The organism is Kosakonia sp., from assembly GCF_032104925.1.
In the GTDB taxonomy this organism is placed as follows: Bacteria; Pseudomonadota; Gammaproteobacteria; order Enterobacterales; family Enterobacteriaceae; genus Kosakonia.
Genome location: NZ_DAMCGF010000012.1, coordinates 44331 through 100815, shown reverse-complemented (window position 1 = coordinate 100815; position 56485 = coordinate 44331). Strand labels below are relative to the sequence as shown.

At 53.3% G+C, this 56485-nt stretch carries 58 protein-coding genes and 1 tRNA gene (1 of these 59 running past the window's edge); 35 read left to right on the top strand and 24 right to left on the bottom strand.

Features of this window, described 5'->3' with window-relative positions; translation table 11 throughout:
* Both yhdP and tldD read left to right on the top strand, forming a co-directional pair.
* Positions 1-1087, top strand: the end of a protein-coding gene (yhdP, locus tag RT644_RS19965) for an AsmA2 domain-containing protein YhdP (protein WP_313627800.1). Its footprint begins 2723 nt before the window's first position; 1087 of the gene's 3810 nt are visible here — the last part of the coding sequence; its start codon lies off the left edge, out of view; the stop codon is at positions 1085-1087.
* 83 nt (positions 1088-1170) lie between these two features.
* Entirely contained in the window at positions 1171-2616 is a 1446-nt protein-coding gene (gene tldD / locus RT644_RS19960) for a metalloprotease TldD (RefSeq protein WP_044489503.1), read from the top strand.
* A gap of 39 nt (positions 2617-2655) precedes the next feature.
* Here the strand turns inward: tldD and aaeR are convergent, their stop codons facing one another.
* Complete coding sequence (gene aaeR, locus RT644_RS19955; RefSeq protein ID WP_044489502.1) at positions 2656-3579, bottom strand: HTH-type transcriptional activator AaeR; 924 nt, start codon at positions 3577-3579, stop codon at positions 2656-2658.
* Between the two features lie 178 nt (positions 3580-3757).
* Here aaeR and aaeX point away from each other — a divergent pair, with 178 nt between their 5' ends.
* The 5 genes from aaeX (at position 3758) to RT644_RS19930 (ending at position 8725) form a co-directional block, all read left to right on the top strand.
* The gene (gene aaeX / locus RT644_RS19950) at positions 3758-3961 is read left to right on the top strand and encodes a p-hydroxybenzoic acid efflux pump operon protein AaeX (RefSeq protein WP_020455461.1); all 204 of its coding nucleotides are present in this window, start codon (positions 3758-3760) and stop codon (positions 3959-3961) included.
* 7 nt (positions 3962-3968) lie between these two features.
* Positions 3969-4901 (top strand): p-hydroxybenzoic acid efflux pump subunit AaeA, encoded by a 933-nt coding sequence (gene aaeA, locus RT644_RS19945; RefSeq protein WP_045512708.1) that lies wholly within the window; start codon positions 3969-3971, stop codon positions 4899-4901.
* Between the two features lie 5 nt (positions 4902-4906).
* On the top strand, positions 4907-6874 hold the full coding sequence (gene aaeB / locus RT644_RS19940; RefSeq protein ID WP_313627797.1) for a p-hydroxybenzoic acid efflux pump subunit AaeB: 1968 nt from the start codon (positions 4907-4909) through the stop codon (positions 6872-6874).
* A gap of 82 nt (positions 6875-6956) precedes the next feature.
* A complete protein-coding gene (locus tag RT644_RS19935) occupies positions 6957-8411 on the top strand; it encodes an NAD-dependent succinate-semialdehyde dehydrogenase (protein ID WP_020455458.1) in 1455 nt (484 codons plus the stop codon).
* A gap of 44 nt (positions 8412-8455) precedes the next feature.
* Positions 8456-8725, top strand: a complete 270-nt coding sequence (locus tag RT644_RS19930; protein ID WP_097405968.1) for a barstar family protein — start codon at positions 8456-8458, stop codon at positions 8723-8725.
* A 61-nt stretch (positions 8726-8786) separates the two neighbouring features.
* Here the strand turns inward: RT644_RS19930 and yhcN (RT644_RS19925) are convergent, their stop codons facing one another.
* The 3 genes from yhcN (RT644_RS19925) to argR form a co-directional block, all read right to left on the bottom strand.
* Positions 8787-9050, bottom strand: coding sequence for a peroxide/acid stress response protein YhcN (yhcN, locus tag RT644_RS19925; protein ID WP_017457301.1), 264 nt, complete (start codon positions 9048-9050; stop codon positions 8787-8789).
* Between the two features lie 101 nt (positions 9051-9151).
* Positions 9152-9415 carry a peroxide/acid stress response protein YhcN gene (gene yhcN, locus RT644_RS19920; RefSeq protein WP_017457302.1) on the bottom strand — a complete coding sequence of 88 codons (264 nt, stop codon included), beginning with the start codon at positions 9413-9415 and terminating at the stop codon, positions 9152-9154.
* A 381-nt stretch (positions 9416-9796) separates the two neighbouring features.
* Entirely contained in the window at positions 9797-10267 is a 471-nt protein-coding gene (argR, locus tag RT644_RS19915; protein WP_017457303.1) for a transcriptional regulator ArgR, read from the bottom strand.
* 409 nt (positions 10268-10676) lie between these two features.
* On the opposite strand from argR, the gene mdh reads away from it, so the two are divergent.
* Positions 10677-11615, top strand: coding sequence for a malate dehydrogenase (gene mdh / locus RT644_RS19910; RefSeq protein WP_020455457.1), 939 nt, complete (start codon positions 10677-10679; stop codon positions 11613-11615).
* Between the two features lie 66 nt (positions 11616-11681).
* Here mdh and degS read toward each other — a convergent pair whose 3' ends face one another.
* The 3 genes from degS to zapG form a co-directional block, all read right to left on the bottom strand.
* Positions 11682-12749: an outer membrane-stress sensor serine endopeptidase DegS gene (gene degS / locus RT644_RS19905; protein WP_020455456.1), complete on the bottom strand. Its 1068-nt coding sequence runs from the start codon at positions 12747-12749 to the stop codon at positions 11682-11684.
* Positions 12750-12841: 92 nt separating this feature from the next.
* Positions 12842-14218, bottom strand: a complete 1377-nt coding sequence (degQ, locus tag RT644_RS19900; RefSeq protein WP_097405969.1) for a serine endoprotease DegQ — start codon at positions 14216-14218, stop codon at positions 12842-12844.
* Between the two features lie 169 nt (positions 14219-14387).
* Complete coding sequence (gene zapG, locus RT644_RS19895; RefSeq protein ID WP_017457307.1) at positions 14388-14786, bottom strand: Z-ring associated protein ZapG; 399 nt, start codon at positions 14784-14786, stop codon at positions 14388-14390.
* Positions 14787-14975: 189 nt separating this feature from the next.
* On the opposite strand from zapG, the gene zapE reads away from it, so the two are divergent.
* The 5 genes from zapE (at position 14976) to sspB (ending at position 18655) form a co-directional block, all read left to right on the top strand.
* Positions 14976-16103: a cell division protein ZapE gene (gene zapE / locus RT644_RS19890; RefSeq protein WP_313627795.1), complete on the top strand. Its 1128-nt coding sequence runs from the start codon at positions 14976-14978 to the stop codon at positions 16101-16103.
* 255 nt (positions 16104-16358) lie between these two features.
* On the top strand, positions 16359-16787 hold the full coding sequence (gene rplM / locus RT644_RS19885) for a 50S ribosomal protein L13 (RefSeq protein ID WP_004868222.1): 429 nt from the start codon (positions 16359-16361) through the stop codon (positions 16785-16787).
* A 15-nt stretch (positions 16788-16802) separates the two neighbouring features.
* Positions 16803-17195, top strand: coding sequence for a 30S ribosomal protein S9 (rpsI, locus tag RT644_RS19880; RefSeq protein ID WP_000829818.1), 393 nt, complete (start codon positions 16803-16805; stop codon positions 17193-17195).
* 313 nt (positions 17196-17508) lie between these two features.
* Entirely contained in the window at positions 17509-18147 is a 639-nt protein-coding gene (gene sspA, locus RT644_RS19875) for a stringent starvation protein SspA (RefSeq protein WP_045512693.1), read from the top strand.
* Positions 18148-18151: 4 nt separating this feature from the next.
* Positions 18152-18655: a ClpXP protease specificity-enhancing factor gene (sspB, locus tag RT644_RS19870; protein WP_020455453.1), complete on the top strand. Its 504-nt coding sequence runs from the start codon at positions 18152-18154 to the stop codon at positions 18653-18655.
* A gap of 96 nt (positions 18656-18751) precedes the next feature.
* On the opposite strand, the gene RT644_RS19865 is transcribed toward sspB, so the two are convergent.
* A complete protein-coding gene (locus RT644_RS19865; RefSeq protein WP_020455452.1) occupies positions 18752-20170 on the bottom strand; it encodes a glutamate synthase small subunit in 1419 nt (472 codons plus the stop codon).
* Positions 20171-20179: 9 nt separating this feature from the next.
* Positions 20180-24640, bottom strand: coding sequence for a glutamate synthase large subunit (gene gltB / locus RT644_RS19860; RefSeq protein ID WP_072051656.1), 4461 nt, complete (start codon positions 24638-24640; stop codon positions 20180-20182).
* A 670-nt stretch (positions 24641-25310) separates the two neighbouring features.
* Between gltB and RT644_RS19855 the strand changes: the two genes are divergently transcribed.
* The 4 genes from RT644_RS19855 (at position 25311) to mtgA (ending at position 30287) form a co-directional block, all read left to right on the top strand.
* A complete protein-coding gene (locus tag RT644_RS19855) occupies positions 25311-26237 on the top strand; it encodes a TIGR01212 family radical SAM protein (RefSeq protein ID WP_160268525.1) in 927 nt (308 codons plus the stop codon).
* A 101-nt stretch (positions 26238-26338) separates the two neighbouring features.
* Positions 26339-28675, top strand: coding sequence for an aerobic respiration two-component sensor histidine kinase ArcB (gene arcB, locus RT644_RS19850; RefSeq protein ID WP_045512688.1), 2337 nt, complete (start codon positions 26339-26341; stop codon positions 28673-28675).
* Positions 28676-28905: 230 nt separating this feature from the next.
* A complete protein-coding gene (gene elbB / locus RT644_RS19845; RefSeq protein WP_313627782.1) occupies positions 28906-29559 on the top strand; it encodes an isoprenoid biosynthesis glyoxalase ElbB in 654 nt (217 codons plus the stop codon).
* Entirely contained in the window at positions 29556-30287 is a 732-nt protein-coding gene (mtgA, locus tag RT644_RS19840) for a monofunctional biosynthetic peptidoglycan transglycosylase (protein ID WP_269231705.1), read from the top strand. Before elbB ends, mtgA begins: the two co-directional genes overlap by 4 nt.
* A 1-nt stretch (position 30288) precedes the next feature.
* Here the strand turns inward: mtgA and npr are convergent, their stop codons facing one another.
* The 11 genes from npr to RT644_RS19785 all read right to left on the bottom strand — a co-directional run bounded on the left by npr (position 30289) and on the right by RT644_RS19785 (position 38211).
* The gene (gene npr / locus RT644_RS19835) at positions 30289-30561 is read right to left on the bottom strand and encodes a PTS phosphocarrier protein NPr (RefSeq protein ID WP_007369893.1); all 273 of its coding nucleotides are present in this window, start codon (positions 30559-30561) and stop codon (positions 30289-30291) included.
* Entirely contained in the window at positions 30558-31412 is an 855-nt protein-coding gene (rapZ, locus tag RT644_RS19830; protein ID WP_020455446.1) for an RNase adapter RapZ, read from the bottom strand. The genes npr and rapZ overlap by 4 nt, the downstream gene beginning before the upstream one ends.
* Positions 31413-31457: 45 nt before the next feature.
* Positions 31458-31949: a PTS IIA-like nitrogen regulatory protein PtsN gene (gene ptsN, locus RT644_RS19825; protein WP_017457319.1), complete on the bottom strand. Its 492-nt coding sequence runs from the start codon at positions 31947-31949 to the stop codon at positions 31458-31460.
* An 81-nt stretch (positions 31950-32030) separates the two neighbouring features.
* The gene (hpf, locus tag RT644_RS19820) at positions 32031-32318 is read right to left on the bottom strand and encodes a ribosome hibernation promoting factor (protein WP_020455445.1); all 288 of its coding nucleotides are present in this window, start codon (positions 32316-32318) and stop codon (positions 32031-32033) included.
* A 22-nt stretch (positions 32319-32340) separates the two neighbouring features.
* Positions 32341-33774, bottom strand: coding sequence for an RNA polymerase factor sigma-54 (rpoN, locus tag RT644_RS19815; protein ID WP_313627779.1), 1434 nt, complete (start codon positions 33772-33774; stop codon positions 32341-32343).
* 48 nt (positions 33775-33822) lie between these two features.
* Positions 33823-34548, bottom strand: a complete 726-nt coding sequence (gene lptB / locus RT644_RS19810) for an LPS export ABC transporter ATP-binding protein (RefSeq protein WP_017457322.1) — start codon at positions 34546-34548, stop codon at positions 33823-33825.
* Between the two features lie 6 nt (positions 34549-34554).
* On the bottom strand, positions 34555-35115 hold the full coding sequence (gene lptA, locus RT644_RS19805; RefSeq protein WP_017457323.1) for a lipopolysaccharide ABC transporter substrate-binding protein LptA: 561 nt from the start codon (positions 35113-35115) through the stop codon (positions 34555-34557).
* Complete coding sequence (gene lptC, locus RT644_RS19800) at positions 35084-35659, bottom strand: LPS export ABC transporter periplasmic protein LptC (RefSeq protein WP_020455443.1); 576 nt, start codon at positions 35657-35659, stop codon at positions 35084-35086. Before lptC ends, lptA begins: the two co-directional genes overlap by 32 nt.
* On the bottom strand, positions 35656-36222 hold the full coding sequence (gene kdsC / locus RT644_RS19795) for a 3-deoxy-manno-octulosonate-8-phosphatase KdsC (RefSeq protein WP_020455442.1): 567 nt from the start codon (positions 36220-36222) through the stop codon (positions 35656-35658). The genes lptC and kdsC overlap by 4 nt, the downstream gene beginning before the upstream one ends.
* A 14-nt stretch (positions 36223-36236) precedes the next feature.
* Positions 36237-37223: an arabinose-5-phosphate isomerase KdsD gene (kdsD, locus tag RT644_RS19790; RefSeq protein WP_045512674.1), complete on the bottom strand. Its 987-nt coding sequence runs from the start codon at positions 37221-37223 to the stop codon at positions 36237-36239.
* 13 nt (positions 37224-37236) lie between these two features.
* Positions 37237-38211: a calcium/sodium antiporter gene (locus tag RT644_RS19785; RefSeq protein WP_313627776.1), complete on the bottom strand. Its 975-nt coding sequence runs from the start codon at positions 38209-38211 to the stop codon at positions 37237-37239.
* Positions 38212-38440: 229 nt separating this feature from the next.
* Here RT644_RS19785 and mlaF point away from each other — a divergent pair, with 229 nt between their 5' ends.
* The 7 genes from mlaF to murA all read left to right on the top strand — a co-directional run bounded on the left by mlaF (position 38441) and on the right by murA (position 43237).
* Positions 38441-39253, top strand: a complete 813-nt coding sequence (gene mlaF, locus RT644_RS19780; protein WP_313627774.1) for a phospholipid ABC transporter ATP-binding protein MlaF — start codon at positions 38441-38443, stop codon at positions 39251-39253.
* Positions 39254-39260: 7 nt separating this feature from the next.
* A complete protein-coding gene (mlaE, locus tag RT644_RS19775; RefSeq protein WP_020455439.1) occupies positions 39261-40043 on the top strand; it encodes a lipid asymmetry maintenance ABC transporter permease subunit MlaE in 783 nt (260 codons plus the stop codon).
* Between the two features lie 4 nt (positions 40044-40047).
* On the top strand, positions 40048-40599 hold the full coding sequence (mlaD, locus tag RT644_RS19770; protein ID WP_020455438.1) for an outer membrane lipid asymmetry maintenance protein MlaD: 552 nt from the start codon (positions 40048-40050) through the stop codon (positions 40597-40599).
* A 16-nt stretch (positions 40600-40615) separates the two neighbouring features.
* Entirely contained in the window at positions 40616-41254 is a 639-nt protein-coding gene (mlaC, locus tag RT644_RS19765) for a phospholipid-binding protein MlaC (RefSeq protein WP_020455437.1), read from the top strand.
* A complete protein-coding gene (mlaB, locus tag RT644_RS19760; RefSeq protein ID WP_045512665.1) occupies positions 41251-41544 on the top strand; it encodes a lipid asymmetry maintenance protein MlaB in 294 nt (97 codons plus the stop codon). Before mlaC ends, mlaB begins: the two co-directional genes overlap by 4 nt.
* A gap of 126 nt (positions 41545-41670) precedes the next feature.
* Positions 41671-41925, top strand: a complete 255-nt coding sequence (ibaG, locus tag RT644_RS19755; protein WP_017457333.1) for a BolA family iron metabolism protein IbaG — start codon at positions 41671-41673, stop codon at positions 41923-41925.
* A 52-nt stretch (positions 41926-41977) separates the two neighbouring features.
* Positions 41978-43237: a UDP-N-acetylglucosamine 1-carboxyvinyltransferase gene (gene murA, locus RT644_RS19750; protein ID WP_020455435.1), complete on the top strand. Its 1260-nt coding sequence runs from the start codon at positions 41978-41980 to the stop codon at positions 43235-43237.
* A 94-nt stretch (positions 43238-43331) separates the two neighbouring features.
* Here the strand turns inward: murA and sfsB are convergent, their stop codons facing one another.
* Together sfsB and ispB are read right to left on the bottom strand one after the other, a co-directional pair.
* The gene (sfsB, locus tag RT644_RS19745; RefSeq protein ID WP_020455434.1) at positions 43332-43607 is read right to left on the bottom strand and encodes a DNA-binding transcriptional regulator SfsB; all 276 of its coding nucleotides are present in this window, start codon (positions 43605-43607) and stop codon (positions 43332-43334) included.
* Between the two features lie 214 nt (positions 43608-43821).
* A complete protein-coding gene (ispB, locus tag RT644_RS19740) occupies positions 43822-44793 on the bottom strand; it encodes an octaprenyl diphosphate synthase (RefSeq protein ID WP_020455433.1) in 972 nt (323 codons plus the stop codon).
* A 259-nt stretch (positions 44794-45052) separates the two neighbouring features.
* On the opposite strand from ispB, the gene rplU reads away from it, so the two are divergent.
* From rplU to cgtA, 4 genes are all read left to right on the top strand, one after another.
* Positions 45053-45364 carry a 50S ribosomal protein L21 gene (gene rplU / locus RT644_RS19735; protein ID WP_003025032.1) on the top strand — a complete coding sequence of 104 codons (312 nt, stop codon included), beginning with the start codon at positions 45053-45055 and terminating at the stop codon, positions 45362-45364.
* 20 nt (positions 45365-45384) lie between these two features.
* A complete protein-coding gene (rpmA, locus tag RT644_RS19730) occupies positions 45385-45642 on the top strand; it encodes a 50S ribosomal protein L27 (RefSeq protein ID WP_017457338.1) in 258 nt (85 codons plus the stop codon).
* 94 nt (positions 45643-45736) lie between these two features.
* Positions 45737-46702 (top strand): DMT family transporter, encoded by a 966-nt coding sequence (locus RT644_RS19725; protein ID WP_313627772.1) that lies wholly within the window; start codon positions 45737-45739, stop codon positions 46700-46702.
* A gap of 15 nt (positions 46703-46717) precedes the next feature.
* Positions 46718-47893 carry an Obg family GTPase CgtA gene (gene cgtA / locus RT644_RS19720; protein ID WP_017457340.1) on the top strand — a complete coding sequence of 392 codons (1176 nt, stop codon included), beginning with the start codon at positions 46718-46720 and terminating at the stop codon, positions 47891-47893.
* Positions 47894-47970: 77 nt separating this feature from the next.
* On the opposite strand, the gene dacB is transcribed toward cgtA, so the two are convergent.
* Complete coding sequence (gene dacB, locus RT644_RS19715) at positions 47971-49404, bottom strand: serine-type D-Ala-D-Ala carboxypeptidase (protein WP_097405976.1); 1434 nt, start codon at positions 49402-49404, stop codon at positions 47971-47973.
* Between the two features lie 247 nt (positions 49405-49651).
* Here dacB and greA point away from each other — a divergent pair, with 247 nt between their 5' ends.
* The gene (gene greA, locus RT644_RS19710; RefSeq protein ID WP_313627770.1) at positions 49652-50128 is read left to right on the top strand and encodes a transcription elongation factor GreA; all 477 of its coding nucleotides are present in this window, start codon (positions 49652-49654) and stop codon (positions 50126-50128) included.
* A gap of 152 nt (positions 50129-50280) precedes the next feature.
* Here greA and yhbY read toward each other — a convergent pair whose 3' ends face one another.
* Positions 50281-50574 (bottom strand): ribosome assembly RNA-binding protein YhbY, encoded by a 294-nt coding sequence (yhbY, locus tag RT644_RS19705; RefSeq protein WP_007369919.1) that lies wholly within the window; start codon positions 50572-50574, stop codon positions 50281-50283.
* 118 nt (positions 50575-50692) lie between these two features.
* Here yhbY and rlmE point away from each other — a divergent pair, with 118 nt between their 5' ends.
* The 6 genes from rlmE to RT644_RS19675 all read left to right on the top strand — a co-directional run bounded on the left by rlmE (position 50693) and on the right by RT644_RS19675 (position 56289).
* Positions 50693-51319: a 23S rRNA (uridine(2552)-2'-O)-methyltransferase RlmE gene (rlmE, locus tag RT644_RS19700; RefSeq protein ID WP_020455430.1), complete on the top strand. Its 627-nt coding sequence runs from the start codon at positions 50693-50695 to the stop codon at positions 51317-51319.
* A 102-nt stretch (positions 51320-51421) separates the two neighbouring features.
* Positions 51422-53353 (top strand): ATP-dependent zinc metalloprotease FtsH, encoded by a 1932-nt coding sequence (gene ftsH / locus RT644_RS19695; RefSeq protein ID WP_017457344.1) that lies wholly within the window; start codon positions 51422-51424, stop codon positions 53351-53353.
* 98 nt (positions 53354-53451) lie between these two features.
* The gene (gene folP / locus RT644_RS19690; protein WP_313627768.1) at positions 53452-54300 is read left to right on the top strand and encodes a dihydropteroate synthase; all 849 of its coding nucleotides are present in this window, start codon (positions 53452-53454) and stop codon (positions 54298-54300) included.
* Complete coding sequence (gene glmM / locus RT644_RS19685; RefSeq protein ID WP_017457346.1) at positions 54293-55633, top strand: phosphoglucosamine mutase; 1341 nt, start codon at positions 54293-54295, stop codon at positions 55631-55633. Before folP ends, glmM begins: the two co-directional genes overlap by 8 nt.
* Positions 55634-55857: 224 nt before the next feature.
* The gene (gene secG / locus RT644_RS19680; RefSeq protein WP_020455428.1) at positions 55858-56190 is read left to right on the top strand and encodes a preprotein translocase subunit SecG; all 333 of its coding nucleotides are present in this window, start codon (positions 55858-55860) and stop codon (positions 56188-56190) included.
* 12 nt (positions 56191-56202) lie between these two features.
* Positions 56203-56289, top strand: a tRNA-Leu gene (locus RT644_RS19675).
* The last annotated feature ends 196 nt before the right edge of the window (positions 56290-56485 follow it).

Here is a 56485-nt window from a genome sequence, read left to right as displayed (position 1 = left end):
GCGTACGCCAGCCCTGACGCTGGGAGGGCAGCAGTGGAATAACCTCAGCATTGTTTCGCAGCCGCAAGATTCGGGTTCGACCATTGAAGCGCAGGGGCGCGAAATCAGCGGTACATTGACGATCCATGATAATGCGCCGTGGCAGGCCGCGATCCGCTACCTCTACTACAACCCGTCGAACACGGCACCGAATGATGATGACATCTCTTCGCCTTCAACGCTGTTGCGCGGTCAGACACGGATCGATTTTACCGGCTGGCCGGATTTGCAACTGCGTTGCGCAGAGTGCTGGCTGTGGGGGCAAAAATATGGTCGCATCGATGGCGATTTCGCCATTCAGGGCGATACGCTGACGCTGGCGAACGGCCTGGTGGACAGCGGCACTGCGCGGCTCACCGCCGACGGTGAATGGGTCAACCGTGAAGGCGCGGAGCGTACTTCACTGAAAGGCGTGCTGCGCGGCGAGAAAATTGATTCTGCGATGGGCTTCTTTGGCATACCGACACCGGTGCGTGATTCGTCGTTTGATATTAATTATGACCTGCACTGGCGCAGCACTCCGTGGCAACCGCAGGAGGAGTCGCTCAATGGCATCCTGCGTACGCGTCTTGGCAAAGGCAAAATTACCGATATCAGCACCGGCCATGCCGGGCAGTTGCTGCGCCTGTTCAGCGTCGACTCGCTGTGGCGTAAATTGCGTTTTGATTTCAGCGATACCTTCAGCAGTGAGGGGTTCTGGTTTGATTCCATTCGCAGCACGGCGTGGATCAAAGACGGTGTGCTGCATACCGACGATACGCTGGTGGACGGTCTGGAAGCGGATATCGCCATGAAAGGCTCGGTGAATTTGGTGCGCCGCGAGCTGGATATGGAAGCGGTGGTTGCGCCAGAAATTTCCGCGACTGTCGGTGTGGCGGCGGCCTTTGCCGTTAACCCGATTGTCGGTGCGGCGGTGTTTGCCGCCAGCAAAGTGCTGGGGCCTCTGTGGAACAAAGTCTCGATTCTGCGCTACCGCATTACCGGCCCGGTCGATCAGCCGCAAATCAACGAAGTCCTGCGCCAGCCGCGTACGGACAAAAAGCAATGATTTGACGGCATCGGCGAATTGCCTCAAGCTCCTTATATCGCACTTTTTATTGCCCGCAGTGGCGGCAACGACGAGAAAAAATGATGAGTCTTAATCTGGTAAGTGAACAACTTCTGGCAGCGAACGGCCTGAGCCATCAGGATCTGTTTGCTATCCTCGGTCAACTGACCGCGCGTCGTCTTGATTACGGCGATCTCTATTTCCAGTCGAGCTATCACGAATCCTGGGTTTTAGAAGACAGCATCATTAAAGATGGTTCTTACAATATCGACCAGGGCGTGGGCGTGCGCGCCGTCAGCGGTGAGAAAACCGGTTTTGCTTATGCAGACCAAATCAGCCTGCTGGCGCTGGAACAGAGCGCGCAGGCTGCGCGTACCATCGTGCGGGAAGAGGGCGATGGCAAAGTGAAAACGCTGGGCGCGGTTGAGCATCAAAGCCTTTATACCAGCATCGATCCGCTGCAAAGCATGAGCCGGGAAGAGAAGCTCGATATTCTGCGTCGCGTGGATAAAACAGCGCGCGCGGCGGATAAACGCGTGCAGGAAGTGACCGCCAGCCTGACTGGCGTTTACGAACTCATTCTGGTGGCGGCGACCGATGGTACGCTGGCGGCGGACGTTCGCCCGCTGGTGCGGCTTTCTGTGAGCGTGCAGGTTGAAGACGACGGCAAACGCGAGCGCGGCTCCAGCGGCGGCGGCGGTCGTTTTGGTTATGACTGGTTCTTGCAGGATGTGGATGGCGACGTTCGTGCGGATGCGTGGGCGAAAGAAGCCGTGCGTATGGCGCTGGTAAATCTTTCTGCCGTTGCCGCGCCTGCGGGCACGCTGCCGGTGGTGCTTGGCGCGGGCTGGCCGGGCGTATTGCTGCACGAAGCGGTTGGACACGGGCTGGAAGGCGACTTCAACCGCCGTGGAACATCGGTATTTAGCGGCCAGATGGGGCAACTGGTGGCTTCAGAACTGTGTACCGTTGTGGACGACGGCACCATCGCCGATCGTCGCGGTTCTGTGGCGATTGATGATGAAGGAACGCCGGGCCAGTACAACGTGCTTATCGAAAACGGCGTGTTGAAAGGCTATATGCAGGACAAACTGAACGCGCGTCTGATGGGCGTCAAGCCGACCGGTAACGGGCGTCGTGAATCTTACGCGCATCTGCCGATGCCGCGTATGACCAACACCTATATGCTGGCGGGCAAATCAACGCCGCAGGAGATTATCGAATCTGTCGACTACGGTATCTACGCCCCGAATTTTGGCGGCGGCCAGGTCGATATCACTTCCGGTAAATTCGTCTTCTCCACTTCTGAGGCGTACCTGATTGAAAAAGGTAAGGTCACCAAAGCGGTGAAAGGCGCAACGCTGATTGGCTCCGGTATCGAAGCGATGCAGCAGATCTCCATGGTGGGTAACGATCTGAAGCTGGATAATGGCGTTGGCGTCTGCGGCAAAGAGGGGCAGAGCCTGCCAGTGGGGGTGGGCCAACCGACGCTGAAAGTCGATAACCTGACCGTCGGCGGTACGGCTTAACGCTCTTCTCACCCTCTTCGCACGAAGAGGGTGACTCTCTCACACGCTGCGTCCCTGCATTCCCTGATACACCTTCGCCACTTCAATAAAGTAATCCGTCAGATAGTTAATACACACCTGCACTTTTAGCGGCAGCTTATCTTTTTCGGTATAGAGCGCATAAACCGGGCGCGGATCCGACTGGTAGCGCGGCAGCAGGATCTCAAGTTGACCGCTGTTGATCTCGTCGATCACCCACATTAACGGCACGAATGCGATCCCGGCGCCTGCCGTCAGCCAGCGCGTGAGCGTCATCGGATCGTTAGTGACAAAACGCCCTTGTGGGATTAATCGCGTGGCGATCCCTTCTGGTGCCACCAGCTCAAATTCGTTATCCGGACGCACGCTGTATTCCAGCCATGAGTGGTTAACCATATCCGCTGGCTTTTCAGGAATGCCGTACTGGGCGAGGTAACTTTTTGCCGCGCAAACCACCATTGGCATCGCCCCAAGGCGGCGGGAGAAGAGGCTGGAATCCTGCAATGCGCCGACGCGGATCACCAGATCCAGACCGTCAGCGATAAGATCCGGCGCCGGGATACCCGTGACGAGATTTACCGACAAACCCGGATGCTCTTTGAGCATGTCGGCGGTCATTTTTGCCAGCACATTTTGCGCCATGGTTGAAGAACTGCCGATACGCAGCGTACCGATGGGTGTGTTGTTAAAGGCGTAAAGCTGCTCGTGAACATCCTGCACTTCATGCAGCATCCGGCGGCAACCCTGATAGTAAATCTTCCCCGCCTCGGTGAGGCCCAGACTGCGCGTGCTGCGGTTTAGCAGCTTTACCTGCAACTCATCTTCAAGTTTGGCGACGGTCTGGCTGATGGAGGAAACACTCATTTGTAGCTGTCGGGCAGCGGCGGTAAACGAACCTAATTCCACCACTTTGGCAAACACCGACATGCGTTTTAGTCGTTCCATTATTCACTCTGAGTTAAAAGTGATTTAGATCACATAATATAGATAACAGCATAACAGTTACGTTAATATACTATCTATTAAGAATATTCACGTCACTCTCGCCTGGCTCTCCTTGCCCTTACTCCTGCGGTGACGTTAGAACGAATTGTCACCTGCACGCTGTCTAATCAAGGTCAACATGAGTCTGTTTCCCGTCATCGTGGTGTTCGGTTTGTCGTTCCCACCGATTTTTGTCGAATTAATTTTATCACTGGCGATCTTCTGGCTGGTGCGCCGGATGCTGGTCCCCACCGGGATCTATGACTTTGTCTGGCACCCGGCGCTGTTTAACACTGCGCTGTATTGCTGCCTTTTTTACCTGCTGTCGCGCCTGTTTGTTTGAGGTAGAAGTGAAAACACTAACAAGAAATATCTCTCGCACCGCTATCACTATGGTGCTGGTGATCCTGGCGTTCATCGCGATTTTCCGCGCCTGGGTTTATTACACCGAATCGCCCTGGACACGCGACGCGCGATTTAGTGCCGACGTCGTCGCTATCGCGCCGGATGTCACTGGGCTTGTCACCGCCGTCAATGTGCATGACAACCAACTGGTGAAAGAGGGCCAGGTGTTGTTCACCATCGATCAACCGCGTTACCAAAAAGCGCTGGCGGAAGATGAAGCCGATGTCGCTTACTACGAAGCGCTGGTGGCGGAAAAACGCCGGGAAGCCGGGCGGCGTAATCAGTTAGGCGTACAGGCCATGTCGCGCGAAGAGATCGACCAGGCCAATAACACCCTGCAAACCGTGCTGCATCAGCTGGCCAAAGCCCAGGCGGCACGCGATCTGGCGAAGCTGGATCTGGAGCGTACGATCATTCGAGCACCGGCCGATGGTTGGGTCACGAACCTGAATGTGTATGCCGGTGAATTTATTACCCGGGGTTCCACCGCGGTGGCGCTGGTGAAACAACACACGTTCTACGTTCTGGCGTACATGGAAGAGACCAAGCTGGAAGGCGTGCGTCCGGGTTATCGCGCGGAGATCACCCCGCTTGGCAGCAACCTGGTATTGAAAGGGACGGTGGATAGCATCGCCGCAGGCGTCACGAACGCCAGCAGCAGCAATGACAGCAAAGGCATGGCGACCGTCGATTCCAACCTTGAATGGGTGCGGCTGGCGCAGCGTGTGCCGGTGCGCATTCGTCTCGACAAACAACAAGGCAACCTGTGGCCGGCGGGCACCACCGCGACGGTGGTAGTGACGGGTAAATCCGATCGTGATGAAAGCCAGGATTCGTTCTTTCGCAAAATGGCGCATCGCCTGCGTGAGCTGGGGTAATCGCTATGGGGCTGTTATCCATTGCCAGCCAGCATTTGCGTTTTGCTTTCAAGCTGGCCTTTGCCGTGGTGCTGGCACTGTTTGTTGGCTTTCACTTTCAGCTTGAAACCCCGCGCTGGGCGGTGTTAACCGCGGCGATTGTCGCGGCGGGACCCGCTTTTGCCGCCGGTGGCGAGCCCTATTCCGGGGCGATTCGCTACCGGGGGATGTTGCGTATTGTCGGCACCTTTATCGGCTGTATCGCCGGGCTGGCCATTATCATCATGCTGATCCGCACCCCACTTCTGATGTTAATGGTGTGCTGTGTCTGGGCCGGGTTTTGTACCTGGGTCTCGTCGCTGGTGCGCGTTGAAAACTCTTACGCCTGGGGGCTGGCGGGTTATACCGCGTTAATTATTGTCGTCACCATTCAGACGGAACCACTGCTGGCACCGCAATTTGCCGTTGAGCGGTGCAGTGAAATCGTGGTGGGCATTCTCTGCGCGATTGTTGCCGATCTGCTCTTTTCCCCGCGCTCCGTCAAACAGGAAATTGACCGCGAGCTGGATAGCCTCCTGCTGGCGCACTATCAACTGATGCAGTTGTGTATCAAACATGGTGACAGCGAAGAGGTGGACAAAGCCTGGGCTGCGCTGGTGCGCCGTACCACGGCACTTGAAGGGATGCGCAGCAATCTGAATATTGAGTCTTCCCGTTGGGGACGCGCTAACCGCCGCCTGAAAGTGATCAATACCCTGTCGCTGACGCTCATCACCCAGGCGTGTGAAACCTATCTGATTCAGAACACCCGTCCGGAGCTTATCACCGACACGTTTCGCGAGCTGTTTGCCGGGCCGGTCGATAACGTGCAGGAGATGCACAAGCAGTTAAAAAGAATGCGCCGGGTCATTGCCTGGACCGGTGAGCGGGAAACGCCAGTTACTATTTATAGCTGGGTTGGTGCAGCGACCCGCTATCTGCTGCTAAAACGCGGTGTGATTGGCAACGCGAAAATCAGCGCTGTTGAAGAAGAGGTTCTGCAGGGCGAAGTGGTGGTGAAAGCCGAATCAGCCGAACGCCACCATGCGATGGTTAACTTCTGGCGCACCACGCTTTCTTGCATGCTGGGCACCTTGTTCTGGCTGTGGACCGGCTGGACATCCGGCAGCGGTTCGATGGTGATGATCGCGGTGGTCACGTCGCTGGCGATGCGTCTGCCCAACCCAAAAATGGTGGCGAAAGACTTTATTTACGGCATGTTATGGGCGCTGCCGATTGGTTCGTTTTATTACCTGGTTATCCTGCCATCGACGCAACAAAGCATGCTGCTGCTGTGTATTAGCCTGGCGGTACTGGCATTCTTTATTGGTATTGAAGTGCAAAAAAGGCGGCTGGGTTCAATGGCGACGCTGGCGGGCACCATTAATATTCTGGTGCTCGATAATCCGATGACCTTTAAATTCAGTCAGTTTCTTGATAACGCGCTGGGTCAGCTGGTTGGCGTGGTTCTGGCGATGGTCGTGCTTTTGCTGGTGCGGGATAACTCCCAGGCGCGCACCGGGCGCATGCTGTTGAACCAGTTTGTTTCCGCTGCTGTCTCGGCAATGACCACCAATACAGCGCGGCGCAAAGAGAACCATCTGCCCGCGCTGTATCAACAGCTTTTCTTGCTGCTGAATAAATTTCCTGGTGATATCGCGAAGTTTCGCCTCGCGCTGACGTTGATTATTGCGCATCAGCGCCTGCGGGATGCGCCGGTGCCGATTAATGATGATCTTTCGGCTTTTCATCGCCAGTTACGGCGTACGGCGTCACAAGTGATATCCGCAGGTAACGACACGAAACGTCGCCGTTACTTCACCCAGTTGCTCGAAGAACTGGATATCTACCAGCACAAGCTACATCACTGGAACGCACCGCCGCAGGTTACCGAGCCGGTACACCGGCTAACAGGTATGTTGCACAAATATCAACATGCACTGACCAGCAGTTAATGCCAAACCGACGCCAAAAGCGTCGGTTTTTTTATAGCTATACTTTCCAGAAGTTTTTATAAACCGCAGATCGGGAGGACAAATGACAACGCAGTCACTGCAGGACAACGCGCTTTTTCAGACCGGCTATCTGGTTGATGGGGTCTGGAAAACGCTGGACACCACCTTTGACGTTCTGAATCCGGCTACGGGTGAAACTATCGCGAAAGTTGCCAAAGCAGGTAAGAAAGAGACAGAAGAAGCCATTGCCGCCGCAACGCGCGCTTTTCCCGCATGGCGGGCGAAAACCGCGAAAGAGCGTTCGACCATTTTGTACCGCTGGTATGAATTGATCATTGAAAACAAAAGCTGGCTGGGCAGATTGATGACCACTGAGCAGGGCAAACCATTGAAAGAAGCGGAAGGTGAAGTCGACTATGCCGCCAGCTTTATTCAGTGGTTTGCTGAGCAGGCGAAACGCGCAAACGGTGAAATTATCCCGCCCATTAAACCAGGCTCACGCATTCTGGCGACGCGAGAACCGATTGGCGTGGTGGCCGCGATTACACCGTGGAATTTCCCGATGGCGATGTTGACCCGCAAACTGGGGCCCGCGCTGGCGGCAGGCTGTACCGGCGTTATCAAACCGGCGAATAACACGCCGCTTAGCGCATTTGCATTGCTGGCGCTGGCGAAAAAAGCCGGTGTGCCGGATGGCGTGCTGAATGCCGTTGCCGGGAACACGTCTGAAATCAGCGATGCCATTATGGCCAGCCAAGACGTGCGCAAAATCTCGTTCACCGGCTCGACGGCGGTGGGGAAAACGCTGGTGCGCAACGCGGCTGAAACCATGAAAAAAGTGTCGATGGAGCTGGGAGGGAATGCGCCTTATATCGTGTTTGAGGATGCTGACATTGACGCTGCGGTGCAGGGTGCTATCGCCAATAAATTCCGTAATGCGGGGCAGGTGTGCGTCAGCGTTAACCGCTTCTATATCCATGAATCTGTTTACGACACCTTTACGCAAAAACTGACAGAGGCAGTTAATGCATTAAAAGTTGGGAATGGTCTGGATGAAGGGGTGGTTGTCGGACCGCTGATTGAACGCGCTGCGGTGGATAAAGTGCGCGAGCATGTCGACGATGCCGTCGCCAAAGGGGCGAAAGTATTGGCTGGCGGTAAACCGCACAGCCTTGGCGGAAACTTCTGGCAGCCAACGGTGTTGGGTGATTGCAGCGATGGCATGAAACTGGCGCAGGAAGAGACGTTTGGTCCGGTAGCTGCCTGTTTCCGTTTCACCAGCGAAGAGGAGGTGGTGCAGCGCGCCAACGCAACACCGTTTGGTCTGGCCGCCTATTTCTATACGCAGAACCTGCAGCGGGTATTCCGCGTTTCGCAGGCGATCGAAAGCGGCATGATCGGCATTAACGAGTGCGCGGTATCAACGGAGCTGGGGCCGTTTGGCGGGGTGAAAGAGTCCGGTCTTGGCCGGGAAGGTTCTGTGCTGGGGCTGGAAGAGTTTCTGGAAGTGAAAACTCTGCACCTTGGGGGATTGTAATCATGCGGGCGGCGTCTGCCGCCCTGTTGGGCTGATGGCGGAAAATGAATATCTACACTTTCGATTTTAAACATATTGACGATCAAAGTGCTTTCTACCGCGAGTTTAGCCGCCAGTTCGCTATTGAGCGCGAGAAAGTTCACGATCTGGATTCCCTGTGGGACACAATGATGGATGGCGCGCTGCCTTTGCCGCTGGAAATTGAATTTATTCATCTGCCGGAAAAACAGCGCCGCCGTTTTGGGGCATTGATCCTGCTATTTGATGAAGCGGAAGAGGAGCTGGAAGGCGAGCTGCGGTTTAATGTGCGTTGAGCGAAGGCAAAAAAAAGCCCCTGACAGGCAGGGGCAAGTCGTCGGACAAGACGACGAGGGTTTATTTATACAGTTCAGCCGTAACGTGGGTGCTATCCCCCGTACGTGCTTCAATAATACGGTAGCTGCTCGCGCCAGCCTGATCGGCTTTAGCAGAGAGCTCCTGGCGAATGTCCATCGGGACGCCCGCTCTTTGGGAAATAGAAACACTGCCGATAGATTGCAGGTTGCTGGCTTGATCGCTGTTAACAAGCGTTGCGGCGCTCGCGCCGAAAGAGATCAGGGATGCAAGGCCAAGGGATGCGATGATGAGATTACGTTTCATTGTCTGTCTCCTTTAGAGAGGCTCAACGGCGAGAAGGATTGAACTGCTATTTTTGTGCCTGGTGCCGTTGAGGGACGAATACATAGGGTTATCGGTAAAACTTATTTGTACAGCTCTGCGGTTGCGTGCCACTGGTCGCCGCTACGTGCTTCAATAATGCGGTAAGCTGACGCACCTTGTTCTTCCGCTTTTTTGCTCAGTTGCGCGTTCATGTCCATCGGTGATGCGGTAACAGAACCGATAGAAACAGTACCCAGCGACTGGCGAGATTGCGCCTGTTCCGCGTTGATGGAATCCGCCGCGAAAGCGCCAAATGACAGGGCTGAAAGGATACTCAGTGTTGCAACGGTTGATTTGATATTCATGTCTCTTACCTCGTCGTATTCTTTTCTTTAAATTTTTCGGAGGGCCTCGTTTCGTGACCCTCATCACAAAATCAAGTATACACTAGTCACGCGAATAATTAATACCAAGCTAATTATAACTATGATTAATGGGAATATGATTTGTGGTTTTATATTACTTAAAAGCATAAAAAACAGCATTCAGGTAAGCATTTAGTTAGCGATAGTTAAGAAAATCATATGGATAGATGAATTTGATTTTTTGTGCGGTGGTATACGCTGGGAAAGGGAAGTGAAACCATAAATCGCACTAACTGCTAAGTTAGCGGTAGGTGAAAAGTCGAATTGTGGAGCGAAAAGCCGAACATTCCCCCGCGAGCGAAGCCGGGGGAGAGATGTTAATTACAGTTCTTGTTCGAACAGTACCAGAATCGCTTCGTAGAGATCTTTCACCGTGAAGCCTTTGGCTGGTGTGGTGAAAATAGTGTCATCCCCGGCGATGGTACCAAGGATGCCTTCCGCTTTACCCAGAGAGTCCAGCAGACGCGCAATCAGCTGCGCAGCGCCAGGGCTGGTGTGGATCACCACGACGGCATCGTTGTAATCGATATCCAGCACCAGGTTTTTCAGCGGGCTGGAGGTCGTGGGAACACCCAGTTCGATTGGCAGGCAGTAGACCATTTCCATTTTCGCGTTGCGCGTGCGCACCGCGCCGAATTTGGTCAGCATGCGAGAGACTTTAGACTGATTGATATTGTCGAAGCCCTCTTCTTGCAGAGCCTGAACAATTTCTCCCTGAGAACTGAATTTCTCTTCTTTAAGAAGCGCCTTAAACGCTTTAACTAATTCTTCTTGTTTTGCCGAGCTTCGCATAAGTCACCCGTAATATGGCCGTGAAAACAACATTATTATGCATATTGATGAATTTTTATGCAAATATTCTCGCGAGGGAATTTCTGAAAACTGCTGAGAAGGCGCGAAGTTTATCAAATCCTGTGATGAAGCACAGCCACATGTGTCTTACGTCGCAAATAAGATTAAAAAGTAAATTAAATGTTATAAAGTTGATGTTATTTTGGTGAATATCGCAGCTATATTATAGACTCTGAGTGTTAGTTGCTTAGCTTGCCGATCTGACGGTCATATCCATCCTTATATAAGATCTTAACAGTGGGCTGTGCCGCACTATTTTGGCGCGTTTACTGTCATAATTACCAGGGTGGATTAAGGTCGCCGCAACGGAGTAACAAAATATTTAGCTAACCATAATAAGGAGTTTAGGATGAAAGTCGCAGTCCTCGGCGCGGCCGGCGGTATCGGTCAAGCGCTCGCCCTACTACTGAAAACACAACTGCCTTCAGGTTCAGAACTCTCCCTGTATGATATTGCACCTGTAACCCCTGGGGTTGCCGTTGACCTCAGCCATATTCCTACCGCTGTAACCATTAAAGGCTTCTCCGGCGATGATGCGACGCCTGCGCTGGAAGGCGCCGATGTGGTGCTGATTTCCGCGGGTGTGGCGCGTAAACCGGGTATGGATCGCTCCGACCTGTTTAACGTCAACGCCGGTATCGTGAAAAACCTGGTCGCTCAGGTGGCGAAAACCGCGCCGAAAGCCTGTATTGGCATCATCACTAACCCGGTAAACACGACAGTCGCGATTGCCGCTGAAGTGCTGAAAAAAGCCGGTGTTTACGATAAGAACAAGCTGTTTGGCGTTACCACGCTGGACATCATCCGTTCCAACACCTTCGTGGCAGAGTTGAAAGGCAAACAGCCAACAGATATCGAAGTCCCGGTTATCGGTGGTCACTCTGGTGTAACAATCCTTCCGCTGCTGTCGCAAATCCCGGGCGTAAGCTTTAGCGAACAGGAAGTGGCCGATCTGACAAAACGCATTCAGAACGCCGGTACCGAAGTGGTCGAGGCGAAAGCGGGTGGCGGTTCAGCAACGCTTTCCATGGGCCAGGCCGCCGCACGTTTTGGTTTGTCGCTGGTGCGCGCGCTGCAGGGTGAGCAAGGCGTTGTTGAGTGCGCTTATGTGGAAGGTGACGGCGAATACGCGCGTTTCTTCTCGCAGCCGCTGCTGCTGGGCAAAAACGGTATCGAGGAGCGTCACGCTATCGGTAAGCTCAGCGCGTTTGAACAGCAGTCGCTGGAAGGCATGCTGGATACGCTGAAAAAAGATATTCAGCTTGGTGTCGATTTCGTCAATCGTTAAGCCTTGTTGTCCTGCACGTGCAGGAAGAAAAAACCGGAGCCTGTTGCTCCGGTTTTTTTATGGCGCTCAGTTGGTCGCCGGGTATTCCTGAATCGTGACCTTGAAGGTGAGTTTCTTGTCGTCGCGCATGACCTCGACCGGAATTTCAGACCCTGGCCGGATTTCCGCCACTTGATCCATGGTTTCGAGGGCGGAAACAGCCGGTTTTCCGTTCACCGAGGTGATCACATCATTGACCTGAATCCCCGCGCGTGCCGCCGGGCCATCCGGCGAGACTTCGTTAACGACAATCCCCTGGATCGGATCGATACCGCCGCCCTGAGTATGCAACGGCGCGATCTCCCGGCCGCCAATGCCAATATAACCACGGATCACGCGGCCATCACGGATCAACTTATCCATGATTTTGGTCGCCAGCTGGAAGGGAATGGCGAATCCGATACCTTCCGGCGTTTCGCCGTCATTACTTTTATCAAACGACAGGGTGTTGATACCCATCAGTTCGCCCAGCGAATTCACCAGCGCGCCGCCGGAGTTACCGTGGTTAATGGAAGCATCGGTCTGCAAAAAGTTTTGCCGCCCGCTGGGATTCAAACCAATACGACCTGTGGCACTGATAATCCCCTGGGTCGTCGTTTGACCAAGGTTATACGGGTTGCCGATCGCCAGCACCACATCGCCGATATGCGGTGTGCGCTTTGTGTTGATGGGGATCACCGGCAAGCCGCCGTTCGCATTAATCTTCAATACTGCAAGATCAGTCAACGTATCCGAGCCCACCAGTAACGCCTCAAACACCCGACCATCCTGCAGCGCGACAATGATTTGGTCCGCATCGTTGATCACATGTTTGTTGGTGATGATATAGCCGCGTTGATCCATGATGACGCCGGAACCGAGCGTACGTATTTCGAGGCGATCATGGGTGGAGCTATTCAGGCTACGGTTATAGACGTTCACGACCGCAGGTGCTGCGCGACGAACTGCCGGGTTATAGCTGGCAGGCGTTTCATCGGCGCTGTCGATTTGCGGCGTCGCGAGCGGAATATTTTTACGCAGCGAAGGCATGGCGGCGATGATCAGACCACCGACGACCAAACCGATTGCCACGGAACGTAAAAGCTTCACATACATGATGGGATAGTCATTAAAAGGAGAACGGCAGCAGCATAACATGAGTTATCCGGACATCACACGCAGGCGGTGATGTCCGGCGGCAGAATTACTTAGCGCAGCAGCAGATAGATACTGTCGTTGCCCCGCACGATATGCAGTGCCATAACGGAAGGTTTCGCTTCCAGCACTTTGCGCATTTCAGCAATCGACTGAACACGATCGCGGTTAACGCCAATGATCACATCATCTTTATGCAGGCCAGCCTGCGCGGCGGCGCTGCCTTTTTCCACATTACCAACGGTGATGCCTTTGGTGCCATCTTTCAACTGGCCATCGCTCAGCTCCGCGCCTTGCAGTGATGGAGAGATCAGTTCGGCGCTGGCGGAAGATGAGGTGCTTTTATCAAGCGTCACTTCAACATCCATTGGTTTGCCATCGCGTAACAGGCCTAACTTCACTTTGGCACCTGGTTCGGTGGTCGCAATACGCGAACGCAGTTCAGCGAAGCTGCTCAGTGGCTTACCGTTCAGGCTAACAATCACATCACCCGATTTGATCCCTGCTTTCGCCGAACCCGAATTCGGCAGCACCTCACTGACAAATGCGCCGCGCTGCACGTTCAGGTTAAAGGCTTTGGCGATATCCGCGCTCATTTCGGTGCCTTTAATGCCCAGCAGACCGCGTTTGATTTCACCAAACTGAATCAACTGGCGAGAGAGGGTTTGCGCCATGTTACTTGGGATCGCGAAGCCGATGCCGACGCTACCGCCGCCCGGTGCGAGTATCGCCGTGTTAATGCCGATAAGTTCGCCGTTCAGGTTGAGCAGCGCGCCGCCGGAGTTGCCACGGTTAATGGAAGCATCGGTCTGGATAAAGTTTTCCAGCCCTTCAAGGTTCAGGCCGCTGCGACCGAGCGCAGAAACAATCCCGGACGTGGCGGTTTGCCCCAGGCCGAAGGGGTTGCCGACGGCAATAACGAAGTCGCCAACGCGCAGTTGATCGGAATCGGCGATGGCAATTTGCGTCAGATTGCTCGCATTTTGTAATTGCAGCAGCGCGATGTCGCTCTGGTCGTCCCCGCCAATCAATTTGGCTTCGAATTCGCGTCCGTCATTCAACTGCACATTGATTTTTTGTGCCTGGTTAATCACGTGGTTATTTGTCAGCACGTAACCTTTAGCGGCGTCGATAATCACCCCGGAGCCGAGACCTTCAAACGGCTGAGGCTGCTGCTGGGGTTGATCCGGCATCTCTTCGCCGAAATATTTTTTCAGCTCTTCAGGGACCTTCTGACCTTGTACCGCCGTGCCTTCTACCTGCACGCTAACAACCGCTGGCAGAACCTTTTCCAGCACCGGCGCGAGGCTGGGTAACGCTCCCTGACCAGGGACTTGTGACGGCATTGCCGCAAGAGTCTGAAAGGGTGCCGAGAGAGTTAACCCGACACTTAACGCAAATGCACTCAACAGCTGGGTTTGTTTCTTCATTGATGCTGGCTCTCGTAACCTGAAGTGGAAGGAATGACGCCCCAAAACAGTTTGATGTTATTGAAATTTCAACCGGGTAACAATGAGGTGAATGACTAAATAATAGCTGCGATGCGCAAGAAGGGACGGGCGCAAGGAGCGCGCCCGTAAATATTTATGATGTGTTCGATTACTTACGGCTGGCGCCGCCGCGCAGCAGGCCGGAAGCACCTTCAGAATAGTCACGCGGGATCTGCACCGGTGCCTGATCGTTGCTGGCTTCAGATTCAGCCAGACGGTTGCGGAACGGGTTCTCTTCCGCAGACATTTCCGGCAGCAGGCTGGACGAACTTTTCGCCATATGCTGATAAAGCTGGCGGTAGTCGTGCGCCATGTTATCCAGCAGTTCAGCGCTGCGGGCAAAATGGCTTACCAGCTCTTCGCGATACTCTTCGAGTTCCGCTTTGTTTTTTTCCAGCTCATACTGCAAGGCCTGCTGTTGGCGCAATTTGCGGTTTCCGAAACGCATACCCACGGCACCAATAATAATGCCGACAACCAACCCAATTAGCGCATATTCCCAGGTCATGAACTTCTCCCGTTGTTTTTTGATTCCGTAGGGTGTGGGCTGCAAGCTCCTGCCTGCGCCTGATTGTGCCACTATAACCGCTAATCGTGCAGAAGTGGAATCCTGACGCAGCATCGCGTAGTGTAGAACGGCCTTTTTTTCGTCAACCCTGTGGGGGCGGATCGATTTTCAAGGAATAACAACAACACCATGCAGAGCCTTTCCCCAACATCGCGATATTTAAATGCCCTGAACGAGGGTAGCCATCAACCGGATGATGTGCAAAAAGAAGCCGTCTCACGGCTGGATGTCATTTACCAGGCATTAATTAACCGCAGCGAACCCGCCGCGCCGCAACGTGGTGGCTTGATGGCGAAATTTAGCAAGCTGCTCGGCAAACGTGAGCCCAAAGAAGCCGCACCTGTACGTGGTCTCTATATGTGGGGCGGCGTCGGGCGGGGAAAAACCTGGCTGATGGACATGTTCTATCAAAGTCTGCCCGGCGAGCGTAAACAGCGTCTGCACTTTCACCGCTTTATGCTGCGCGTCCATGAAGAACTGACCTCGCTACAGGGGCAAAGCGATCCGCTGGAAATCGTGGCCGACCGCTTTAAAGCCGAAACCGATGTGCTGTGCTTTGACGAGTTTTTTGTCTCGGATATCACGGACGCCATGCTGCTTGGCGGGCTGATGAAAGCGCTGTTCGCACGTGGTATCACGCTGGTGGCGACATCGAACATTCCGCCGGATGAACTGTACCGTAACGGTTTGCAGCGGGCGCGGTTTTTACCTGCGATTGACGCTATTAAGCAGTTTTGCGACGTCATGAATGTCGACGCGGGTGTGGACTACCGGCTGCGTACACTAACGCAGGCGCACCTGTGGTTAACGCCGTTAGATGCCAGTACCGCTCAGCAGATGGACAAATTGTGGCTGGCGTTGGCGGGTGCGGCACGACAAAACGCGCCGGAACTGGAGATTAATCATCGGCCATTGCCCACGCTGGGTGTGGAAAACCAGACGCTGGCGGTGTCGTTTTCAACCCTCTGCGTGGATGCCCGCAGCCAGCATGACTACATTGCGCTTTCACGGCTCTTTCATACGGTGATGTTGTTTGATGTGCCGGTGATGACGCCGCTGATGGAGAGCGAAGCGCGGAGGTTTATCGCGCTGGTGGATGAGTTCTACGAGCGTCACGTGAAGCTGGTGGTTAGCGCCGCGGCAGCGTTGCATGACATCTATCAGGGTGAGCGGCTGAAGTTTGAGTTCCAGCGCTGTTTATCTCGCTTGCAAGAAATGCAGAGCGAAGAATATCTGAAACGCGCACATATGCCCTGATGCGGCCTTGCCTTCTTTTATTGCCAGAGGGCGACAAAACCTGCGTCAAATCACGAAAAGGGGTCGATCTTTGACCCCGACTTCTCTATAATCCTGCGACCCCACGTTACAAGAAGGTTTTTTTCCCGAAACTTTCTCTGCGCCGGCATAGGCTATTCGAAGGGGTAGGTTTGCTGGACAATGTCGTGTGAACCTCAACTGACTAAACGTTTGGGTGTTCACCAACGTGTAACTAATTATTTGGGTAAGCTTTTAATGAAAACTTTTACAGCTAAACCAGAAACCGTAAAACGCGACTGGTATGTTGTTGACGCGACCGGTAAAACTCTGGGCCGTCTGGCTTCCGAACTGGCTCGTCGCCTGCGCGGTAAGCATAAAGCGGAATACACTCCGCACGTTGATACGGGTGATTACATCATCGTTCTGAACGCAGAAAAAGTTGCTGTAACCGGCAACAAGCGTGAAGACAAAATGTATTACCACCACACCGGCCACATCGGTGGTATCAAAGAAGCGACCTTTGAAGAGATGATTGCTCGCCGTCCTGAGCGTGTGATTGAAATCGCGGTTAAAGGCATGCTGCCAAAAGGCCCGCTGGGTCGTGCTATGTACCGTAAACTGAAAGTTTACGCTGGCAACGAGCACAACCACGCGGCACAGCAACCGCAAGTTCTTGACATCTAATCGGGATTATAGGCAATGGCTGAAAATCAATACTACGGCACTGGTCGCCGCAAAAGCTCCGCCGCTCGCGTGTTTATTAAACCGGGCAACGGTAAAATCGTAATCAACCAGCGTTCGCTGGAACAGTACTTCGGTCGTGAAACTGCCCGCATGGTAGTTCGTCAGCCGCTGGAACTGGTCGACATGGTTGAAAAATTGGACCTGTACATCACCGTTAAAGGTGGTGGTATCTCCGGTCAGGCTGGTGCGATCCGTCACGGTATCACCCGCGCTCTGATGGAGTACGACGAGTCCCTGCGTTCCGAACTGCGTAAAGCTGGCTTCGTCACTCGTGACGCGCGTCAGGTTGAGCGTAAAAAAGTCGGTCTGCGCAAAGCACGTCGTCGTCCGCAGTTCTCCAAACGTTAATTGGTTTCTGCTTCGGCAGAACGATTGGCGAAAAAACCCGGTGCGAACCGGGTTTTTTTATGGATAAAGATCGTGTTATCCACAGCAATCCATTGATTATCTCTTCTTTTTCAGCATTTCCAGAATCCCCTCACCACAAAGCCCGCAAAATCTGGTAAACTATCATCCAATTTTCTGCCCAAATGGCTGGGATTGTTCATTTTTTGTTTGCCTTATAACGAGAGTGACAGTACGCGCGGGTAGTTAACTCAACATCTGACCGGTCGATTAAGTCCGGTAGCAGTAAATTCTGAATATATACCTGGAGGTTTTCATGGCTGTCGCTGCCAACAAACGTTCGGTAATGACGCTGTTTTCTGGTCCTGTGGACATCTATAGCCATCAGGTCCGTATCGTGCTGGCCGAAAAAGGTGTCAGCTTCGAAATTGAGCACGTGGAAAAGGATAATCCTCCTCAGGATCTGATTGACCTCAACCCGAATCAAAGCGTACCGACACTTGTAGATCGTGAACTCACCCTGTGGGAATCACGCATCATTATGGAATATCTGGACGAGCGTTTCCCGCACCCGCCGTTAATGCCGGTTTACCCGGTGGCGCGCGGCGAGAGCCGTCTGTACATGCACCGTATTGAGAAAGACTGGTATTCGCTGATGAATACCATCCAGAACAGCAGTGGCGCACAGGCGGACGCGGCGCGTAAACAGCTGCGTGAAGAGCTGCTGGCGATTGGCCCGCTGTTCACCCAGAAACCGTACTTCCTGAACGACGAGTTCAGCCTGGTTGACTGCTACCTCGCACCGCTGCTGTGGCGTCTGCCGGTACTGGGTATCGAACTGAGTGGTACCGGTGCGAAAGAGCTGAAAGGGTATATGACACGCGTTTTCGAGCGTGATTCCTTCCTTGCCTCTCTGACAGAAGCCGAGCGCGAAATGCGCCTGGGCCGGGGTTAATTGCATGGATTTGTCACAACTGTCTCCACGCCGTCCGTATTTACTGCGGGCCTTCTACGAATGGCTGCTGGATAACCAGCTTACGCCGCATCTGGTTGTTGATGTGACGTTGCCGGGCGTACGCGTGCCGATGGAGTATGCGCGTGACGGGCAGATCGTGTTGAACATTGCGCCGCGTGCGGTCGGCAACCTGGAACTGGCGAATGACGAAGTGCGTTTCAACGCGCGCTTCGGCGGCGTTCCGCGTCAGGTTGAAGTGCCAATGGCTGCCGTGCTGGCGGTTTATGCCCGTGAAAACGGCGCCGGTACGATGTTTGAACCGGAAGCCGCGTATGATGAAGAGGTCGTCAGCCTGAACGATGACGACCATACTTCAGCGCAGGAAAGCGAGACGGTGATGTCGGTTATCGACGGTGATAAACCCGATCACGAAGACGATCACGATAACAGCCCGGATGACGATCCGCCGCCGCGCGGTGGGCGTCCATCGCTGCGTGTGGTGAAGTAACCTGGAAAGCAGAACCTGATGGTTCTGCTTTTTTTTGTGTTTAACATGCGCATAAAAAAGGAGGCCGGAGCCTCCTTTTTGGTCGCTACATGGATATTACACTTCGAGGTAGTTCAGGATGCCGTCCGCCGCCTTACGGCCTTCGGCAATCGCCGTTACCACCAAATCGGAGCCACGCACGATGTCGCCGCCAGCAAAGATTTTTGGATTGCTGGTCTGGAACGCATTTTCGCTGCCCTCTGGCGCAATCACGCGGCCTTGTGAATCCAGCTCAACGCTGTGTTTCGCCAGCCACTCCATGCTGTGCGGGCGGAAACCAAACGCCATAACAACCGCGTCGGCCGGAACCACATGTTCAGAACCGGCAACAATTTCCGCACGACGACGGCCTTTCGCATCCGGCGCGCCCATTTCCGTGCGTGCCATCTTCACGCCGCACACTTTGCCGTTGGCATTGATTTCAATGCCCAGCGGCTGCACGTTGAACTGGAACTCCACGCCCTCTTCGCGCGCGTTTTTCACTTCGCGTTTCGAACCTGGCATGTTCTCTTCGTCACGGCGATAGGCACAGATAACGTGCGTCGCGCCCTGGCGCACTGACGTACGCACACAGTCCATTGCGGTATCACCACCGCCAAGCACCACAACACGTTTGCCTTCCATGCTGACATACGGCTCTTCCGGCGTTTCACCGAAGCCCATAATCTGCTTGGTGTTAGCGATGAGGAACGGCAGCGCGTCAAACACGCCGTTTGCGTCTTCATTTTCCAGCCCGCCGCGCATCGACTGATAAGTCCCGACGCCAAGAAACACCGCATCGTACTCTTTCAGCAACTCGTCAATCTGTACGTCGCGACCCACTTCGGTATTGAGTTTGAACTCAATACCCATACCGGTGAAAATTTCACGACGGCGTGTCATTACCTCTTTTTCCAGCTTAAAGGCCGGAATACCAAAGGTCAGCAGGCCGCCGATCTCTGGGTGACGATCGAACACCACCGCTTTCACGCCGTTGCGGGTCAGTACATCGGCACAGGCCAGACCTGCCGGACCTGCACCAATAATCGCCACACGTTTATCGGTCTGTTTCACGCCGGTCAAATCCGGGCGCCAGCCCATTTCGAACGCTTTATCATTGATATAGCGTTCAATGTTGCCGATGGTCACCGCGCCAAACTCGTCGTTCAGCGTACAGGAACCTTCACACAACCTGTCTTGCGGGCAAACGCGGCCGCACACTTCCGGCAAGGTGTTGGTCTGATGCGACAGTTCAGCCGCTTCAAAAATACGCCCCTCATTTGCCAGCTTCAGCCAGTTCGGGATGTAGTTATGGACCGGGCATTTCCACTCACAGTAAGGGTTGCCGCAGGAGAGGCAGCGATCTGCCTGTGCTTTGGCCTGGCCTTCTGAAAACGGCTCATAGATTTCAACAAATTCAATTTTACGGATCTTCAGCGCTTTCTTCGGCGGATCAACGCGCTGCAAGTCGATAAACTGGTATACGTTCTGACTCATTGCTACCCCTTACTGCGCCTGCACACGCAGCTCTGCTGCGCTACGACTACGGTGACCCAACAGTGCTTTCACATCGCTGGACTTCGGCTTAACCAGCGCGAATTTGCTGGCGAATGCTGGCCAGTTCGCCAGGATCTCTTCGCCGCGCTGCGAACCGGTATGCTGCACATGCTCGGTGATAAGACCGCGCAGGTGCTCTTCGTGGATGGCGAGGTCATCGACGCTCAGCACTTCCACCAGCTCCGGGTTCACGCGTTTACGGAATTCACCATCTTCATCCAGCACATAGGCGAAGCCGCCCGTCATTCCCGCACCAAAGTTAACACCGGTTCGACCCAATACGCAGACGATACCGCCGGTCATGTATTCACAGCCGTTATCGCCGATACCTTCCACCACGGTGATAGCGCCAGAGTTACGTACCGCGAAACGCTCACCCGCACGGCCTGCGGCGTACAGACGACCGCCGGTTGCGCCATACAGGCAGGTGTTACCAATAATGCTCGCTTCGTGGCTGCGGAAGGCAGAACCAACCGGTGGACGTACCGCCAGCAAGCCGCCAGCCATACCTTTGCCCACGTAGTCGTTGGCGTCGCCAGTCAGATAGAGCTCCACGCCGCCTGCGTTCCAAACGCCGAAGCTCTGGCCTGCGGTACCGCTAAAGTGCGCTTTGATCGGATCTGCCGCCAGCCCCTGGTCGCCATGTGTTTGCGCGATATAACCCGACAGCAGCGCGCCGACGGAACGATCGGTGTTGCGAATATCGAACCAGAAGGTTTTGCTCTGCTTCTCATCGACAAACGGTTTCGCCTGTTGCAGCAACTGCGCGTTCAGCACGCCATTATCAAACGGCGGGTTGTTTTCGGTGCAGTAGAGCGCTTTGCCCGGATGCGGCTCCGCTGTTTCCAGCAGTTTCGACAGATCCAATTTTTGCTGTTTGGCAGTGAAGCCATCCAGCTCTTTGAGCAGATCGGTACGACCAATCAAGTCCACCAGACGTTTAACGCCCAGTTGCGCCATCAGCTCGCGGGTTTCACGGGCGATAAATTCAAAGTAGTTGGTCACTTTGAACGGCAGACCGTGATAATGGTTTTTACGCAGCTTCTCATCCTGGGTAGCCACACCGGTCGCGCAGTTGTTCAGGTGACAAATTCGCAGATATTTACAGCCCAGCGCCACCATCGGGCCGGTACCGAAACCAAAGCTTTCCGCACCCAGAATCGCCGCTTTAATGATGTCCTGGCCGGTTTTCAGACCGCCATCCACCTGCAAACGGATCTTATGACGCAAGCCATTAGCCACCAGCGCCTGCTGGGTTTCTACCAGGCCAAGCTCCCACGGACAACCGGCATATTTCACCGAAGAGAGCGGGCTTGCACCAGTACCACCGTCATAACCGGCGATAGTGATAAGGTCAGCGTAGGCTTTCGCCACGCCGGTTGCGATGGTGCCAACACCTGGTTCGGAAACCAGTTTGACGGAAATCATCGCTTTCGGGTTGACCTGTTTCAGGTCGAAAATCAGCTGCGCCAGATCCTCGATAGAGTAAATATCGTGGTGCGGCGGCGGGGAGATCAGCGTAACGCCAGGCACGGAGTAGCGCAGTTTAGCGATATACGGCGTGACTTTATCACCCGGTAACTGACCGCCTTCGCCCGGTTTTGCCCCCTGAGCCACTTTGATCTGAATAACATCCGCGTTGACCAGGTACGCAGGCGTAACGCCGAAACGACCAGAGGCCACCTGTTTGATGCGTGACACTTTATTGGTGCCGTAGCGCGCCGGATCTTCGCCGCCTTCGCCGGAGTTAGAGAACCCGCCGAGGCTGTTCATCGCTTCCGCCAGCGCTTCGTGCGCTTCCGGGCTCAGGGCGCCGATGGACATCGCTGCGGTATCGAAGCGTTTAAACAGCTCTGTCGCCGGTTCAACATCTTTCAGACTCACCGCTTCGCCATTCGGCGTAATCGCCAGCAGATCGCGCAGCGTTGCCGCCGGGCGCTCATTCACCAGCTTCGCGTATTGCTGGTAATCGCTGTATTCGCCGCTCTGTACCGCCTGTTGCAGCGTGCGCACCACATCCGGGTTGTACGCATGGTACTCGCCGCCGTGAACATACTTCAGCAAACCACCTTGCTCCAGCGGCTTACGTGCCAGCCATGCGCGTTTGGAAAGGTTCAGCAGATCCTGCTGGAAGTCAGCAAAACCGGCTCCGCCGATACGGCTGACCACGCCCTGGAAGCACAGCCCGGAAACATCATCGTGCAGGCCGACGGCTTCAAACAGTTTCGAACAGCGGTAAGAGGCGATAGTCGAAATGCCCATTTTGGACATGATCTTGTACAACCCTTTGTTGATGCCGTTACGGTAGTTCAGCATCACCGTGCGGTAATCTTTTTCGATGGCTTTACTGTCCACCAGTTTCGCCAGCGTCTCATATGCCAGGTACGGGTAGATTGCCGTCGCGCCGAAGCCCAGCAGCACCGCGAAGTGGTGCGGATCACGGGCACTTGCGGTTTCAACAATAATGTTGGCGTCGCAGCGCAGGCTCTTATCCACCAGGCGGGTCTGAATCGCGCCAACGGCCATCGGTGCCGGAACTGGCAGACGGTTTTTGGCGATATTACGGTCAGAGAGCACCAGCAGAACCGTGCCGTTACGCACCATCTGCTCAGCTTTATCGCACAGCGCTTTAATGGTCTCTTCCAGCGTGGTTTCGGTGACGTCGAAGGTGATATCGAGCGTATCAGCGCGATAGTGTTCCTCTTTCATCGTCGTCAGCTGTTTGAAATCAGAGAACAGCAGGATCGGCGATTTAAAGCTCAAACGGTGTGCCTGGCCTTCCGCTTCGCAGAAGACGTTCATCTCGCGGCCAATGCTGGTCGCCAGCGACATAACGTGCGCTTCACGCAGCGGATCGATAGGCGGGTTGGTGACCTGCGCGAACTGCTGGCGGAAGTAGTCATAAATGATGCGCGGCTGGCTGGAAAGCACGGCAAATGGCGTGTCATCACCCATTGAACCGACCGCTTCCTGGCCGTTTTCGCCCAGCACACGAATCACTGAGTCGAGCTCTTCGAAGCTGTAATTAAACTGTTTCTGGTAGCTTGTCAGCAGGTCATCGTCCATTTCGCGCATGCCGACTTCTTCATCCGGCAGGTCTTCGAACGGCACCAGACGACGGACGTTTTTCTCCATCCACTCTTTGTACGGGTGGCGGCTTTTCAGATCGTCATCGGTTTCAGCGGAGTGCAGAATGCGTCCGCCGCGGGTATCGATAACCATCAGCTCGCCAGGGCCAACGCGGCCTTTTTCGACCACTTCGTCCGGCTGGTAATCCCAAATCCCCACTTCAGAGGCGCAGGTGATCAGCTTGTCTTTGGTGATGACGTAGCGCGCCGGGCGCAGGCCGTTACGGTCGAGGTTACACGCGGCGAAACGACCATCGGACATCACGATGCCCGCCGGGCCGTCCCACGGCTCCATATGCATGGAGTTAAAGTCAAAGAAGCTGCGCAGATCCGGATCCATCTCCGGGTTGTTCTGCCATGCTGGCGGCACCAGCAAACGCATGGCGCGCACAATATCCATCCCGCCCGCCAGCAGCAGTTCAAGCATGTTATCCATGGAACTGGAGTCGGAGCCGGTTTCGTTGACGAATGGCGCGGCGTCATGCAGATCCGGGATCAGCGGCGTCTGGAATTTGTAAGTACGCGCTCGCGCCCACTGGCGGTTACCGGTAATGGTGTTGATTTCACCGTTGTGCGCCAGGTAGCGGAACGGCTGCGCCAGCGGCCAGCGCGGTACGGTGTTGGTGGAGAAGCGTTGGTGGAACAGGCAAATGGCCGATTCCAGACGCAGATCCGCCAGGTCCAGGTAGAAGCGCGGCAGATCCGCCGGCATACACAGACCTTTATAGATGTTCACCAGATTCGAGAGGCTACATACGTAGAACTCTTTATCTTCCTGCAGGCGCTTTTCGATGCGGCGACGGGCGATAAACAGGCGGCGCTCCATATCGCGCGGACGCCAGCCCGCAGGGGCGTTAACAAAAATTTGCTCGATACGAGGCAGCGAGGAGAGGGCGATTTCACCGAGCACCCCTTCGTTGGTTGGCACATCGCGCCAGCCGACAATCGACAGGGTTTCGCGTTGAAGTTCTTCTTCTACAATACGGCGCGACGCGTTGGCTTTTTCGGCATCCTGATTCAGGAACAGCATACCAACGGCGTAGTTTTTAGCTAAGCGCCAGCCGCGTTCTTCCGCAACGATGCGGAAAAAACGATCGGGTTTTTGCAGCAGCAGGCCGCAACCGTCACCGGTTTTGCCATCGGCGAGAATCGCGCCGCGGTGCTGCATTCGGGCCAGTGCGTGAATAGCGGTACGCACTACCTTGTGGCTAGGTTCGCCTTCTATGTGGGCGATCAGGCCGAAACCACAGTTATCTCTCTCAAGAGATTTATCGTACAACATATCAGTGAACCTCCCCAGGCTCTACGAGAGCCCCTCCAGAACGTTACGCACAGGCACAAAAAGAGCATGGCGACGGGGCAATTGCCTCGCATGTCGCCCTCTTTAATTTCCTTTTCGCATCGATACACAAGTGTTGAGGACTTGCTTAAGAGGGAATCTCAATTACTGCATAAATATGATGAGCAGACTGCTCATCCAGAAAGCTTCCAGCGGATTCCCAAGTTATCGGGAATCCGTACACAGGTCAAATGCCGAGCTTATTTATACAAAAATGTGCTAAAAGATGTTTATGTTTTTGATATATAAGGTTATTTAAGGATTTTTACATTCAATGAACGCGTTACCAGGCGGCAGCATAGTGTGATCTGACTCACTATCTAAAAGCGCTGTTTCTGATGTTCTATTCTGAGTGGGGTTTTAATGGCAGATTTTTATTCTGCTATGTGCGTCAGAGTCGCATGAACGCACTGTTTTTCACGCGTGATAGTATTTCTGCAAAATAACGCAGCGACATAAGGAAAAGTAATCGTCTTTAGGGTGCATGAAATTGCGATTATATTGACTGATTATGCAATGAATAAAAGCCTTCCAGGGCGATTGATCCAGGTCATCGCCGACGAAAGCTAAAAGTGGCAGGCTACGCCCTTTTATTTGGGCGGCCTTTCAGATTATGCAGTTACAGAAATTAGTCAATATGTTTGGTGGGGATCTTGCCCGCCGCTATGGCGAAAAAGTCCATAAACTGACATTGCATGGCGGATTTAGCTGCCCTAACCGTGATGGCACCATTGGTCGCGGCGGTTGCACTTTCTGTAATGTCGCCTCTTTTGCTGACGAAGCGCAGCAGCATCAATCTATTGCCGCACAACTTGCTCACCAGGCACTGTTGGTGAACCGCGCCCGGCGCTATCTCGCCTATTTCCAGGCGTACACCAGTACCTGGGCAGAAGTGCAGGTGCTGCGCTCGATGTACCAGCAAGCAGTCAGTCAGGCGAATATTGTTGGCTTGTGTGTGGGAACACGCCCGGATTGCGTACCGGAGGCTGTGCTGGATTTGCTGTGTGAATACCGTGAGCAGGGTTATGAAGTGTGGCTGGAGCTGGGTTTGCAGACCGCGCATGATAAAACGCTGCATCGTATCAATCGCGGGCACGACTTCGCCTGTTATCAACACACGACGCAGCAAGCCCGTGAGCGCGGCCTGAAAGTCTGCGCTCATCTTATCGTCGGATTACCCGGCGAGCGCCACGTAGAGTGCCTGGAGACGATACAGCGCGTTGTAGAAACCGGCGTCGACGGCATCAAGCTACATCCTTTACATATCGTGAAAGGCAGCACTATGGCGAAGGCCTGGGAAGCGGGGCGCCTGAATGGAATCGGGCTGGAAGAGTACACCGTCATCGCTGGCGAAATGATTCGCCATACGCCGCCGGAGGTGATTTTTCACCGTGTCTCCGCCAGCGCACGCCGCCCGACGCTGCTTGCCCCGCTGTGGTGTGAAAACCGCTGGACGGGAATGGTCGAGCTGGATCGCTACCTGAAAGAGCAGGGCGGGCAAGGTTCTGCGCTGGGGCGTTGCTGGCAATTACCCGTCTGATCTCATCACGAAACGCTAATCACCCCTGCATTTTTTGCACAAGCTTCAACGCGTTGCTCAGAATTGAGTATTATTGAGCGGAATTGTTCGAGGAAATCTCTATGAAGCAAATCCGTTTACTGGCGCAATATTACGTCGACCTGATGATGAAGCTGGGTCTGGTGCGTTTTTCCATGCTGCTTGCTTTGGCGCTAGTGGTGCTGGCAATCGTGGTGCAGATGGCCGTTACCATGGTGTTGCAGGGGAAAGTGGAAAGCATTGATGTTATCCGCTCCATCTTTTTTGGCTTGCTGATCACGCCATGGGCGGTTTATTTCCTGTCAGTGGTGGTTGAGCAGCTCGAAGAGTCGCGCCAGCGGTTATCGCGGCTGGTCGAAAAACTGGAAGAGATGCGCGATCGCGACCTGAAACTCAATGTGCAGTTGAAAGACAATATTGCCAAGCTTAACCAGGAGATCAGCGACCGCGAGAAAGCGGAAGCCGAGCGCCAGGAAACCTTTGAACAGCTAAAAATAGAGATGCAGGAGCGCGAGCAGACGCAAATCCAGCTTGAGCAGCAATCCTCTTTTCTGCGTTCCTTCCTCGACGCTTCGCCGGATCTGGTGTTCTATCGCAACGAAGATAAAGAGTTCTCCGGCTGTAACCGGGCGATGGAGTTGCTGACCGGTAAGAGCGAGAAGCAGCTTATTCACCTCAAGCCGCAGGATGTCTATTCACCGGAAGCAGCGGAAAAAGTGATTGAGACTGACGAAAAAGTTTTTCGTCACAACGTCTCTTTAACCTACGAACAGTGGCTGGATTACCCGGACGGCCGCAAAGCCTGTTTCGAGATCCGCAAAGTCCCTTATTACGATCGCGTCGGTAAACGCCACGGGCTGATGGGCTTTGGTCGCGATATCACTGAGCGTAAACGCTACCAGGACGCGCTTGAGCGCGCCAGCCGGGATAAGACCACCTTTATTTCCACCATCAGCCACGAGTTGCGTACGCCGCTGAATGGCATTGTTGGATTAAGCCGTATTCTGCTGGATACCGATTTGACGCAAGAGCAGGAAAAATACCTGAAGACGATCCATGTCTCCGCCGTAACGCTCGGCAATATTTTCAACGATATTATCGACATGGATAAGATGGAGCGGCGTAAAGTCCAGCTGGATAACCAACCGCTTGATTTCACCAGCTTCCTGGCGGATCTGGAAAACCTCTCGGCTCTGCAGGCGCACCAGAAAGGGTTGCGCTTTGTTCTTGATCCAACGTTACCGCTGCCACATCAGGTGGTTACGGACGGTACGCGTTTGCGCCAGATCCTTTGGAACCTTATCAGCAACGCCGTTAAATTTACCCGTGAAGGGCAGGTCGTGGTGCGTGTGCGTTATGACGAAGGCGATATGCTGCACTTTGAAGTGCAGGATTCCGGGATCGGTATTCCCCGCGATGAGCAGGATAAAATTTTCGCCATGTATTACCAGGTGAAAGACAGCCACGGCGGTAAACCGGCGACGGGAACCGGTATAGGTCTGGCCGTTTCGCGCCGTCTGGCGAAGAACATGGGCGGCGACATAACCGTCAGCAGTGAGCCAGGGGCGGGTTCGATATTTACCTTGACCATTCACGCTCCGGCGGTGGCGGAAGAAGTTGAAGACGCGTTTGAAGATGACGATATGCCGCTTCCGGCGTTACATGTGCTGCTGGTAGAAGATATCGAGCTGAACGTGATCGTCGCACGCTCGGTGCTGGAAAAACTGGGCAGCAGCGTGGATGTCGCCATGACCGGTACTGCCGCGCTGGAGATGTTCACGCCGGGTGAATACGATTTGGTGTTACTGGACATTCAGTTGCCGGATATGACCGGGCTGGATATTTCGCGAGAGTTGACCCGCCGTTACGCGCGTGAGGATTTACCGCCGCTGGTGGCGCTTACCGCCAACGTGCTGAAAGACAAACAGGAATACCTTGATGCGGGCATGGATGATGTATTAAGCAAACCGCTGGCAGTCCCGGCATTAACTGCCATGATTAAAAAGTTCTGGGACGCGAGTGAAAGTGAGGAGGAACCTGTGACAACCATGGACAACAGTAAAGTGCAAACGCTGCTTGATACCGCCATGCTTGAGCAGTATATCGAGCTGGTCGGGCCGAAACTGATTACCGACGGGCTGGATGTGTTTGAAAAAATGATGCCGGGTTATTTGAGCGTGCTCGAGTCAAACCTGACCGCGCGCGACCAAAAAGGGATTGTAGAAGAGGGCCATAAAATTAAAGGCGCCGCAGGTTCTGTCGGGCTGCGCCATCTGCAACAGCTTGGCCAGCAGATTCAGTCTCCCGATCTTCCTGCCTGGTGGGACAATGTTGGCGACTGGGTGGAAGAGATGAAACAGGAGTGGCGCAATGATGTGGCGGTGTTAAAAGCCTGGGTGGCGGACGCTGGAAAAAAATGACCCCGGATTAACCGGGGTGCGCGAATACTGCGCCAACACCAGGGAAATCGTGGCTGCGCCGTAATAAATTATATTTTTTGCAAGGGCGTAGCCTGAAAAAATTCGACCACACGCACATAAGATAGCAAATCTTAAATGATTTGTTACATCAATCAGTGAAATGTGTGAAGCAAGGCTCCCTTATCAAAATTTTTAATTATCGTCAGTACGTTGCATAAAGGATGAGCAAAATGAAAAAAATCGGCGTGATTCTCAGCGGCGCAGGTGTGTATGACGGTTCTGAGATTCATGAGGCGGTGATTACGCTGTTAGCCATTGCCCGTCATGGTGCGCAGGCGGTCTGTTTCGCTCCCGATAAATGGCAAAGCGATGTGGTAAACCATCTCACGGGTGAGACGCTGGCTGAGCGCCGTAATGTACTGATTGAATCCGCCCGTATCGCCCGTGGCAATGTCCAGCCGTTATCGCAGGCATCTGCAAATGATCTGGATGCGCTGATTGTACCGGGTGGTTTTGGCGCAGCGAAAAACCTCAGTAATTTTGCCAGCCTCGGCAGTGAATGCACCGTTGACAGCAGCCTTAAAACACTGGCGCTGGAGATGCACGAAGCAGGTAAACCGCTCGGTTTTATGTGCATCGCACCGGCAATGTTGCCGAAAATCTTCGATTTTCCCCTACGTCTGACGATCGGTACGGATATTGATACCGCAGAAGTGCTGGAAGAGATGGGGGCCGGGCATGTGCCTTGCCCGGTCGACGATATTGTCGTGGATGAAGAGAACAAAGTGGTGACGACGCCGGCGTATATGCTGGCAGAGGACATCGTGCAGGCCGCTTCCGGTATCGAAAAGCTGGTGGCGCGCGTACTGGTACTGGCCGAATGAGGAAGTGGTTTCGCGGCCCGTTGAAAGCCACCTTAAAGCGCATTGCTCTGCGGGTTTTATGCGTACTGGCACTCTTCTGGGGTGGCGGCATTGTGCTGTTCAGTTTCCTGCCGGTACCTTTTTCCGCCGTGATGGTGGAACGCCAGCTGGGCGCGTGGTTTAGCGGCGACTTTGGCTATGTCGCGCATTCCGACTGGGTCGGTATGGATGATATTTCGCCGTGGATGGCGCTGGCGGTGGTGGCCGCTGAAGATCAGCGTTTTCCAGAACACTGGGGGCTGGATTTTAGCGCCATTGAGAAAGCGCTCTCGCATAACGAGCGCCATGAGAACCGTATTCGTGGTGCCTCGACGATCTCACAGCAGACGGTAAAAAATCTGCTGCTATGGGATGGAAAAAGCTGGGTGCGTAAAGGGCTGGAAGCAGGCCTGACGCTTGGGATGGAAGCGGTGTGGACCAAACGGCGGATCCTGACCGTTTACCTTAATATCGCTGAGTTCGGGGACGGCGTATTTGGCGTCGAGGAAGCATCACAGCGCTATTTCCATAAACCGGCGAGCCGCTTAAGTATGTCAGAAGCGGCGCTACTGGCCGCCGTATTGCCAAACCCGATCCGTTTTCAGGCCGCCGCGCCATCTGGCTATGTACGCAGTCGTCAGGCATGGATCCTGCGCCAGATGCGGCAGTTAGGCGGGGAAGCGTTCCTGGAGCGCAATAAGCTGTACTGAATTAATCTTCATCAAACCCGGCGTTAAACAGCGCAATCACCGCCGCCAGCGCTTCTTCTTCCTGCGGGCCGCTGGCCTCCACTTCAATTTGCCGGCCTTTCGCAGAATCCAGCATCAGCAGCGCAATCACGCTGCTGGCTTCTGCTTCGGTGCCTTCATCATTGCGCAGCAGCACTTCCGCATCGAAGCCCTGTACCAGTTCAAACAGTTTCATGGCCGGGCGCGCATGCATTCCCAGCTTATTGGTGATCTCAACGGTTTGTTTTACGGTCATGTTTTGCGTTTTTCCAGCGTACGGTGACGGGATTGAACGTTCTTACCGCGCGAGCGGAAATAATCCGCCAGTTGTTCGGCGACATAGACGGAGCGGTGTTTACCACCGGTACAACCGATGGCCACGGTCAGATAACTACGGTTGTTGGTCTCCAGCATCGGTAGCCACAACTCGAGATAACTGCGCGTCTGGTAGATAAAATTGTGCACTTCCGTATGTCTGTCGAGGAACGCCGCGACGGGTTTGTCAAGACCAGTCATCGGGCGCAATTTAGGATCCCAGTGCGGGTTCGGCAGGAAACGCACGTCAAACACGTAATCCGCATCAATAGGAATACCATGCTTGAAACCGAAGGATTCAAAAACCATGGTCAGCTCGCGTTCACGCTTACCTAACAGGCGCGTACGCAGCATTTCTGCCAGCTCATGCACCGACATTTCCGAGGTGTCGACAATCAGATCCGCTCGTGAACGCAGCGGTTCCAGTAAGTTGCTCTCTTCGTCAATCGCGCTTTCAAGCGACAGATTTTTGCTGGAGAGCGGATGCAGACGACGCGTATCACTGTAACGGCGGATCAGCGTGTTGCGATCGGCATCGAGAAACAATAATTGCGGTGAAAAGGCATCCGGCAGATTGCTCATCGCCTGTTCAAAAACTTCCGGTGACTCCGGCATATTTCGCACATCGATACTGACGGCAGCAGAAGTCTGACGCTCTGCAAGTGTCTGCGCCAGTTCCGGCAGTAGCACGACCGGCAGGTTGTCGACGCAATAAAAACCCATATCTTCCAGGGCGCGCAGAGCGACGGATTTCCCTGAACCCGAACGACCACTGACGATCATCAGGACCATGAACCATTTCTCCTCAGTACGACTGATAAAAAGGTTTCCTTCCCGTTACGCATCGTCGCTTTCACCTTCCGTCTGCGTGATGATTTGATACAGCTCTTCATCACTTTGCGCGCTGCGCAGGCGCCGACAGATAGTTTTGTCCGCCAGCCTTTTGGCGACCAGCGAGAGCGTATGCAGATGCGTTTTGGTTTGATCCGCTGGCACCAACAGGGCAAACAGCAGATCGACAGGCTGATTATCGATAGCGTCGAAGGCAATGGGCGTTTCGAGTTGCACAAAAACGCCAACGGCGCGAAGCGTGTCTTCTTCAAGCTTACCGTGCGGAATGGCGATACCGTTTCCAATGCCGGTGCTGCCCATTTTCTCGCGCGTAAGGATAGCTTCAAAGACGACTTGTGGCGGTAAGCCTAACTGTTTTGCCGCCAGTTCACTGATGATTTCCAGAGCGCGTTTTTTACTCTGGCAGTGAACGCCGCTACGGGTACATTCCTGGTTAAGGACATTGCTCAATTGAAGAGCGGAATCGTTATTCATCATAATTTCACCTGAGCGACGCCAGAGCCAGTCACCCTACCGGGTTACGGTAGGGTGCAACGCGCCAGACGGACGCTCGGACAATTAGTGCTGTTTCAGTTTATCTTTATGCTTCGTGAGCTGCCGCGCCAGTTTATCTATCAAACCGTCGATAGCAGCGTACATATCCTGCCCTTCCGCGCTGGCATGCAACTCGCCGCCATTGACATGGAGCGTCGCATCCGAGGTGTGAGTCACTTTCTCCACTTTCAACACAATATAGACCTGATTAATCCTTTCGAAATACTGTTCAAGCTTGGCGAATTTATTGGTCACAAATTCACGCAGAGCATCAGTGATCTCGACGTTTTGTCCTGTGATGTTAAGCTGCATAGTGTCTTCCTTATCGGTTGGGTCAAACCAGCTGTTTACGCTGATTTGACGGCGGAATGGATAAAGATTCTCGATACTTCGCAACGGTACGCCGCGCCACCATAATTCCCTGATCGGAAAGCAGGGTCGTCAGCTTACTGTCGCTCAGCGGTTTTGCAGGGTTTTCTGCGGCGATCAATTTCTTCACCAGCGCGCGAATAGCGGTAGAGGAGGCTTCGCCACCACCTTCGGTATTGACGTGGCTGGAGAAGAAATACTTCAGCTCGAAAATGCCGCGAGGACTGTGCAGGTACTTCTGGGTCGTTACACGAGAAATCGTCGACTCGTGCATCTCGACGGCCTGGGCGATATCGGCCAGCACCATCGGTTTCATAAATTCTTCGCCTTGTTCAAAGAAGGCTTGCTGCTGCTCAACAATGCAGCGGCTAACGCGCAACAGCGTATCGTTGCGGCTCTCGAGGCTTTTGATCAACCACTTCGCTTCCTGCAAATTGCTGCGGATGAACTGGTTATCGGCATCGTTACGTGCGCCGCCGCCCATCGAGGCATAATGCTGGTTGATTTGCAGACGTGGAATGCTGTCGGAGTTCAGCTCCACCGTCCAGCGACCGTTATGTTTACGTACCAGAACATCCGGAATCACATATTCCGGTTCGCTGGTCTGGATCGACTGACCAGGGCGCGGATCCAGAGACTGGATCAGATTTACCGCCTCTTTCAGCACCTCTTCTTTAAGCCGCGTCACGCGCATCAGGGTGCGGAAATCGTGGTTGGCGAGCAGATCCAGATGATCGCTAATGATAAGCCGGGCTTCTTCGCACCACGGTGTCTCTTTGGTGAATTGCGAGAGCTGGATCAGCAGGCAATCGCGCAGATCCCGCGCGGCAACGCCAACGGGATCGAAGCGCTGAATGCGTTTAAGCACCGCCTCGACCTCATCAAGCCCCACTTCATCATTGCCCATGCTCTCCAGCACTTCTTCCAGCGAAACGGTGAGATAGCCTGTTTCGTCAACGGCATCGACAATAGAGGTTGCGATAGCACGATCGGTGTCAGAGAAGGGGGTCAGACCTACCTGCCACATCAGATAATCCTGCAATGACTGCGTGGTTTCGCCCTGATAGATAGGCAATTCGTCGTCGATGTAGTCGTGGCTACTGCCGGAAGGGGTACCTGCGGTGTAAATTTCATCCCAGCTGGCATCCAGCGGCAGCTCATCCGGCATCTCTTTTTGTTCGAGAGCGTCAACGGTATCCAGACCGTCATTTTCCTGAACCTGCTGGCTATCGACTTCCTCATGAAGGTCAGTTTGTTCCAGCAATGGGTTACTCTCCAGCGCTTGCTGAAGTTCCTGCTGAAGTTCCAACGTGGACAACTGCAGCAGACGGATGGCCTGTTGCAGTTGTGGCGTCATGGCTAGCTGTTGGCTGAGCCTTAGTTGCAAACCTTGCTTCATATTCAGAGCAGCACTCTCCGACAAAAAACGTCAATAAACCCTACCCTATCAGAGTCTGAAGTCTTCCCCAAGATACACGCGCTTAACGTGTTCGTCTTCAAGGATTTGCTGCGGTGTTCCATGCGCAATGAGATGCCCCTGACTGACGATATAAGCACGCTCACACACAGCCAGCGTTTCACGAACGTTATGGTCAGTAATCAGCACGCCCAGGCCGCTGTCACGCAGGTGCTCAATAATACGTTTAATATCGATAACCGAGATTGGGTCAACGCCGGCAAACGGTTCATCCAGCAGGATAAATTTCGGATTCGCCGCCAGCGCGCGGGCAATTTCCACACGGCGACGTTCACCGCCGGAGAGCGATTGACCCATGTTGTCGCGCAGATGTTCAATGTGAAACTCTTCCATCAACTCATTGGCGCGATCTTCGCGTTGCTCTGAGGTCAGGTCATCGCGGATTTGCAGGACGGCCATCAGGTTGTCGTAGACGCTCAGGCGGCGAAAAATCGAGGCTTCCTGCGGCAGGTAACCAATACCGCGGCGCGCACGCGCATGCAGCGGCAGCAGACTGATATCTTCATCATCAATAATGATGTTACCCGCGTCACGCGACACAATGCCCACCACCATATAAAAGGTGGTGGTTTTCCCTGCGCCGTTAGGGCCAAGCAGCCCGACGATTTCGCCAGAGTTGACGGTCAGACTGACATCCTCAACTACGCGGCGGCCTTTATAAGCCTTGGCGAGATTCTTTGCAGTTAATGTTGCCATAACGAATTAGTTACTCTTTTTTTGCGCCGGAGCCGGGGTTTGTTTGTTGCTCTTATCCTGTAATTGCGACGGAACCAGAACGGTGGTGACGCGTTTGCCTTTGTCGCTGAACGCCTGCATTTTCTGCTCTTTCACCAGATAGGTGATTTTGTCACCGGTGATATTGCTATCCAGCTGTTCCAGATAGGCGTTACCGGTCAGCACAACGAAATCTTTTTCCAGTTCGTAATGCATCTGCGAGGAGTGGCCCTTAACGGGTTTGCCATTGTCCTGCATTTGGTAAAACGTCGCCGGGTTGCCGTAACCGTCAATGATCTCTTTACCTTGCTGACCACCCGGACGGGTAACGACCACTTTGTCGGCATTAATTTTAATCGTCCCCTGGGTTACCACGACGTTGCCGGTGAAGGTCACGACATTACCCTGCATATCCAGCGACTGCTGATCGGAGTCGATATGGATAGGTTGATCGGTATCCCCGGTCACGGCGAGCGCCGGAAGCGCGGCGGCCAAAAGCGTGGTGGCCAATACAAGATTAAGGCTGCGTTTGTTTGTTTTGAATTTCATAGGAGCTTCTAACCTTTTCAATCAGCTCGGCGTTTTTGCTGCGTAAATTGCCGCGCATTTTCAGGCCGGTGGAATTAAATGTTGTACCGTACAACGTGACCTGATCATTCGAGGTAACATCCTGCGTTACCAGATTAATCTGGGCGTTATCCGTGGTGATTTTTCGCAGCTGGGCGTCCGCCGTCAGCGCATTGACTTCAACATGTCCATAAAGATAAAGCATTTTGTCATCGGTCAGCTTCGCTTTGTCTGACTTTATCGACCAGGTTGGAACCTTATTCTCGTCGAATGTTGTCAGTACGGGCTGCGCGAACCAACTCACACCTTCAGCAGAAAAGTATTCCACGTTCTGCGCGATAAGCCGGTAGTTAAGCGCCCCTTCCGGGCTATAAACCACCGTATCTGTATGTTGGCTTTTATAAGTCGGGTCGGCATTGTTGGTGGCGACCGGATTCGCATCATCCTGAGCAGTCAGGTTGATCCCAATCAGGACCAGTGCGGCCAGCGCCAGCAGAATGATGACCCAACGTCTGGTTTTACTCATATCGATTGCCCTTTGGCCTCATCCAGCTTGCCCTGCGCCAGCAACAACAAATCACAGACTTCACGAACTGCGCCCCGGCCGCCATTAATGCGCGTAACGTAATCCACGCGCGAAAGCAGCAGCGGATGAGCATCGGCAACGGCAACGCTCAGGCCAATTTCCGCCATCACTGGCCAGTCGATCAGATCATCACCCACATAAGCAACCTGCTCTGGGGTAAGCGACAGCTTTGCCAGCAGCTCGCGGTAAGCGAGCAGTTTATCCGACTGACCTTGATACAAGTGCTTAATCTTTAGCGTTTCGCAGCGATCTTCCACTAGTTTAGCTTTTCGCCCGGTAATTATGGCAACCTCAATGTCGGAAGTGAGCGCACAACGGATCCCGTAGCCATCGCGCACATTAAATGCTTTCAGCTCTTCTCCGTTGTTGCCCATATAGATGAGCCCATCGGATAACACGCCGTCTACATCCAGAATCAACAGGCGTATTTTTTCCGCTTTCGCCATAACTTGCGTGCTTACCGGCCCATAACAGGTCGCAAGCGACGCGCCAGCATTACTCATTCTTATGTCCTTCTTTACACTACGCCAGCGCGCAGTAAATCGTGCATATGTAACACACCCAGCAACTGGTCGCCATCGGCCACCAACACGGAGGTAATGTGCCGGGATTGCATCAGATTCAGCGCATCCACTGCCAGCGTGTTGGGACGTACCCGAACACCGCCGGGCGTCATGACGTCGGCAATGCCCATGCTGCGGACATCGCCGCCCATATCGAACACGCGGCGTAAATCGCCGTCGGTAAAGATGCCTTCAATTTTCATCAAATCATCGCAGATAACCGTCATGCCCAGGTTTTTACGCGTGATCTCAAGCAGTGCATCGCGCAGGCTGGCGTTTTTGCTGACATGGGGGATTTCGTCACCGGTGTGCATGATGTCATTGACGCGCAGCAACAGTTTGCGACCGAGTGCGCCGCCGGGATGCGATAAGGCGAAATCTTCCGCCGTAAAACCGCGCGCTTTCAGCAACGCGACCGCCAGCGCGTCACCCATTACCAGCGCCGCCGTGGTGCTGGACGTGGGTGCCAGACCCAATGGGCAGGCTTCTTTCGGAACCTTCACGCATAAATGAATATCTGCGGCGCGCGCCATGCTGCTTTCGGGTCGGCTGGTCATGCAAATCAGCGATACTTTTAATCGCTTCAGCACCGGGATCAAAGCGAGGATCTCGTTTGACTCTCCTGAGTTTGACAGCGCAATGACCACATCTTGCGGGCTGACCATTCCCAGATCGCCATGGGCCGCTTCGCCCGGATGCACAAAGAAAGAGGGGGTTCCGGTGCTGGCAAATGTGGCCGCCATTTTTCTACCGATATGGCCGGATTTGCCCATTCCCATTACCACCACTTTTCCGGCGCAATAGAACATTTTTTCGCACGCCTGCGTGAAGTCGGCGTTGATGTATTGATCCAGCTCTGCGAGGCCTTCACGTTCAATTTCCAGGACTTCTTTACCTGCTTGTTGAAAGTCAAAACCCGGCTGCAAATCTATTTGCGACATAATGCGTATCCGATTATCCAGTCAAAAGCGGCGACAGCCAGTAGAGCAGCGCCAGCCATACGATAAACCCGCCGAACAACAGTGCGCCGACGCCTCTGCTGATTTGCTTACGTCGCCAGCAAATCAGGGCAAAAAGGGCACTGACCAGCAACATCACGCCATAATCACGCGTAAAGGCCATCGGGTTAAAGTCGCCCGGCGCAATCAACGCGGGCAAACCCAGCACGATAGCAATGTTAAAAATGTTTGAACCAATAATATTGCCAATGGCGATATCGTCTTCACCTTTGCGCGCACCGGCAATCGCTGTCGCCAGTTCAGGCAGGCCAGTACCGATAGCAATAACCGTCAGGCCAATAGTCAGCTCGCTTATAGCAAAGTAGTTCGCTACCACGGTTGCGTTATCCACCACCATACGTGTTGCCATCGGCATGATAATTAACGCTACGCCCAGCCAGAGGAACGCGACTGAAAGGCTGCCGTCTCGCGGTAGCTCCGCCAATTGCTCTCGGGTGAGACTGTCGTTGCCCTGGCGCTCGGCTAGGCGGGCAATTTTAACAATGAACACCAGCCATAGCACGGCTAATAACAGTAAAATAATGCCGTCAAAGCGGCTGAGGTGCCCATTGTACAACACCACGCCCGCCAGCAGACTGGCTACCAAGGTTAACGGTAATTCGCGGCGCAGAATATCGGAATGTACGGTAAAAGGGTGTAAAAGCGCGGCGACGCCGAGGATCAACAAGATATTCGTGATGTTAGAGCCGATCGCGGTGCCGATAGCCAGATCCAACTGACCATGCAGCGATGCGGCGACGGAGGTGATTATCTCGGGCAGCGAGGTACCGATGCTTACAACGGTCATGCCGATGATTAAAGGCGGTACGCCGAATGTGCGGCAAAGGATCGAAGCAGCGAACACCAGACGATCGGCACTGTAGACCACTAAGAGTAAACCAATTATCAATAGCGCCGTCGCTAAAAGCATCTAACGTCCTTTCTTCAGGTATAATCCGCCGGCTCGCAGGCTGCCATGCCGGGTAAAACCGGGTGTTCCGCGTAGCGTAATGATTCCTAATTTTGACTTTATGCGGCTCAAAAGTAAAACAAATGCCAGCTTTCGCTAACCTCAGCAGGTAATATTCTGTAAAAATGTTGGGTTCGTGATGTTATCAAGCGTCATGCTTGTGGCCGACGAGGCTTATAAGGAAGAGGAAATGAGCCAGACTGTGGCGAATTTGGTCGATGTTCGTGGCGTCAGCTTCTCCCGCAGCAGCCGCCCAATCTTTGACAATATTTCACTGACGGTACCGCGCGGTAAGATCACCGCCATTATGGGACCTTCAGGGATCGGCAAAACGACGCTCTTGCGTCTGATCGGTGGGCAAATTCCGCCTGACAGCGGTGAGATTTTATTCGATGGCGAAAACGTGCCAGAGATGACCCGTTCGCGTCTGTTCACCGTGCGCAAAAGAATGAGCATGCTGTTTCAGTCTGGCGCGTTGTTTACCGATATGAACGTTTTTGACAACGTTGCCTATCCTTTGCGGGAGCACACTCTGCTGCCCGAGCCGTTGCTGCGAAGCACGGTGATGATGAAGCTGGAAGCAGTAGGGCTGCGCGGTGCGGCGGACTTAATGCCATCAGAACTCTCAGGCGGTATGGCGCGCCGCGCCGCGCTGGCGCGAGCAATTGCGCTGGAGCCGGACCTGATCATGTTTGATGAACCCTTTGTGGGTCAGGACCCTATTACGATGGGCGTGCTGGTGAAGTTGATCTCCGAGCTGAATAGCGCGCTGGGCGTCACCTGTATTGTTGTTTCCCACGATGTTCCTGAAGTGCTGAGTATTGCTGATTACGCCTATATTGTGGCTGACAGGAAAATTGTCGCCCACGGAAGTGCGCAAGGGCTGCAAGAGAACAGCGATCCGCGCGTGCGTCAGTTCCTGGATGGTATTGCCGATGGCCCGGTTCCGTTCCGCTACCCTGCGGGTGATTATCAGACCGATTTATTAGAAACAGGGAGTTAAGACGCTCATGCTGCTAAATACACTGGCATCGCTTGGGCACCGCGGGATCAAAACGATCGCAACGTTCGGGCGCGCCGGTTTGATGCTTTTTAATGCGGTGGTGGGTAAACCCGAATTCCGCAAACATGCGCCGCTGCTGGTTCGCCAGCTCTATAATGTCGGCGTACTGTCGATGCTCATTATTATTGTTTCCGGCGTGTTTATTGGCATGGTGCTCGGTCTGCAGGGATACCTGGTATTGACCACCTACAGCGCCGAAACCAGTCTTGGCATGCTGGTGGCGCTGTCGCTGCTGCGTGAGTTGGGGCCGGTTGTCGCCGCGCTGTTATTCGCTGGCCGTGCGGGCTCTGCGTTGACGGCTGAGATTGGCTTGATGCGCGCGACCGAGCAGCTTTCCAGTCTCGAAATGATGGCGGTTGATCCGCTGCGGCGCGTCATTTCGCCGCGATTTTGGGCGGGAGTCATCTCGCTACCGCTGTTGACCATTATCTTTGTCGCTGTCGGTATTTGGGGCGGTTCGCTGGTTGGCGTTAACTGGAAAGGTATCGATACGGGCTTTTTCTGGACCGCGATGCAAAACGCCGTCGAATGGCGGATGGATCTGGTTAACTGTCTGATTAAAAGCGTGGTGTTTGCCATCACCGTAACCTGGATTGCGCTGTTCAACGGTTACGATGCAATCCCGACTTCCGCCGGGATTAGCCGGGCGACAACACGTACCGTTGTGCACTCCTCGCTGGCCGTACTCGGTCTTGATTTTGTGCTCACCGCACTGATGTTTGGGAATTGAGTTCATGCAAACGAAAAAAAGTGAAATTTGGGTAGGCGTTTTTCTCCTGCTGGCGCTGCTGGCGGCGCTCTTTATCTGCCTGAAAGCGGCGGATGTCGCCTCCATGCGTACCGAGCCGACTTACCGTATCTATGCCACCTTTGACAACATTGGCGGTCTGAAAACACATTCGCCGGTAAGAATTGGCGGTGTGGTGGTCGGGCGCGTTGCTGATATCTCTCTTGATCCCAAAACCTATCTGCCGCGTGTCGCGCTGGATATTGAAGAACGTTACAACCAGATCCCGGATACCAGTTCACTGGCGATCCGCACTTCCGGGTTGTTAGGTGAGCAATATCTGGCGCTGAACGTTGGTTTTGACGATCCTGAAATGGGAACTTCTATGCTTAAAGAAGGAAGCACCATTCAGGACACCAAGTCCGCCATTGTGCTTGAGGACCTTATCGGACAATTCCTTTACAACAGTAAAGGCGGTGACAATAAGAATTCAGGCGATGCGGCAGCCCACGATGCAGGGAATACTCAAGCCGCACCGTCTGCTGGCCAGACGAATTAATGAGGAGAATTGACGCATGTTTAAACGTCTATTAATGGTTGCCCTGCTGGTAATTGCGCCGCTGGGGGCCGCGATGGCGGCCGATCAAGCTAACCCCTACGCCGCAATGAAAGACGCGGCACAGAAAACCTTTGATCGCCTCAAAAATGAGCAGCCGAAAATCCGTGCGAACCCGGATTACCTGCGCGATGTAGTGGATCAGGAACTGCTGCCTTATGTGCAGGTGAAATACGCCGGTGCGTTGGTGCTGGGCCGTTATTACAAAGAAGCGACCCCGGCGCAGCGTGAAGCCTATTTCGCTGCCTTTCGCGAATACCTGAAACAGGCTTACGGCCAGGCGCTGGCGATGTACCACGGTCAAACCTATCAGATTGCCCCGGAGCAGCCGCTGGGCGATGCGACGATTGTGCCGATCCGCGTGACTATCATCGATCCGAATGGTCGTCCGCCGGTGCGTCTGGATTTCCAGTGGCGTAAAAACACGCAGAGCGGCAACTGGCAGGCTTACGACATGATTGCCGAAGGGGTGAGCATGATCACGACCAAACAGAACGAATGGAGCGATCTGCTGCGTACCAAAGGTATCGACGGTTTAACCGCCGAGCTGCAATCTATTTCCCGCCAGAAAATTACCCTGGACGAGAAAAAGCAATGACAGCCAGTCTAAGCTGGTCACGCGAGGGAGAGTGCCTGAAACTGGTTGGTGAACTGGATCAGGATCTCTTAAACCCGCTGTGGGATGCGCGCGTGGAGGCGATGAACGGGGTAACCTGCATCGACTTACATGGCGTGTCACGCGTTGATACTGCTGGTGTCGCGCTGCTGGTTCATCTGGTGGCGCAGGGCAAAAAACAGGGCAGCAATGTTGTGCTTGCCGGGGTGAGTGAGAATGTTTCAACCCTCGCTGCGCTCTATAATTTGCCGCAGGATGTATTGCCTCACTAATTTTTTCAATGCGTTACTACTTAAAGCCCCATCCTTTATATTGATGGGGCTTTTTGCTTGTTTAAGCCGACGCCACTTTCCTCTAAGATGTGTGACTGTTTTCACTATTAGATGATATTTACACCCATGGAAAATCATGAAATTCAGACGGTGCTGATGAACGCACTCTCTCTCCAGGAAGCCCACGTCACTGGCGATGGCAGTCACTTTCAGGTTGTCGCTGTGGGTGAGATTTTTGACGGCATGAGCCGGGTCAAGAAACAACAGACCATTTATGGCCCGCTGATGGAATACATCGCAGACAACCGTATCCATGCCCTGTCGATCAAGGCTTACACTCCGGCGGAGTGGGCGCGGGATCGCAAACTTAACGGCTTTTGAGCGCAGGGGATAAACCTACTGCGCGTGTGAATTCTTAACAGAGATCAGATGAATGGATAAGTTTCGTGTACAGGGGCCGACGCGTCTCCAGGGCGAAGTGACAATTTCAGGCGCGAAAAACGCCGCGCTGCCGATTCTTTTTGCCGCGTTGCTGGCGGAAGAACCGGTTGAAATCCGTAACGTTCCGAAACTGAAAGATATCGATACCACCATGAAGCTGCTCAGCCAGTTGGGCACCAAGGTGGAACGCAATGGATCCGTATGGATCGATGCGGGTGACGTCAATGTTTTCTGCGCACCTTACGAGCTGGTGAAAACCATGCGCGCATCTATTTGGGCGCTGGGGCCGTTGGTTGCGCGTTTCGGTCAGGGGCAGGTATCTCTGCCTGGCGGTTGCGCGATTGGCGCGCGTCCGGTGGATCTGCACATTAGCGGTCTGGAACAACTGGGCGCGGAGATCAAGCTGGAAGAGGGCTACGTCAAAGCTTCCGTTAACGGGCGTCTGAAAGGCGCGCATATCGTGATGGATAAAGTAAGCGTTGGCGCGACAGTAACCATTATGTCTGCTGCGACGCTGGCGGAAGGCACGACCATTATCGAAAACGCCGCCCGTGAGCCGGAAATTGTTGATACGGCAAACTTCCTCAATACCCTCGGTGCAAAAATCACCGGTATGGGAACCGATCGCATCACCATCGAAGGGGTGAAACGTCTGGGCGGTGGTGTTTATCGCGTCCTGCCTGATCGTATCGAAACCGGGACTTTCCTGGTCGCGGCAGCGATCTCTGGCGGTAAAATTGTTTGCCGTAACGCTCAGCCGGATACGCTGGATGCGGTGCTGGCTAAGCTACGCGATGCTGGTGCGGATATTGAGGTTGGCGAAGACTGGATTAGCCTTGATATGCATGGTAAGCGTCCGAAAGCAGTGAATGTGCGCACAGCTCCGCATCCGGGGTTCCCGACCGATATGCAGGCGCAATTTACGCTGCTGAACCTGGTGGCTGAAGGTACGGGCGTTATCACCGAGACTATCTTCGAAAACCGTTTCATGCATATTCCTGAACTGATCCGTATGGGAGCTCACGCGGAAATCGAAAGCAACACAGCGATTTGCCACGGCGTAGAAAAGCTCTCCGGTGCGCAGGTCATGGCAACCGATTTACGCGCTTCTGCAAGCCTTGTGCTGGCGGGTTGTATTGCGGAAGGAACCACCATTGTTGATCGTATCTATCATATCGATCGTGGCTACGAGCGTATTGAAGATAAACTCAGTGCGCTTGGCGCGAACATTGAGCGCGTCAAAGGCGAATAAGCCTGTCTGCTGAACTGTAAGAAGGGAGCCTCGGCTCCCTTTTTTTCTATCGCCTGTTCTGGCAAGCAAGGGGAGGTGCTACTTGCATGACCGCTTATTTTTCCTCCTTTTTTTTCCTGATCAGCTTCGTCTTATCAATAAATTCGTGGGTGACGGGATCATGGTAACGTGACGGCCAGATAACCCAGGGATCGGTATCCAGCGCACGAGCAATAATCAATTCCCCTTTTGGCCAGGAGCGGGTCAGGGCATTAGCGAGGGTCGATGAGCTTAACCCGTTTTTACGGGATTCTGCAGCCAGCGATGTTCCTTTCTTACGCAGTCCGGCAATGATATCAGCCTGGTGCCAGTCCATTAATTTTGTTTCCATAACATCTCCCTGATAGAAAATAGGTGTCAATTATTTACGCCAACAACGCTACTTACTATACGCATACGGGAGCGTTTGTTCTGAAAAGCTCATGTAATATTTTGCGTTTTAGGATTATGACAAGGCTTGATATTACTGGTTATTTTTCATTTTAAGGGGATTTAAAGAAACTTATTGGAACTTTCCCGCGGCAATGCGCGGGAAGCTGGAAAGATTAACGATCGCGCTGAACGGCGATGTGGGCAAGACCGACCAACGCGTCGCGCCACGGTGAATCCGGTAGAACTTGTAGAGCGGCAATGGCCTTATCCGCTTCTTCTTCCGCACGGCGACGCGTCCATTCCAGTGAACCGCAGGCAGCCATTGCTTCCAGAACAGGTTCCAGAAGGTGTCGGCCGTTTCCTTGCTCGATAGCTTCGCGGATCATCTGTGCTTGTTCTGGCGTGCCGTTATGCATGGCATGTAACAACGGTAACGTCGGTTTGCCTTCATTCAGGTCATCGCCGGTGTTTTTGCCGAGCGTTTCACCGTCCGCGCTGTAATCAAGCAAATCGTCGATAAGCTGAAAAGCGGTTCCCAGATAGCGACCGTAATCCTGCAACCCTTTTTCCTGCGCTTCGGTGCAACCAGCCAGCAAGCCGGAACACTGAGCCGCCGCTTCAAACAGACGTGCGGTCTTGCTATAAATGACGCGCATGTAGTTTTCTTCAGTGATATTTGGGTCGTTGACGTTCATCAACTGCAGGACTTCGCCTTCAGCAATCACGTTTACGGCTTCTGACATCACTTCCAGCACTTTCAGCGAGCCGAGGCTGGTCATCATCTGGAAAGCGCGGGTGTAGATAAAATCACCAACCAGTACGCTCGCTGCGTTGCCAAAGGCCGCATTAGCGGTGGCTTTGCCGCGACGCATGTCGGACTCGTCCACAACATCGTCATGGAGAAGGGTCGCGGTGTGAATAAATTCGATTAATGCGGCAATAGTGACGTGCAAATTGCCCTCATAGCCAACGGCTCGCGCCGCCAACACGGCAATCATCGGACGGATGCGCTTGCCGCCGCCGCTTACGATGTAATAACCCAACTGGTTGATTAACTGAACATCCGAGTTGAGTTGTTGCAGAATCGTCGCGTTTACACCCGCCATGTCGTGCGCGGTTAACTCATTGATTTTTTCTAAATTCATCGCAAAAGCCGGGCTTTCAGTCCTGTTTACCACATAGCAAAATGGGATAACAAAGGGTTACGGGTTAGAATAGTATTGTTGATTGTACTGAAAAAATGCGCCAGATAAACGTTACCTTACGCGTTGTGTTTTTTTTCTGCATGGAGTGACGATCACTCTTGTCAAAGGCTAGCAAGTTGCGTAATATTCGCGCCCTATTATGAATATTTTTAGCGCACTCTGAATTGATCAGAATATGTGCGCGGAAGCGGAGTTTTATATGTACGCGGTTTTCCAAAGTGGTGGTAAACAACACCGAGTAAGCGAAGGTCAGACCGTTCGCCTGGAAAAGCTGGACATCGCAACTGGCGAATCTGTTGAATTCGCAGAAGTTCTGATGATCGCAAACGGTGAAGAAGTCAAAATCGGCGTTCCTTTCGTTGATGGCGGCGTAATCAAAGCTGAAGTGGTTGCTCACGGTCGTGGCGAGAAAGTTAAAATCGTTAAGTTTCGTCGTCGTAAACACTACCGTAAGCAGCAGGGCCACCGTCAGTGGTTTACTGATGTGAAAATTACTGGCATCAGCGCCTAAGACCTGAGGAGTAGATTTAAATGGCACATAAAAAGGCTGGCGGCTCAACTCGTAACGGTCGCGATTCAGAAGCTAAACGTCTGGGCGTAAAACGTTTCGGCGGTGAAGCAGTTCTGGCAGGTAGCATCATCGTTCGTCAACGTGGCACCAAATTCCACGCTGGTTCTAACGTAGGTTGCGGCCGTGACCACACTCTGTTCGCTTTGACTGACGGTAAAGTTAAGTTCGAAGTTAAAGGCCCGAAAAACCGTAAATTCATCAGCATCGTTGCTGAATAAGTTTTTCGCGTCCCGGTAACGGAAGAAAGCCCCGCAACACGTTGCGGGGCTTTTTACATTAGAAGTCCGGTAAATTCTGGCAGGTAATACGGGCATGAAACAGCAGGCAGGCATCGGTATTGCGCTGGCGCTCACAACCGCGATGTGCTGGGGCGCGTTACCCATCGCCATGAAGCAGGTGCTGGAAGTGATGGAACCGCCAACGGTGGTTTTTTATCGCTTTTTGATGGCGGGAATCGGCCTTGGTTTGATTCTCGGCTGGAAAAAAAAACTGCCCCCGCTGCATCTTTTTCGCAAGCCGCGCTGGTTAGTTTTGTTGGCCATTGCCACTGGTGGGCTGTTCGGGAATTTCATCCTCTTCAGCTCTTCCCTGCAATACGTTAGCCCGACGGCTTCGCAAGTGATCGGTCAACTTTCGCCTGTGGGCATGATGATTGCCAGCGTTGTTATTCTCAAAGAGAAAATGCGCGGCACCCAAGTTATCGGCGCGTTGATGCTTATCTGTGGTCTGGTGATGTTTTTTAATACCAGCCTGGTGGAGATTTTTACCCGCCTGACAGATTACACCTGGGGCGTGATTTTTGGTGTCGGAGCAGCCACGGTTTGGGTGAGTTACGGCGTCGCGCAAAAAGTGTTATTACGGCGCCTGGCCTCCCAGCAGATCCTCTTTTTGCTGTACACTTTGTGTACAATTGCGTTATTGCCGCTGGCAAAACCCGCCGTGCTGCTTCAGTTAAGTAACTGGCAGCTGGCTTGCCTGGTGTTTTGTGGCCTTAATACACTGGTGGGTTACGGCGCGCTAGCGGAAGCGATGGCTCGCTGGCAGGCGGCGCAAGTGAGCGCATTAATCACGCTGACGCCGCTCTTTACGCTGTTTTTTTCAGATTTATTATCAATGGCCTGGCCCGATGTTTTCGCCAGACCGATGTTAAACCTTATCGGTTATCTCGGTGCGTTTGTCGTGGTTGCGGGCGCGATGTTTTCCGCTATTGGCCATCGTCTTTTGGGACGCTGGCGTAATCGCGAAGTGGTCGCCACTGTGCCCCGCTCAGGCGAATGAGTTACGGAGAGTAAAATGAAGTTTGTTGATGAAGCTACGATCCTTGTCGTGGCAGGTGATGGCGGTAACGGTTGTGTGAGCTTCCGCCGCGAAAAATATATCCCGAAAGGCGGCCCTGATGGTGGCGACGGTGGTGACGGCGGTGATGTCTGGCTGGAAGCGGACGAAAACCTTAATACCCTGATTGACTACCGTTTTGAAAAATCTTTCCGCGCCGAACGCGGGCAGAATGGTCAGAGCCGCGACTGTACAGGGAAACGCGGAAAAGATATTACGGTGAAAGTACCGGTCGGTACGCGTGTTATCGATCAGGGCACCGGCGAAACGATGGGCGATATGACTAAACATGGTCAGCGCCTGATGGTTGCCAAAGGTGGCTGGCATGGTCTGGGTAACACGCGGTTTAAATCCTCGGTTAACCGTACGCCTCGTCAGAAAACCATGGGTACGCCGGGCGATAAGCGTGACCTGCAGCTGGAACTGATGTTGTTGGCCGATGTGGGTATGCTTGGTATGCCAAACGCAGGCAAATCAACCTTTATTCGCGCGGTATCGGCTGCAAAACCAAAAGTGGCTGATTATCCGTTTACCACGCTGGTGCCGAGCCTTGGCGTTGTCCGTATGGATAACGAAAAGAGCTTTGTGGTTGCCGATATTCCGGGATTGATCGAAGGGGCTGCTGATGGCGCAGGCCTTGGGATCCGTTTCCTGAAACATCTGGAGCGCTGCCGCGTCTTGCTGCATCTGATCGATATTGATCCGATCGATGGTTCCGATCCGGCTGAAAATGCCCGTGTCATCATCGGCGAACTGGAAAAATACAGCGAGAAGCTGGCTGCCAAACCGCGTTGGTTGGTATTCAACAAAATCGATCTGATGGATAAAGCGGAGGCAGAAGCTAAAGCAAAAGCCATCGCTGAAGCACTGGGTTGGGAAGATAAATTCTACCTTATCTCAGCGGCCAGCCAGCAGGGTGTTAAAGATCTGTGCTGGGACGTGATGACCTTTATCATCGAAAACCCGATCACCCAGGCGCAGGAAGAGCAACAGCCTGAGAAAGTAGAGTTTATGTGGGACGATTATCATCGCCAGCAGCTTGAAGAAGCTGAAGTGGTAGAAGATGACGAAGAGTGGGATGACGACTGGGACGAAGACGACGAAGAAGGCGTCGAGTTCATCTACAAGCGTTAATCGCCGCGATTTCCCCGGCTGCACGGGGAATATTGCCAACAAAATGCCGGGTTAGCACACGCTACCCGGCATTTTTGTTAGTTGTTCTGGTAGATATCTTTGTACAGCCGGCTTTCAAAACGCACCAGTGGAATGCGGCGATTACGCTGATCCGCCGGTTCGACAGCATAACCAGAGAGATACTGCACGAAAGCCATCCGCTGACCGCTCGCAGTGGTGATAAACCCGGCCAGGTTATACACGCCCTGCAAAGAGCCTGTTTTGGCCGAAACTTTGCCGTCTACACCCGCTTCATGCAGGCCAGCGCGATACTGCAGGGAGCCATCATAGCCTGCCAGCGGCAGCATTGAGATAAAATTGAGCTCGGTGTCATGCTGCGCAATGTATTGCAGAACTTGCATCATCGTGGCGGGTGCCAGCAGGTTATGTCGCGACAGGCCGGAACCATCAGCGATGATCGTATTACCGAGATCGACACCAGCCTGCTGGCGCAGGATCTGTCGTACTGCATCCGATCCTGCTCGCCACGTCCCCGGTACACCAAAGCGCGCGTGACCAATCATACGAAACACCGTGTCAGCGATCATATTGTCTGATTTTTTCAGCATCTGCTTTAGCAGATCGTGAAGCGGTACCGACTGCTTGCTGGCAATGACAGTGCCGGCCTGGTTCTCCTGCGTTTGGCGCAACAATGTACCGGTATAAGTGATACCGGCATCGTTCAATTCCGCTTTCAGAATCGCACCGGCGTAGCTTGCTCCGTCCTGAATGGCGAAAGCCAGAGGGAGTGGGTCGGCGCGTTGCGGCAGGCATCCCGTTAGCGTAAAGCGATTTAAATCGCCCGGGACGACATCCAGTTCGCAATACTGTGCCTCTGCGGAACCGCGCGCGAGCGTGCGGACCTGGCTGAACATATTCACTGGATAATAATTAGCGATGCGGATATAGGCCAAATCGCCCGGTTTTTGCGCGCTGTAGAGCGAAATAGAGAAGCAGTTGCGATCGACAATTGCCGCAGCAGGTGGTGCGCTAAAGCACTGCGTCATGTCGTTCCACGGCCAGCCTGGCGCTTTATCATGACTGGCAAAAATAGAGGTATCGACCAGAACGTTACCTTCGATTTTCTGCACACCCGACTTTTTCAGCGCCGCGACCATATTGCGAATATCCTGACGTTTTAGCGTCGGATCGCCGCCAAATCGTGCAATTAAGTCACCTTTTAACGTACCGTTCTCGACAGAACCTTTGCTTTCCAGCGTAGTTGTAAAGCGAAAGTCCGGCCCAAGCTGCAACAGTGCCGCCAGCGCGGTGATAACCTTCTGCGTGCTGGCTGGCAGCGCCATTTGTTTACCGTGGTAATCAATTTCTGGTGCCTGAGCGCCGACTTTTTGCACCATCAGCGCCAGGTTCGCACCATCCGGCAGTTGGTTTATGTATTCGTCTACATTCGCGGCCTGAACGTTCAGGGCTATACTTGTGGTCAATCCGATGATAAAGCTGGAAAATCGCATAATCTCGCGCTAGGAAGCAGTAAACAAGCCGTCATACTACGGCGCAACGACCCGGAAAGTAAACGATGACCCATAGTGAACTTCCGGGTAAAATACGTATCAAATTGAAAAATTGCGCTGACCTGGGGCTTTGTCCCCGGGTCAGTTTTCTTTTGCTCCTGCCCGACGGTATATGCCGGTGTACGGGGGAGGTAGATCAGATGGGGTGGGTTACCGCTCCCTACAGGAATGTTTAAGAGGTATAACAATGCAAGCTATTCCGATGACCTTACGTGGTGCCGAAAAATTGCGCGAAGAGCTGGAATTTCTGAAATCCGTTCGTCGCCCTGAAATTATCGCCGCCATCGCGGAAGCCCGCGAACATGGCGATCTGAAAGAGAATGCGGAATATCACGCAGCGCGCGAGCAGCAAGGCTTCTGCGAAGGGCGAATTAAAGATATTGAAGCAAAACTGTCTAATGCACAGGTGATCGACATTTCTAAAATGCCGAAAAGCGGTCGTGTCATTTTTGGTTCTACTGTTACGGTATTGAACCTCGATAATGAGGAAGAGCAGACTTATCGCATTGTTGGCGATGATGAAGCCGACTTTAAACAGAACCTGATTTCAGTCAACTCGCCTATTGCCCGCGGCCTGGTAGGTAAAGAGCAGGACGATGTGGTGGTGATTCGCACGCCGGGCGGCGAAGTGGAATACGAAATCATCAAAGTGGAATATCTTTGATCGCTGCCTTCGCGTCGATTGTTGACGGATTGTAAAGAAAAGAAAAAGGCCGCGCTGCGGCCTTTTATGAATTCCGGGAGCGTGGCATTTTGCACGTCTGCTGGCGGAAACCCCTCGTTTTACACAGATTTTGTGTTCAATTCAGGATATCCTTAGCGTGGCAGCGAAATTTTACGCTCCGCGGTTGGGCGATAAAGCACCAGCGTTTTACCGATGACCTGTACGTTGCAGGCGCCGGTTTCGCGAACGATAGCTTCCACGATCAAGGTCTTAGTTTCTCTGTCTTCAGAGGCAATTTTCACCTTGATAAGTTCATGGTGCTCTAGCGCTTGTTCAATCTCGGCCAGTACCCCTTCGGTCAAACCATTATTGCCAAGCATAACTACCGGCTTGAGCGGATGTGCCAGACCTTTCAGGTGCTGTTTTTGTTTAGTACTCAGATTCATCGTATATTTTGCTTACGTTGGGATTGAAAACGGGTCATTCTACCGCCATCTCCACTGTATCGCCAAATTGCGCGTCGAAATTTCTCGATGGCGACGATGAACCCGGATGGAAAGTTAAATGACAGGTAAAAAGCGTTCTGCCAGTTCGAGCCGCTGGCTTCAGGAACACTTTAGCGATAAATATGTTCAACAGGCGCAGAAAAAAGGGTTGCGTTCCCGTGCCTGGTTTAAACTTGATGAAATACAGCAAAGTGACAAACTTTTTAAGCCGGGTATGACGGTCGTCGACTTGGGCGCAGCCCCTGGTGGATGGTCGCAATATGCGGTCACGCAGATTGGTGGTAATGGTCGTATCATCGCTTGTGATCTTTTACCGATGGATCCAATCGTTGGTGTGGACTTCCTTCAGGGCGATTTTCGTGATGAATTAGTTCTGAAAGCGTTACTGGATCGCGTTGGCGACAGTAAAGTTCAGGTTGTCATGTCAGATATGGCACCGAATATGAGCGGTACGCCTGCTGTTGATATACCCCGTTCCATGTATCTGGTGGAGCTGGCGCTGGAGATGTGCCGTGATGTGTTGGCGCCTGGCGGAAGTTTTTTAGTGAAAGTGTTCCAGGGCGAAGGTTTCGATGAGTATCTCACCGAAATTCGCTCCCTGTTTACGAAGGTTAAAGTGCGTAAACCGGACTCTTCACGTGCGCGTTCACGTGAAGTGTATATTGTAGCGACCGGGCGAAAATGATACCCCGTCGATTTCGGCCTCTGGTTTGAAAGAGATGGGTTATGTTGTATCCTGACGCTGTTTTTAACACAGTTGTAATATGAGGTTAATCCCTTGAGTGACATGGCGAAAAACCTAATACTCTGGCTGGTCATTGCCGTCGTGCTGATGTCAGTATTCCAGAGCTTTGGGCCCAGCGAGTCGAATAGCCGTAAGGTGGACTATTCTACCTTCCTGCAAGAGGTCAACCAGGACCAGGTTCGCGAAGCGCGTATCAACGGACGTGAGATCAACGTTACCAAGAAAGATAGTAACCGTTACACGACTTACATCCCTGTCCAGGATCCGAAACTGCTCGACAACCTGGTGACGAAAAACGTCAAAGTTGTCGGTGAACCGCCGGAAGAGCAGAGCGTGCTGACGACCATCTTTATCTCATGGTTCCCGATGCTGCTGCTGATTGGGGTCTGGATTTTCTTTATGCGTCAGATGCAGGGCGGCGGTGGCAAAGGTGCCATGTCGTTCGGCAAGAGCAAGGCGCGTATGCTTACGGAAGATCAGATCAAAACGACTTTCGCTGACGTTGCCGGTTGCGACGAAGCAAAAGAAGAAGTTGGCGAACTGGTTGAATATCTGCGTGAGCCGAGCCGTTTCCAGAAACTGGGCGGTAAAATCCCGAAAGGCGTCCTGATGGTCGGTCCTCCGGGTACGGGTAAAACGCTGCTGGCGAAAGCGATCGCCGGTGAAGCGAAAGTACCGTTCTTCACCATTTCCGGTTCTGACTTTGTAGAAATGTTCGTTGGTGTCGGTGCATCTCGTGTGCGCGACATGTTCGAGCAAGCGAAGAAAGCAGCACCATGCATTATCTTCATCGATGAAATCGACGCCGTAGGCCGTCAGCGTGGTGCGGGTCTTGGCGGTGGTCACGATGAACGTGAACAGACGCTGAACCAGATGCTGGTTGAGATGGATGGTTTCGAAGGTAACGAAGGTATTATCGTTATTGCCGCGACGAACCGTCCGGACGTACTCGACCCAGCTTTGTTGCGCCCGGGTCGTTTTGACCGCCAGGTTGTTGTCGGTCTGCCGGACGTTCGCGGCCGTGAGCAGATCCTGAAAGTCCATATGCGCCGTGTGCCGCTGTCGCCGGATATCGATGCGGCAATCATCGCACGTGGGACGCCAGGCTTCTCCGGTGCCGATTTGGCGAACCTGGTCAACGAAGCCGCGCTGTTTGCCGCTCGTGGCAACAAACGCGTTGTGTCGATGGTCGAGTTTGAAAAAGCGAAAGACAAAATCATGATGGGTGCGGAACGCCGCTCCATGGTGATGACTGAAGCGCAGAAAGAGTCCACGGCATACCACGAAGCAGGCCATGCGATTATTGGTCGTCTGGTGCCGGAACACGATCCGGTGCATAAAGTGACGATCATTCCGCGCGGCCGTGCGCTGGGTGTGACGTTCTTCCTGCCGGAAGGTGATGCGATTAGCGCCAGTCGTCAGAAACTGGAAAGCCAGATTTCAACGCTGTACGGTGGCCGTCTGGCAGAAGAGATCATCTATGGCGTTGAACATGTTTCTACCGGTGCGTCGAACGATATTAAAGTCGCGACCAACCTGGCACGTAACATGGTCACCCAGTGGGGCTTCTCCGACAAACTCGGTCCGCTGCTTTACGCGGAAGAGGAAGGCGAAGTATTCCTCGGCCGTAGCGTTGCAAAAGCGAAACATATGTCCGATGAAACCGCACGAATCATCGACCAGGAAGTGAAATCGCTTATTGAACGTAACTACAATCGCGCACGTCAGTTACTCAATGAAAATATGGATATTCTGCATGCGATGAAAGATGCTCTGATGAAATATGAGACCATCGATGCACCGCAGATTGATGACCTGATGTCACGTCGTGATGTTCGTCCGCCAGCAGGTTGGGAAGAACCTGGCACGAACAACTCTGACAATAATGGTACGCCGCGAGCGCCGCGTCCGGTCGATGAACCGCGTACGCCAAACCCGGGCAATACCATGTCAGAACAGCTGGGCGACAAATAAGTATTTGCGCTGATGATCTGCTTTTAATGAAAACCCCGGGGCTTGCTCCGGGGTTTTTCTTTTAATTTCTAACTGCCACAACCTCAGGATTTTTAGTCATGAAACTCCATGCTCAGGGCTCAACACTGGATTTGTCACATCCCCATGTAATGGGCATCCTCAATGTAACGCCGGATTCTTTTTCTGATGGCGGTGCGCATAACACATTGATTGAGGCGGTAAAGCACGCGAACCTGATGATCAATGCGGGAGCGACAATTGTGGATATCGGCGGGGAATCGACGCGTCCTGGGGCGGCCGATGTTAGCGTAGAAGAGGAACTTGAACGCGTAATCCCGGTGGTTGAAGCTATCGCACAGCGTTTTGAGGTATGGATTTCCGTCGATACATCAAAACCAGAGGTGATTCGTGAATCGGCGCGAGTAGGTGCACATATCATTAACGATATCCGCTCATTAACAGAACCTGGCGCACTGGAAGCAGCCGTGCAAACCGGGTTACCGGTTTGCCTGATGCATATGCAAGGCCAGCCAAAAAACATGCAGGAAGCGCCGAAATATGATGATGTGTTTGCCGACGTGAATCGCTTTTTTAGCGAACATATAGCACGATGCGAGCGGGCCGGGATCGCAAAAGAGAAATTGTTGCTCGACCCGGGATTCGGTTTCGGTAAAAATCTTTCCCACAATTATACATTGCTTGCCCGCCTGGCTGAGTTTCATCATTTTGGCTTACCTCTGCTGGTTGGAATGTCGCGTAAGTCGATGGTAGGCCAGCTACTCAATGTCGGTCCCTCCGAGCGGTTAAGCGGTAGTCTGGCTTGCGCAGTGATCGCGGCAATGCAAGGCGCGCACATTATTCGTGTTCACGATGTAAAAGAAACAGTAGAAGCTATGCGGGTGGTAGAAGCCACGCTGGCAGCGAAGGAAAACAAACGCTATGAGTAATCGTAAATATTTTGGCACCGATGGTATTCGCGGCCGCGTTGGCGACGCACCGATCACCCCTGATTTTGTGCTTAAGCTGGGTTGGGCTGCCGGGAAAGTACTGGCGCGTCATGGATCGCGTAAGATCATCATTGGTAAAGATACCCGTATTTCGGGTTATATGCTGGAATCAGCGCTGGAGGCCGGGCTTGCGGCGGCTGGTCTTTCTGCCTCTTTTACCGGGCCAATGCCAACGCCGGCGGTAGCTTACCTCACGCGCACATTTCGCGCAGAAGCGGGAATTGTAATTTCGGCTTCGCATAACCCTTTCTATGACAATGGCATCAAATTTTTCTCTATTGACGGTACAAAATTGCCGGATGCGGTAGAAGAGGCGATTGAAGCCGAGATGGAAAAGGAGCTGACTTGTGTCGACTCCGCTGAGCTGGGTAAAGCTAGCCGCATTGTTGATGCCGCAGGGCGATATATTGAGTTTTGTAAGGCCACCTTCCCCAATGAATTAAGTCTTAACGGCTTAAAAATCGTCGTTGATTGCGCTAATGGCGCAACTTATCACATCGCCCCGAGCGTCTTTCGCGAATTAGGCGCGAAAGTCATAGCCATTGGGTGTGAACCAGATGGTGTGAACATCAACGAAAAATGTGGTGCGACGGACGTGGCTGCATTGCAGCAGCGCGTTCTGGTTGAGAAAGCCGATTTGGGCATTGCCTTTGATGGCGACGGTGATCGCGTCATTATGGTCGATCATGAGGGTAACAAGGTCGATGGCGACCAAATCATGTATATCATTGCCCGCGAGGGGCTGCGCCAGGGGCAGCTGCGCGGTGGCGCAGTTGGCACACTCATGAGCAATATGGGGCTTGAACTGGCGCTTAAGCAATTGGGCATTCCCTTTGCGCGCGCGAAAGTTGGCGACCGTTATGTGCTGGAAAAAATGCAGGAGAAAGGCTGGCGTATCGGTGCTGAAAACTCCGGCCATGTAATTTTGCTGGATAAAACGACGACCGGAGACGGTATCGTGGCCGGTTTGCAGGTGGTTGCCGCAATGGTGCGTAACCACATGTCTCTGCATGATTTGTGCAGCGGTATGAAAATGTTCCCGCAGGTGCTGGTGAATGTACGTTTTACCGCAGGCATTGGCGATCCGCTGGAAGACGAGACGGTTAAGACGGTGACGGCAGAAGTGGAAGCGACGCTGGCTGGCCGCGGTCGTGTGTTGTTGCGTAAATCCGGTACTGAGCCGTTAATTCGCGTCATGGTAGAAGGTGAAGACGAGGCGCAAGTGACCTCGCTGGCGAATCGCATCGCCGACGCGGTTAAGGCTGTAAAATAGCGCGATAAGTGCTTAAAAAGGCGGCTGTTGCCGCCTTTTTAATAGCCCGGGATCGCAATTTTGCTGTTTTTTTCCGCACTTGATAAAATGCACTTAAATTGCCCTTGCGAAGGTCATTCGCTTTGGTTAGTATTCACACCCGCTTCAGTGGGAAAGCAATAAACATCCCACTTTTATTGGTTTGAAGCATTGGCTGCGGCAACCCCGCAAGGAACAGGTTGATTATGTACGAAGCTCTTTTAGTTGTTTTCCTTATTGTAGCGCTGGCTCTTGTTGGCCTGATTATGCTGCAGCAAGGTAAAGGCGCTGACATGGGAGCCTCCTTTGGCGCTGGTGCGTCCGGTACGCTGTTCGGTTCAAGTGGTTCTGGTAACTTCATGACCCGTACGACTGCTGTGCTGGCAACACTGTTCTTTATTATTAGCCTTGTGCTTGGCAACATTAACAGCAATAAAACCAATAAAGGAAGTGAGTGGGATAATCTGAGTGCACCGGCTAAGAGTGAACAAACTCAGCCTGCAGCTCCGGCGCAGCCGACCAGCGATATCCCGCACTAAGAAGTAAGTCGTGCCGAGGTGGTGGAATTGGTAGACACGCTACCTTGAGGTGGTAGTGCCCGATTGGGCTTACGGGTTCAAGTCCCGTCCTCGGTACCAATATTCCGGAAAAAAGACATCGTAAGATGTCTTTTTTTGCCTGTTATTGACTACACTGCCAAACCTTCTTCCTTCTTCCTTCTTCCTTCTTCCTTCTTCCTTCTTCCTTCTTCCTTCTTCTTTCTTCAAACCCTCAAACCTTCAAACCTTCAAACCTTCAAACCTTCAAACCTTCAAACCTTCAAACCTTCAAACC

Excerpts from the sequence above, each read along its gene's own strand:
- lptB (WP_017457322.1), bottom strand. The coding sequence starts at position 34,548 with ATGGCAACATTAACTGCAAAGAATCTCGCCAAGGCTTATAAAGGCCGC.
- secG (WP_020455428.1), top strand. The coding sequence starts at position 55,858 with ATGTACGAAGCTCTTTTAGTTGTTTTCCTTATTGTAGCGCTGGCTCTT.
- ibaG (WP_017457333.1), top strand. The coding sequence starts at position 41,671 with ATGGAAAATCATGAAATTCAGACGGTGCTGATGAACGCACTCTCTCTC.
- kdsC (WP_020455442.1), bottom strand. The coding sequence starts at position 36,222 with ATGAGTAATGCTGGCGCGTCGCTTGCGACCTGTTATGGGCCGGTAAGC.
- kdsD (WP_045512674.1), bottom strand. The coding sequence starts at position 37,223 with ATGTCGCAAATAGATTTGCAGCCGGGTTTTGACTTTCAACAAGCAGGT.
- yhcN (WP_017457301.1), bottom strand. The coding sequence starts at position 9,050 with ATGAAACGTAATCTCATCATCGCATCCCTTGGCCTTGCATCCCTGATC.
- rpmA (WP_017457338.1), top strand. The coding sequence starts at position 45,385 with ATGGCACATAAAAAGGCTGGCGGCTCAACTCGTAACGGTCGCGATTCA.
- yhcN (WP_017457302.1), bottom strand. The coding sequence starts at position 9,415 with ATGAATATCAAATCAACCGTTGCAACACTGAGTATCCTTTCAGCCCTG.
- aaeR (WP_044489502.1), bottom strand. The coding sequence starts at position 3,579 with ATGGAACGACTAAAACGCATGTCGGTGTTTGCCAAAGTGGTGGAATTA.
- glmM (WP_017457346.1), top strand. The coding sequence starts at position 54,293 with ATGAGTAATCGTAAATATTTTGGCACCGATGGTATTCGCGGCCGCGTT.
- degS (WP_020455456.1), bottom strand. The coding sequence starts at position 12,749 with ATGTATGTGAAGCTTTTACGTTCCGTGGCAATCGGTTTGGTCGTCGGT.
- RT644_RS19865 (WP_020455452.1), bottom strand. The coding sequence starts at position 20,170 with ATGAGTCAGAACGTATACCAGTTTATCGACTTGCAGCGCGTTGATCCG.
- aaeB (WP_313627797.1), top strand. The coding sequence starts at position 4,907 with ATGGGGCTGTTATCCATTGCCAGCCAGCATTTGCGTTTTGCTTTCAAG.
- npr (WP_007369893.1), bottom strand. The coding sequence starts at position 30,561 with ATGACCGTAAAACAAACCGTTGAGATCACCAATAAGCTGGGAATGCAT.
- rlmE (WP_020455430.1), top strand. The coding sequence starts at position 50,693 with ATGACAGGTAAAAAGCGTTCTGCCAGTTCGAGCCGCTGGCTTCAGGAA.
- sspB (WP_020455453.1), top strand. The coding sequence starts at position 18,152 with ATGGATTTGTCACAACTGTCTCCACGCCGTCCGTATTTACTGCGGGCC.
- RT644_RS19855 (WP_160268525.1), top strand. The coding sequence starts at position 25,311 with ATGCAGTTACAGAAATTAGTCAATATGTTTGGTGGGGATCTTGCCCGC.
- lptA (WP_017457323.1), bottom strand. The coding sequence starts at position 35,115 with ATGAAATTCAAAACAAACAAACGCAGCCTTAATCTTGTATTGGCCACC.
- zapG (WP_017457307.1), bottom strand. The coding sequence starts at position 14,786 with ATGACCTGGGAATATGCGCTAATTGGGTTGGTTGTCGGCATTATTATT.
- aaeX (WP_020455461.1), top strand. The coding sequence starts at position 3,758 with ATGAGTCTGTTTCCCGTCATCGTGGTGTTCGGTTTGTCGTTCCCACCG.
- zapE (WP_313627795.1), top strand. The coding sequence starts at position 14,976 with ATGCAGAGCCTTTCCCCAACATCGCGATATTTAAATGCCCTGAACGAG.
- RT644_RS19930 (WP_097405968.1), top strand. The coding sequence starts at position 8,456 with ATGAATATCTACACTTTCGATTTTAAACATATTGACGATCAAAGTGCT.
- ispB (WP_020455433.1), bottom strand. The coding sequence starts at position 44,793 with ATGAATTTAGAAAAAATCAATGAGTTAACCGCGCACGACATGGCGGGT.
- elbB (WP_313627782.1), top strand. The coding sequence starts at position 28,906 with ATGAAAAAAATCGGCGTGATTCTCAGCGGCGCAGGTGTGTATGACGGT.
- lptC (WP_020455443.1), bottom strand. The coding sequence starts at position 35,659 with ATGAGTAAAACCAGACGTTGGGTCATCATTCTGCTGGCGCTGGCCGCA.
- dacB (WP_097405976.1), bottom strand. The coding sequence starts at position 49,404 with ATGCGATTTTCCAGCTTTATCATCGGATTGACCACAAGTATAGCCCTG.
- arcB (WP_045512688.1), top strand. The coding sequence starts at position 26,339 with ATGAAGCAAATCCGTTTACTGGCGCAATATTACGTCGACCTGATGATG.
- murA (WP_020455435.1), top strand. The coding sequence starts at position 41,978 with ATGGATAAGTTTCGTGTACAGGGGCCGACGCGTCTCCAGGGCGAAGTG.
- ptsN (WP_017457319.1), bottom strand. The coding sequence starts at position 31,949 with ATGATGAATAACGATTCCGCTCTTCAATTGAGCAATGTCCTTAACCAG.
- sfsB (WP_020455434.1), bottom strand. The coding sequence starts at position 43,607 with ATGGAAACAAAATTAATGGACTGGCACCAGGCTGATATCATTGCCGGA.
- gltB (WP_072051656.1), bottom strand. The coding sequence starts at position 24,640 with ATGTTGTACGATAAATCTCTTGAGAGAGATAACTGTGGTTTCGGCCTG.
- rapZ (WP_020455446.1), bottom strand. The coding sequence starts at position 31,412 with ATGGTCCTGATGATCGTCAGTGGTCGTTCGGGTTCAGGGAAATCCGTC.
- mlaD (WP_020455438.1), top strand. The coding sequence starts at position 40,048 with ATGCAAACGAAAAAAAGTGAAATTTGGGTAGGCGTTTTTCTCCTGCTG.
- rplU (WP_003025032.1), top strand. The coding sequence starts at position 45,053 with ATGTACGCGGTTTTCCAAAGTGGTGGTAAACAACACCGAGTAAGCGAA.
- RT644_RS19785 (WP_313627776.1), bottom strand. The coding sequence starts at position 38,211 with ATGCTTTTAGCGACGGCGCTATTGATAATTGGTTTACTCTTAGTGGTC.
- rpsI (WP_000829818.1), top strand. The coding sequence starts at position 16,803 with ATGGCTGAAAATCAATACTACGGCACTGGTCGCCGCAAAAGCTCCGCC.
- rpoN (WP_313627779.1), bottom strand. The coding sequence starts at position 33,774 with ATGAAGCAAGGTTTGCAACTAAGGCTCAGCCAACAGCTAGCCATGACG.
- mlaE (WP_020455439.1), top strand. The coding sequence starts at position 39,261 with ATGCTGCTAAATACACTGGCATCGCTTGGGCACCGCGGGATCAAAACG.
- RT644_RS19725 (WP_313627772.1), top strand. The coding sequence starts at position 45,737 with ATGAAACAGCAGGCAGGCATCGGTATTGCGCTGGCGCTCACAACCGCG.
- argR (WP_017457303.1), bottom strand. The coding sequence starts at position 10,267 with ATGCGAAGCTCGGCAAAACAAGAAGAATTAGTTAAAGCGTTTAAGGCG.
- mlaC (WP_020455437.1), top strand. The coding sequence starts at position 40,616 with ATGTTTAAACGTCTATTAATGGTTGCCCTGCTGGTAATTGCGCCGCTG.
- sspA (WP_045512693.1), top strand. The coding sequence starts at position 17,509 with ATGGCTGTCGCTGCCAACAAACGTTCGGTAATGACGCTGTTTTCTGGT.
- ftsH (WP_017457344.1), top strand. The coding sequence starts at position 51,422 with ATGGCGAAAAACCTAATACTCTGGCTGGTCATTGCCGTCGTGCTGATG.
- tldD (WP_044489503.1), top strand. The coding sequence starts at position 1,171 with ATGAGTCTTAATCTGGTAAGTGAACAACTTCTGGCAGCGAACGGCCTG.
- rplM (WP_004868222.1), top strand. The coding sequence starts at position 16,359 with ATGAAAACTTTTACAGCTAAACCAGAAACCGTAAAACGCGACTGGTAT.
- hpf (WP_020455445.1), bottom strand. The coding sequence starts at position 32,318 with ATGCAGCTTAACATCACAGGACAAAACGTCGAGATCACTGATGCTCTG.
- mdh (WP_020455457.1), top strand. The coding sequence starts at position 10,677 with ATGAAAGTCGCAGTCCTCGGCGCGGCCGGCGGTATCGGTCAAGCGCTC.
- mlaB (WP_045512665.1), top strand. The coding sequence starts at position 41,251 with ATGACAGCCAGTCTAAGCTGGTCACGCGAGGGAGAGTGCCTGAAACTG.
- mtgA (WP_269231705.1), top strand. The coding sequence starts at position 29,556 with ATGAGGAAGTGGTTTCGCGGCCCGTTGAAAGCCACCTTAAAGCGCATT.
- cgtA (WP_017457340.1), top strand. The coding sequence starts at position 46,718 with ATGAAGTTTGTTGATGAAGCTACGATCCTTGTCGTGGCAGGTGATGGC.
- mlaF (WP_313627774.1), top strand. The coding sequence starts at position 38,441 with ATGAGCCAGACTGTGGCGAATTTGGTCGATGTTCGTGGCGTCAGCTTC.
- yhbY (WP_007369919.1), bottom strand. The coding sequence starts at position 50,574 with ATGAATCTGAGTACTAAACAAAAACAGCACCTGAAAGGTCTGGCACAT.
- greA (WP_313627770.1), top strand. The coding sequence starts at position 49,652 with ATGCAAGCTATTCCGATGACCTTACGTGGTGCCGAAAAATTGCGCGAA.
- RT644_RS19935 (WP_020455458.1), top strand. The coding sequence starts at position 6,957 with ATGACAACGCAGTCACTGCAGGACAACGCGCTTTTTCAGACCGGCTAT.
- degQ (WP_097405969.1), bottom strand. The coding sequence starts at position 14,218 with ATGAAGAAACAAACCCAGCTGTTGAGTGCATTTGCGTTAAGTGTCGGG.
- folP (WP_313627768.1), top strand. The coding sequence starts at position 53,452 with ATGAAACTCCATGCTCAGGGCTCAACACTGGATTTGTCACATCCCCAT.